This is a genomic window from Streptomyces sp. NPDC034103 (assembly GCF_055575395.1).
In genome coordinates this window covers 280,711-336,025 of the sequence record NZ_JBVISS010000011.1, presented here as the reverse complement: position 1 = coordinate 336,025, position 55,315 = coordinate 280,711, and the positions used below count along the sequence as shown (strand labels likewise).

The following is a 55,315-nucleotide window of genomic DNA, read 5'->3' as shown; positions in this document are numbered from 1 at the left end:
TCAGTGGCGGTGCGCTGCTGCAGATCACGATCTTCGCGCTGGGGATCATGCCGTACATCACGGCGAGCATCATCCTCCAGCTGCTGACCGTCGTGATCCCGCGCCTGGAAGCCCTCAAGAAGGAGGGCCAGGCCGGTACGGCGAAGATCACGCAGTACACCCGTTACCTGACCGTGGCGCTCGCCATTCTTCAGGGCACCGGCCTCGTCGCCACCGCCCGCAGCGGCGCCCTCTTCTCCGGCTGCACCACCGCCTCGACCATCGTCCCGGACCGGTCGATCTTCACCACGATCGTCATGGTCATCACGATGACCGCCGGTACGGCCGTCGTGATGTGGCTCGGTGAGCTCATCACCGACCGCGGCATCGGCAACGGCATGTCGATCCTGATGTTCATCTCGATCGCCGCCACCTTCCCGTCCGCGCTGTGGGCCATCAAGAAGTCGGGCACGCTGGCCGACGGCTGGATCGAGTTCGGCACCGTCGTCGCGGTCGGCCTGGTCATGGTCGGTCTGGTGGTCTTCGTCGAGCAGGCTCAGCGCCGCATCCCCGTGCAGTACGCGAAGCGGATGATCGGCCGCCGCGCCTACGGCGGCACGTCGACATACATCCCGCTGAAGGTGAACCAGGCGGGTGTGATCCCCGTCATCTTCGCGTCGTCGCTGCTGTACATCCCGGCTCTTATTGCGCAGTTCTCGAGCAGCAAGTCCGGCTGGAAGACCTGGGTCGAGCAGAATCTCACCAAGGGCGACCACCCGATCTACATCACGCTGTACTTCTTGCTCATCGTTTTCTTCGCCTTCTTCTACGTGGCTATCTCGTTCAACCCCGAGGAAGTCGCGGACAACATGAAGAAGTATGGTGGCTTCATCCCGGGCATCCGGGCTGGCCGACCGACCGCTGAGTACCTGTCGTACGTACTCAACCGGATCACCTGGCCGGGTTCGCTGTACTTGGGTCTGATCGCTCTTGTTCCAACGATGGCGTTGGTCGGTTTCGGGGCAAACCAGAACTTCCCGTTCGGCGGGACCAGCATCCTGATCATCGTGGGTGTGGGTCTTGAGACGGTGAAGCAGATCGAGAGCCAGCTCCAGCAGCGCAATTACGAAGGGTTCCTCCGCTGATGCGAATCGTCCTCGTCGGGCCGCCTGGCGCCGGAAAGGGAACGCAGGCCACGCGCCTCGCCGAGAAGCTGCGTGTCCCGCACATCTCCACGGGCGACCTGTTCCGCGCCAACATCAGCCAGCAGACGGAGCTCGGCAAGCTCGCGAAGTCCTACATGGACGCCGGCAACCTCGTCCCCGACGAGGTCACCATCGCGATGGCCAAGGACCGTATGGAACAGCCGGACGCCGTCAACGGCTTCCTGCTGGACGGCTTCCCGCGGAACGTCTCACAGGCCGAGGCGCTGGACGAACTGCTCACCACCGAGAGCATCAAGCTGGACGCGGTGCTGGACCTGGAGGCCCCCGAGGAGGAGGTCGTCAAGCGGATCGCCGGTCGGCGCATCTGCCGCAACGACTCCGCCCACGTCTTCCACGTGTCGTACAAGAAGCCGGCCAAGGAAGGCGTCTGCGACGTCTGCGGCGGCGAGCTGTACCAGCGGGACGACGACTCCGAGGCGACGGTCCGCACCCGGCTCGAGGTCTACCACACGCAGACCGAGCCGATCATCGACTACTACAAGGCGCAGGGTCTCGTCGTCACGATCGAGGCCATGGGTCCGGTGGACGAGGTCACCCAGCGCGCGCTGGCCGCGCTGAAGCGTGAGGGCGACGACCAGTAGGCGTCGTCCCTGTACGGCCGTGGAGTCCCGAGGGACTGCACGGCCGTACTGTTGTGTAGGTAACCGAACCAGCGAGTGACGGAGAGCGCAGGCCCCCCATGGTCCAGATCAAGACCCCTGAGCAGATCGCCAAGATGCGTGAGGCGGGGCTGGTCGTCGCCGCCATCCACGCTGCCACGCGTGAGGCCGCCGTGCCGGGGGCGTCCACGAAGGACCTGGACGAGGTCGCGCGCAAGGTGCTGGCCGAGCACGGGGCGAAGTCGAACTTCCTCGGCTACGGCGGCTTCCCGGCGACGATCTGCACCTCGGTGAACGAGGTCGTCGTCCACGGCATCCCCTCCGAGGACGTGGTCCTCAAGGACGGTGACGTCATCTCCATCGACTGCGGCGCCATCATCGACGGCTGGCACGGCGACGCCGCCTACACGGCCTTCGTGGGCTCCGGGCACGCTCCGGAGCTCCTGGAGCTCTCCCGGGTGACGGAGGAGTCCATGTGGGCCGGTATCGCCGCGATGAAGCAGGGCGCGCGGCTCGTCGACATCTCGCGGGCCATCGAGACGTACATCCGCCGGCAGCCGAAGCCGGGTGGCGGCAAGTACGGGATCATCGAGGACTACGGCGGTCACGGCATCGGTACCGAGATGCACATGGACCCGCACCTGCTGAACTACGTGGACCGGCGGCGGGGCAAGGGGCCGAAGCTGGTTCCCGGGTTCTGCCTCGCCATCGAGCCGATGGTGTCGCTGGGGACGCCCCGGACCGAGGTGCTGTCGGACGACTGGACCGTCATCACCACCGACGGCACGTGGTCCTCGCACTGGGAGCACTCCGTCGCGTTGACCGTGGACGGGCCTCTGGTGCTCACGGCTCCCGACGGGGGCAAGGCGAAGCTGGCGGAGTACGGCGTCGTCGCCGCTCCGGATCCGCTGGCCTGAGACCCGCGTAGTTCTGCGCGCGCTCCTGTCGGGGTGCGGTCGTGCCCGCCGCTCCTGACGGGGCGCGGTCGTCCGCGCGTGCTTAACGATCTCCTCTCCCGGGCATTCTTTCTCGATTCGTCTTTCCGGGGGCGCTGTCGTAGACTGACTCGTCGGCTCTGGTGCACCCGCATGTCTGCATGCGCTCGCGCAGAGTCGATCAAGGTAGTCGATTCGAAGGGCGAAGCGTGGCCAAGAAGCAAGGTGCCATCGAGATCGAGGGCACTGTCGTCGAGTCTCTTCCGAACGCCATGTTCAAGGTCGAGCTCCAGAACGGCCACCAGGTCCTGGCACACATCAGCGGCAAGATGCGTATGCACTACATCCGTATCCTCCCTGACGACCGGGTCGTGGTGGAGTTGTCTCCGTACGACCTGACGCGTGGCCGGATCGTCTACCGCTACAAGTAGATCTTGCCCCCGCCCCGTGCCCCGGTCCCCGGGACGCGGATGGTGGCACTGACCCGGAGAACCTCACCCCATGAAGGTCAAGCCGAGCGTCAAGAAGATCTGCGACAAGTGCAGGGTGATCCGCCGTCACGGTCGGGTCATGGTCATCTGCGAGAACCCGCGCCACAAGCAGCGCCAGGGCTGACGCAGGACCAATCCCTCTGCATCGACATCGCAGAGATTCGCGCGACGCGAGCTGAACATGTTCATACGCAGAGCCCAGGCGCCTTGGTGCCTGACACCCTCGGTTCGGAGGCCGAGGACCCAGTTCGTACCTGGTACGGCGGCTGGGAACCGGTTCTGTGGAAGACCTCCGAAGACCACCAGGAGCCATTGAATGGCACGCGTTTCCGGTGTTGACATCCCGCGCGACAAGCGCGTGGAGGTCGCCCTGACCTACGTGTTCGGTATCGGCCGGACGCTCTCCCAGCTGACGCTGGCCGAGACCGGCATCGACCCGAACACCCGCGTTCGCGACCTCTCCGAGGAGCAGCTCGTCGCGATTCGTGAGTACGTCGACAACAACATCAAGACCGAGGGTGACCTCCGTCGCGAGGTCCAGGCCGACATCCGCCGCAAGGTGGAGATCGGTTGCTACCAGGGTCTCCGTCACCGTCGTGGTCTGCCCGTTCGCGGTCAGCGCACCAGCACGAACGCTCGTACCCGCAAGGGCCCGCGTCGCGCCATCGCCGGCAAGAAGAAGCCGGGCAAGAAGTAGTCCTCAGCGGACAACGCTTCATCAGCGGTCTTCGCTGTAGGACCGACCACCTCCCCGTAGGAGTAACTAGATGCCCCCCAAGGGTCGTCAGGGCGCTGCCAAGAAGGTGCGCCGCAAGGAAAAGAAGAACGTCGCTCACGGCCACGCGCACATCAAGAGCACGTTCAACAACACGATCGTCTCGATCACGGACCCCTCGGGCAACGTGATCTCCTGGGCCTCCGCCGGCCACGTCGGCTTCAAGGGCTCGCGCAAGTCCACCCCCTTCGCCGCGCAGATGGCCGCCGAGTCGGCCGCCCGCCGCGCGCAGGAGCACGGCATGCGCAAGGTCGACGTCTTCGTGAAGGGCCCGGGTTCGGGTCGTGAGACGGCCATCCGTTCGCTTCAGGCGACCGGTCTCGAGGTCGGCTCCATCCAGGACGTCACCCCCACCCCGCACAACGGCTGCCGTCCGCCGAAGCGCCGCCGCGTCTGACGCGTCGCCTTCACAGGCTGTGGTTCTCGGGCGGTACGGCTCTGTAAGGGTCGTATCGCCCGTACCCTTGTACGTAGCACGATCAGGCTCTGCCTGGTAGCTCAGGGCATCAAATAGTGGGTGCCCCTGACTGAAGGAACGCAACATGCTGATCGCTCAGCGTCCCTCGTTGACCGAAGAGGTCGTCGACGAGTTCCGCTCCCGGTTCGTGATCGAGCCGCTGGAGCCGGGCTTCGGTTACACCCTCGGCAACTCCCTCCGCCGTACCCTCCTGTCGTCGATCCCCGGCGCTGCTGTCACCAGCATCCGTATCGACGGTGTCCTGCACGAGTTCACCACCGTGCCGGGTGTCAAGGAGGACGTCACCGACCTGATCCTCAACATCAAGCAGCTGGTCGTCTCCTCGGAGCACGACGAGCCGGTCGTGATGTACCTGCGCAAGCAGGGCCCGGGTCTGGTCACCGCCGCCGACATCGCGCCCCCGGCCGGTGTCGAGGTGCACAACCCCGACCTCGTCCTCGCCACGCTCAACGGCAAGGGCAAGCTGGAGATGGAGCTGACGGTCGAGCGCGGCCGCGGTTACGTCTCCGCCGTGCAGAACAAGCAGGTGGGCCAGGAGATCGGCCGTATCCCGGTCGACTCCATCTACAGCCCCGTGCTCAAGGTCACGTACAAGGTCGAGGCCACGCGTGTCGAGCAGCGGACCGACTTCGACAAGCTGATCGTCGACGTCGAGACCAAGCAGGCCATGCGTCCCCGTGACGCCATGGCGTCGGCCGGTAAGACGCTGGTCGAGCTGTTCGGTCTCGCCCGCGAGCTGAACATCGACGCCGAGGGCATCGACATGGGCCCGTCCCCCACGGACGCCGCCCTCGCCGCTGATCTCGCGCTGCCGATCGAGGAGCTTGAGCTCACCGTTCGGTCGTACAACTGCCTCAAGCGTGAGGGCATCCACTCCGTGGGTGAGCTCGTCGCCCGCTCCGAGGCCGACCTCCTGGACATCCGCAACTTCGGTGCGAAGTCCATCGACGAGGTCAAGGCGAAGCTGGCCGGCATGGGCCTGGCCCTGAAGGACAGCCCGCCCGGATTCGACCCCACGGCCGCCGCCGACGCCTTCGGCGCCGACGACGACGCGGACGCGGGTTTCGTGGAGACCGAGCAGTACTGAGCAGTACCTGATCGGTTGTTGCCGGTGAGCATCCGCTCACCGGGTTCCTGACCCCGGTACCTGATACGGCCGGGGCAGACACACAGGAGACAGAAATGCCGAAGCCCACCAAGGGTGCCCGTCTGGGCGGCAGCGCCGCGCACGAGAAGCTCCTCCTCGCGAACCTCGCGAAGAGCCTCTTCGAGCACGGCCGTATCACCACCACCGAGGCGAAGGCGCGCAAGCTGCGTCCGTACGCCGAGCGTCTGGTCACCAAGGCGAAGAAGGGCGACCTTCACAACCGCCGCCAGGTGCTCCAGGTCATCACGGACAAGAGCATCGTGCACACGCTCTTCACCGAGATCGGCCCGCGGTACGAGAACCGTCCGGGTGGCTACACCCGTATCACCAAGATCGGTAACCGCCGTGGCGACAACGCGCCCATGGCTGTCATCGAGCTGGTCGAGGCGCTGACGGTCGCGCAGCAGGCGACGGGTGAGGCCGAGGCCGCCACCAAGCGTGCCGCGAAGGACTCCGAGGCTGCTCCGGCTGCCGAGGAGACCAAGGTCGACACCGCCAAGGCCGACGCCGCCGAGGAGTCGAAGGACGCGTAAGCGTTCTGCGGGGTGCTGTCCGGTCGGCGGCCGCGGGTTCGTCGTGGCTGATCGCGCAGTTCCCCGCGCCCCTGAGGGGGCGCGTCTGAGTGGGCCCGTTCCTTCACAGGAGCGGGCCCACTTTGCTGTTCTTGAGAGGATCTCGGTGTGAGTGAAGAAGTAGCGGCCGGGTATGTCCGTGTCCGGCTCGACCTGTCGTACGACGGGAGCGGGTTCTCCGGGTGGGCCAAGCAGGCCGGGGGGCGGCGGACCGTGCAGGGGGAGATCGAGGACGCGCTGCGGACCGTGACCCGGTCGGGCGGTACGACGTACGAGCTGACGGTCGCGGGGCGGACCGATGCCGGGGTGCACGCGCGGGGGCAGGTGGCGCATGTCGATCTGCCGGAGCAGGTCTGGCGCGAGCACCACGAGAAGCTGCTGAAGCGGCTCGCCGGGCGGCTGCCCAAGGACGTGCGGGTGTGGGCGTTGCGGGAGGCGCCGAGCGGCTTCAACGCGCGGTTCTCGGCGGTGTGGCGGCGGTACGCGTACCGGGTCACCGACAATCCGGGCGGGGTCGATCCGCTGCTGCGCAACCATGTGCTGTGGCACGACTGGCCGCTCGACGTCGATGCCATGAACGAGGCGGCCGAGCGGCTGCTGGGGGAGCACGACTTCGCCGCCTACTGCAAGAAGCGGGAGGGGGCCACCACCATCCGCACGCTTCAGGAGCTGCGGCTGGAGCGGGGCGCCGACGGGATCGTCACGGCGACCGTCCGGGCGGACGCCTTCTGCCACAACATGGTGCGCTCGCTGATCGGGGCGCTGCTGTTCGTGGGGGACGGGCACCGGCCGGCGGACTGGCCGGGGAAGGTGCTCGCGGCGGGGGTGCGGGACTCGGCGGTGCATGTGGTGCGGCCGCATGGGCTGACGCTGGAGGAAGTGGGGTATCCGGCCGACGAGTTGCTGGCCGCGCGGAGCAGGGAAGCCCGGAATCGTCGGACTCTGGGCGGCTCGTCCGGATGTGAAACCTGTTAGTTACCCGGGTTTTCAACAAATATTTGGGACATCGCCTGACGTAGTGGACGTACGTCTCTCCACACCCCTTACAGCATTCACACCTCTCGGATAACCTTCCCCATCTAGCCCCTTTGTTCGAAAGGGGCTTCTTTGGGGTGGGGAATCGGGCTTCGGCCCGGAGGGTAGGAATGTCATTCATTGACTCTGCCCGCATGTCCGGAGAGGCGGGCGCCGGGGGGCGCCGGTCCGCACGGCACGGAGGACGGCGTGGCGCCGAACGGGCGCCGATGGGGCTGTTGCCCGCGCCGCCCTCACATGCGGAGAAGTATGCGTATGTCAAGCGGCGCCTGTGGGTGCTGACGCTCGCGTCCATCGTCAGCTTCGGCTGCCTGACAGTCAGCCAGGTGGCGCTCGCGAAGGCCAGTCCGCTGACGTGGATCTTCGCGCCGCCGCTCTTCTTCACGGTCGTCTACTACCTGGTGTCGCTGCGTGTGAACGGCTTCACGCGCGACTTCGACTTCGAGTACCACCAGCGGATCGTGCGCGGCTGGCGGCCCCCGGTGTATCCCACCGTCGATGTCTTCCTGCCGGTGTGCGGGGAGCCGATCGAGGTGCTGCACAACACCTGGACCCATGTGCGCCAGCTGGCCGACCGGTACCCGGGCACCTGTGTGCCGTTCGTCCTGGACGACGGTGCGAGTCCCGAACTCGCCGCCATGGCCCGGGACTTCGGGTTCCGCTACGGCACCCGGGAGAACCGCGGCTGGTTCAAGAAGGCGGGCAACCTGCACTTCGGCTTCGGCCAGTCGGACGGCAAGTACATCCTCATCCTCGACGCCGACTTCACGCCGCGCTCCGACCTCCTGGAGGAGCTGCTGCCGTACATGGAGGCGAACGAGCGCATCGGGATCGTGCAGTCGCCGCAGTACTTCCGCGTCCTCGACTCGCAGAACTGGATCGAGCGCGGGGCGGGCGCGGTGCAGGAGCTGTTCTACCGGTCCGTCCAGGTGTCCCGGCAGAACAGTGACGGGGCGATTTGTGTGGGATCCTGCGCCATCTACCGACGCGCGGCCCTGGAGACCAACGGCGGCACCACCCTCATCGAGCACTCCGAGGACGTGCACACCGGCTTCGACCTGCGCGGGCTGGGCTGGGACCTGAAGTACGTGCCGGTCGCGCTGTCCACGGGGGTGTGCCCGGACACCGCCGGAGCGTTCTTCAACCAGCAGTACCGCTGGTGCTCCGGCTCGATGTCGCTCCTCGGCAGCAAGAAGTTCTGGGACGCGCCGATCCGGTTCTCCAGCCGGCTCTGCTACCTGTCCGGCTTCTTCTACTACATCCACACGGCGCTGTTCACCTTCGTCGCGCCGCTCGTCCCCGTCGTGCTGCTGCTGACCAGCCCGGAGATGCTCCAGGTCAAGCACCTGGTGTGGGTGCTGCCCAGCATCGTCTACACGACTCTGATCTTCCCCATGTGGCACAAGTCCCCGTACCGCCTGGAGGCCTGGTCGGCCCGGCTGATGTACGGCTGGGCGCATGTCTTCGCCATCTGGGACATCCTGCGCAAGCAGCGCATGGGATGGCAGCCGACCGGCTCCAAGGGCGCCAAGAAGAACAAGACCCGCCGGTTCTGGCTGGGCCTGTGGATCTGGAGCGGCGGCACCGCCGTGGTCTGGGTCGGCGCCGCGGTGTACCGGCTGTTCACCGGCTATCCGCCGGACTTCGCCCTCGTCCTGTCCTCCGGGCTGTTCTACGCACTGGTCGTCGCGCGAGCGCTGATCCAGCCCAAGGAACACCACTCGGCAGGTGAACCCGCATGATCCGCAAGGCCCTCCTCCCGCTGTGTCTGGCGTTGACGGTCCTGGCGGGGGCCTCCGGGTGCGGTGTCCTCGGCGGGGACGACGATCCCGCGGCCCGCGCCGCCAAGGAGCCGGCCGCCGACTCCTCCGGCGCCCCCGGGACCGACACGCCCTACGACGTGACGCCGCTGCTGCACCCCGACAAGGACTACTTCGGCGTCGCCGTGGACGGCGCGCCCACCTCGATGAAGCCGGTGGACACCTTCGCGAAGGCCGTCGGCAAGAAGCCGAACCTGGTCGGTTCGTACTCCGCGTGGGGCGACGGCTTCAACGCCGAGGGCGCGCAGAACGTCTTCGAGGACGGCGGACTGCTGTACGTGTCGTGGGAGCCGTTCGAGCCCGGCCTCGACAAGATCGCCGACGGTTCGCAGGACACGTACATCGAGAAGTACGCGCAGAGCGTCCGCGAGACCGACGTGCCCGTCGCGATCAGTTTCGGGCACGAGATGAACGGCCACTGGTACCCGTGGGGCACCAAGGACGCCACCGCCGAGACCTTCGCGAAGGCCTGGCGGCACATCCACGACGTCTTCCAGGACGTCGGCGCCACCAACGTGATCTGGGTGTGGAGCCCGAACGTGGTCAACCCGGTGCCGTCCGTGCGGCTGGAGCCCTACTGGCCCGGGGACGCGTACGTCGACTGGGTCGGCATCGTCGGCTACTGGACACGGACCGGCGCGCACACCTTCGACGCCCTGTACGGGCCGACGCAGCGGCAGGTCGCGACGTTCACCGACAAGCCGGTGCTGATCAGCGAGACCTCCGCGGAGCCCGGCGAGCGGCGGCGTGCCGATGTGCGCGCGCTGCTCGCGGGGGTCGAGCAGGACAAGGACGTCATCGGCTTCCTGTGGTTCAACATCCCCAAGCGGGCCGACTGGCGCATCCAGAGCAGCCCGCTCGCCCTGGCCGAGTTCAAGCGCCTGATCGCTGACGACGCCTTCGGATTCGAGGTACCCCGCACGTGAACCCCCATCAGCAGGGCGGCGGGCACTGGACGGACCAGGACCGGCAGGACTGGCAGCAGCAGTACCCGCCGTACGGCGAACAGCGGCAGGGACACGACCAGCAGGCCCAGCAGTACGGCGGGCAACAGCAGCCGTACGGCCGGACGGAGGCGCACGGGTACGTCCCGCAGCAGCCCACGGCCGCCCAGCAGCACGCCCACGCCCAGCAGTACGCGTACGCCCCGCCGCCGCACCGGTACCAGCGGCCGCCCGAGGAGTCCGACGCCGAGTACTACGTCCCGGAGTACACCGTCCTCGAACCGGAGCCGGAGCCCGAGCCGGGCTATGTGCTTCCCGAGGTACCGGTGTCGTCCTGGTCGGTCGACAACGGCCGCTCGGCGTGGATCAGCCGGGGCGCCCTCGTCCTGATCCTGCTCGTGCAGGCGGGACTGTCGTACCGGCTCGACGGGAGCGCCTTCGCCCAGGAGGCGAAGTTCCTGATGTCCGACGGCGAACTGGCGGGCCTGGTCGCCGCGTTCGGGCTCGCCGGGGGCCGGGCGCTCAGCCTGGCCTGGGCGCTCGGCGCGACCGCGCTGCTGTTCGGCGCGACCCGGATGCTGTTCAACTCCCGGGCCGGCCTCGCCGCCGCCGCCATGTACTCCGTCCTGGAGTCGACCGCCTTCACCGGCCGGTACGCCTCCCCGCACTCGCTGTCGCTCTTCCTGCTCGCCGCCGCCCTGTGGCTGCTGGTCAGGACCCGGCAGGCGAGCCCCGCGGCGGTGCTGGTCGCGGCCCCCTTCGCGGCCCTGGCGCCGTTCGCCGCGTACTCGGCGGCGCTGTACCTGCCGACGATGACCGTGCTCGCGGTGCTGACCGCCTACCGCTTCCGTGGCGCGGGTGCCTTCGTGCGCGGGGCGCTGTTCGCGGCGGCCACCGGTGCCCTGTGCCTGGTGGGCGTCCAGCTCGTCGGCAGCCCGAGCGGTTGGAACGCGCACGGTAGCGACAGCACGTTCGAGCTGCTGAAGGACAGCGTCCAGTGGGGCGGGGTCGTGCTGCTCGTCGCGGTGATCGGTGCCGTCGGCTACATCCGGCGGGCCCGCATGGGCGAGATGCCGTGGGCCGAGGGGGATGCCCCGGGCGCGGTCCGGCGTTCCCTGCTGGGCCTGACGATGTGCGCCACCGCGCTGCTCGCCCCGCTCTACCAGGCCTGGCTGGGCAACGGCAGCTCGCTGCACATCCACGTCGGCTTCGGGCTGCTCTTCGCGGTGCCGATGGCGGGCCTCGGTGTCTCGCGGATGATGGGTGCCCACATCCGGTATCCGCAGATCGGCATCATGATCTACGTCGCCGCGCTGGTCATCGGCATGGCACAGACCCGCGAGCTGTACCGCCCGCCGGACTCGGCCGGCATGATCGGCGCCCTGCGCGAGGTCGTGGACGGCAAGGGCGCCTATCTGAGCGACGACCCGGAGATCTCCGCGTACTACCTGCGCGCCCAGACCCGGCCCGGCCAGTGGCACCGGGCGGAGCGCGGCCAGGCCCTGGCGGACGAGGTGGAGAAGGGTTCCTACGACGCGATCGTGCTGCGGGCCGCCACCGTCCCCGACGCGCTGCGCGGCAACGCCGACTACCGGCTGCTGACCGTGCTGAAGCCGTCCGGCGGCGGCGAGGGGCAGGAGCCGTACCGGATCTGGGTGAAGCGATGACGGCATACACACCACCGGTCGACGAGACCCAGGACCAGGCGCCCGGTACGGGCGGTACGCGCTCCGAGCGGCGCCGGGCCCGGGGCACGCCCGCCGGCGGGGGCTCGGCGTGGCTGGTCTTCCTGCTGCCCACGCTCGCCGCGGCCGCCTGTGTGCTGCCGGGCCTCGGCGGTCGCCAGCTGTGGCGTGACGAGCACGCCACCTGGTGGGCGTCCTCGCTGTCCTGGCACGACCTCGGCCGGCTGATCGACAACATCGACGTCGTCTTCACGCCGTACTACGCCTCCCTGCACCTGTGGATGACCGTCGCCGGTGACTCGCCCGCGGCGCTGCGGCTGCCGGAGGCGCTCGCCATGGCGGTCTCCGCGGGTCTGGTCGGGCTCCTCGGGCGGCGGATGTTCGCGGTGCGCACCGGGGTGCTGGCGGGGTTGCTGTTCGCGGTGGTCCCGACGATCACCCGGTACGGGCAGGAGGCCCGGCCGTACGCCTTCGCCACCCTGTTCGCGCTGCTGGCCACCCTGCTGCTGATGCGGTCGCTGGACCGGCCGAGCCTGCGCAACTGGACGCTGTACGCCCTCGCCCTGGCGGCCACCGGATTCAGCCACCTGGTGGCGATGTCGGTGCTCGCGGGCCACCTGTGGCTGGTGGTCCTGGCCAAGAGGCGCGGCGACCGCATCGCCCACTACGCCTTCGCCGGGGCGGCCCTGCTGGGGCTGTCGATCACCTTCCCGATGGTCGCGCAGGGCAGCGGGCAGAGCGGCCAGATCGCCTGGAACGTCACCACGACCAAGGACCTGACGTCGTTCCCGGAGAACCTGTTCGGTTCCTGGATCACCGGTGGCGCCGTGCTGGCGCTCGGCGTGATCGGCCTGCTGGTGGCCGGGCGGTACGCGGTGCTGCTGGGCGCCTGGGCGGTGCTGCCGCCGGTCCTCACCTTCGTCACCGCCAACCAGCTCCACCTCTTCCTGCCGCGGTATCTGCTGTTCACCATCCCGGCCTGGACGCTGCTGGTGGCCGCCGCGGTCACCCGGCTCGCGGGCCGGCTGGAACCCGGGGCCCGCCGGGGCACCGGCGCCCAGGCCCTGGGCGCGCTGCTGGTGGCGGTCACCGCGGCCGGGTACGCCTTCGTGGCGTGGCCGGGGATCGGCGACGCCAAGGAGGACCTGCCGATGGAGCCGGACTTCCGGGCCGCCGCGAACGTGATCGTCGAGGGCGAGAAGCCCGGTGACGGGATGATCTTCAACGGCGGGATGTCGGAGCGCCGCGCCCTCGCCTACGAGCTGCGGGACCGCGAGGCGCCCGAGGACGTGCTCATGGAGTGGACCCCGCAGCAGAACGGCTCCTACGGCGCCAGTGAGTGCAAGCACCCGGCCCGCTGCCTCAAGGGCGTCGACCGGTTGTGGCTCGTCTCCACCGTCAGCGACGGACGTCCGCCGCTGACCGGGATGAACACGAAGACGGCCGACGCGATCGAGAAGTCCTTCAAGGCCGGGCGCACGGTGCGGCTGAACCACGTCGTGGTCCAGGTGCTCGAGCGCACGTAGCGGCTGACCCAGAGTTACGAAGGAGGCCGCTGGATGCGGCTCACAGTCATCGGCACCGGCTATCTCGGTGCCACCCATGCCGCCTGCATGGCGGAGCTCGGGCACGAGGTGCTCGGGGTCGACGTCGACCCGGACAAGGTCGCCGCGCTGCGGGCCGGCCGGGTGCCGTTCCACGAGCCCGGGCTGCCCGAGCTGATCGCGCGGCACACCGCGAGCGGGCGGCTGCGGTTCACCACGGACTACGCCGAGGCCGGTGCCTTCGGCGACGTGCACTTCGTGTGTGTCGGCACCCCGCAGCGCAGGGGTGCCGAGGGCGCTGACCTGGCCCACGTCGACGCGGCCTTCGCGGCGATCGCCGGGCACGCGGGGGAGGGCGCGCTGCTGGTGGGCAAGTCGACCGTGCCGGTGGGCACGGCCCAGCGGCTCGCCGACACGCTGGGCGTCGAGGTCGCCTGGAACCCGGAGTTCCTGCGGGAGGGCTTCGCCGTCGAGGACACGCTGCGCCCGGACCGGCTGGTCCTCGGCGTGCGGTCCGCGCGCGCGGAAACGGTCCTTCGGGAGGTGTACGAGCCGGTCCTGGCGGCCGGGACGCCGCTGGTCGTCGCCGACTTCCCGACCGCGGAGCTGGTCAAGACGGCCGCCAACGCCTTCCTGGCCACCAAGATCTCCTTCATCAACGCGATGGCCGAGGTCTGCGAGGCGGCGGGCGGCGACGTCGGTGTCCTCGCCGAGGCGATCGGCCACGACGACCGGATCGGGCGGAAGTTCCTGCGGGCCGGCGTCGGCTTCGGCGGAGGCTGTCTGCCCAAGGACATCCGCGCCTTCGCGCACCGCGCCGACGAGCTGGGGGTGTCGCTGGCGTTCCTGCGCGAGGTGGACGCGATCAACATGCGCCGCCGCGACAAGGTGGTCGAACTGGCGCGGGAGCTGTGCGGGGGCACGGTGCTGGGGGCCCGCGTCGCCGTGCTCGGCGCGGCCTTCAAGCCCGACTCCGACGACATCCGTGACTCGCCCGCCCTGAACGTGGCCGCCCGGCTGCGGCTCGACGGCGCCGACGTCACGGTGTACGACCCCGAGGCGCTGGACAACGCCCGCAAGGCGTTCCCGCTCCTCGGCTACGCGATGTCGGCCGAGGAGGCTCTCCGGGGGGCCGACCTCGTGCTGCATCTGACCGAGTGGCCGCAGTTCCGGGAGATCGACCCGGCCCACGCGGCCGCACTGGTGGCCCGTCCCGTGATCGTGGACGGCCGGGGGGCGCTCGACGCGGACAGCTGGTCCGCCGCGGGCTGGCACTTCCGCGCGCTGGGCAGACCCGCGCCGGTCGCGGACAGGCTCTAGGGGAGGGAACACACAAGCATGCAGGACCACGACAGGCACCCCGGTGTACCCGTCACCATCGTGATGCCGACGTACAACGAGGCGGCGAACCTGCCGAGGATGGCCGAGCTGGTGCTCGGCCTGGGCATCGACGGGCTGCATCTGAAGATCGTCGACGACTCCAGCCCCGACGGCACGGGGCGGATCGCCGAGGAACTCGCCGAGAAGTACAACGCGGACCAGGCCGCCGGGCGGCGTCGGATGAGCGTGCTGCACCGCACCGAGAAGGACGGCCTCGGGCGCGCCTACGTCGCGGGCATGACCGCCGCGCTCGACGAGGGCGCCGCGTACGTCGTCCAGATGGACGCCGACGGCAGCCACCCCGTCGAGGCGGTCCCCCGGATGCTCGGCACCGCCGTGGCCTCCGGCGTCGGCCTGGTCGTCGGCAGCCGGTACGTCGAGGGCGGGTCGCTGGACGAGGAGTGGGGCCGACACCGCGTCCTGCTGTCCCGCTTCGCCAACCGGTACGCCCGGACCGTGCTCGGCACGAAGATCCGCGACATCACGGCCGGCTTCAACCTGTGGTCGGCCGCCACCCTGCGGGACGTGGACCTCGCGACCCTGGACAGCGCCGGCTACAGCTTCCAGGTCGAGCTCAAGTTCAAGGCGGTGCGGGCCGGACACAGCGCGGTGGAGATCCCGATCCGCTTCGAGGAGCGCACCGAAGGCGTCTCCAAGATGAACCTCTCGACGCAGATCGAGTCGGCCCTGGTGCCGCTGCGGCTGCGGATGCGCAACCGGCGGGGCTGAGCCGCGATCATGAGCGGACGGCACGCGCTTCCCTCCCGGTTCGGCAGGCTGTACCGGGAGGTGGCCAAGTTCGGCCTGGTGGGGGCCTCGGGGTTCGTGGTCAACCTCGGGGTCTTCAACGTCGCCACGGGCGTCGCCGGATGGGCGCCCGTGAGGGCGGGCGTCCTGGCGACGGCCGTCGCGATCCTGAGCAACTACCTGGGGCTGCGGTACTTCACCTACCGGGACCGCGACCCGGACGCGCGGATGCGCCGGCGCAAGGAGATGAGCCTCTTCCTCCTCTTCAGCGCGATCGGACTGGTCATCGAGAACGGGGTCCTCTACGTCACCACGTACGGCCTCGGCCTGGACAGCACCCTCGCCACCAACGTCTGCAAGTTCCTCGGCATCGGCGTCGCGACCCTGTTCCGCTTCTGGTCGTACCGGACATGGGTCTTCAGCACGGTGGTCCGGCGGGCGGAACGGCCCACGCCGGTGGCGCGGGGCGGGGCGCCCGCGGAACCCGTCCTCAACGGCTCCCGGGAGCCCCGCTGAGCGTCACTGTTCGGCGGCCGCCGACGCCTGCGCCTCGCCGCGTCGGCGGATCTGGCGGAAGGTGAACTCGGCCAGGTCGTCGCCGGTGGCGAAGACCGCGGTGCTCTTCTTCGTCACGTCCTTGCCGTCGGTGAAACCGGCGACGGTGAAGTAGGCGTACCGGCCGTAGGAATTGGTCGTCGTACGGCAGATCGCGGAGGTGCAGAAGGACTTCACGCCCTTGCCGGGCAGGGAGGCGATGACGCTCTTGACGTCGGCCTGGGTCTTGGCCCGGGTCGCCTGCGCCTCGGTGTCGAAGACAGCCACCCCGACCGTCACCGCGACGCCGTCACGGACGTAGGACACCCGCAGCACGCGGGTGCAGTCGTTGGCGGTGAGGACCTTGCCGAGGGTGCCGCCGGGGTTGACGGCCGTGGCGCACGTCTGGGTGTCGTTCGCCGCGCCCTTCTTGTACACGGTCTCGCCCATGGTCAGCTGCGTGCCGGGGAAGAGGGTCTCCACGCTGAGCGGGGCCGTGTCCTTGGCCTTGTCGGCGACGAAGTCCTTCGGGTCCAGCGGCGGCGGGGCGCTGGTCGGCGCGAACGAGGGGTCCGTGGGGGACTGACTCGGGATGTCGGCGGTCGCGGGCAGCGAGGACGCGGTGGAGGCCTCGTCGTCGCTCCCGTTCGCCGAGACCACGGCGACGGCCACGGCGGTGCCGATCGCCACGGTGGCCAGGGCGCCGCCGCCGACGAACAGCAGCCTGCGCCGCTTGTTGCGGGTCTCCGACGCCTCGGCGAGTGCGGCCCAGTCCGGGGTCTGGCCGTCGCCGGCGCTGGTCCACGGCTGCTGGGAATTCGGTTTCCAGGGATCCCACTGGGACGGGGGTCCCCCCTGCTGCCCGTAGCTCATGGGGCGCATCTTAGACGGGGCGCGCGGCGGGCCGGTTCGCCTCAACAGGCTCCACCGCCGCAGGGGTTGGGGAATGAGTGGGGGCAAAGGCGGCATCTCGGGGTGGTTCGTGCGGCGTTCTTCCTGGACGGGGCCGCCGGGGGTGCCGGGGTGCGAGGGGCGGATGTGGTGCGGGCCACGCCCGGGGACGGGGCGGCGGGCTCGTTTTGACCCGTACGGGGCAGCCCGAGTACTCTTGCGGTTTGTTATGCGTATCGGCTTGGTCGTTCTCAGACGAGAGGCCCTTACGTAGGTTCCCTGGAGCAGTTACCAGTGGGCGGCATACGGGCAGTGTTCCCGGCACTGTCGTCCCCAGCTGCACGATCGCTTCAGTGATGCCGTGTGTCACCATCCATCCACTGAAGAAGAAAAGGCTGCGAAGTGCGCACATTCAGCCCCAAGCCCGGCGATGTGACTCGCCAGTGGCACGTCATTGACGCCCAGGACATCGTCCTGGGCCGTCTGGCCACCACTGCCGCGTCGCTCCTGCGAGGCAAGCACAAGCCGATCTACGCGCCCCACGTCGACACCGGTGACTTCGTCATCATCATCAACGCCGACAAGGTGCACCTGTCCGGCAACAAGCGGACCCAGAAGATGGCGTACCGCCACTCCGGCTACCCGGGTGGTCTGCGCTCGGTCCGCTACGACGAGCTGCTGGACAAGAACCCCGAGAAGGCCATCGAGAAGGCCGTCAAGGGCATGCTCCCCAAGAACACGCTGGGCCGTCAGATGCTCTCGAAGCTGAAGGTCTACAAGGGTGACCAGCACCCGCACGGCGCGCAGCAGCCGCAGCCGTTCGAGATCACCCAGGTCGCGCAGTAAGTCCGGCCACCCCCTAAGACTGAAGAGAATCTGAGGAGCATCGTGGCCGAGACCACTGCCGAGCAGCCGCTCGAAGAGCTTGACATCGACAGCTACACCACGGAGTCGGACGTCCCCGTCGAGGGCGAGTACACCTCCGAGTCCACGGCCTCCCGCTTCGGCGACCCGCAGCCGGCCGCCGGCCTGGGCCGTCGCAAGAACGCCATCGCCCGCGTCCGGATCGTCCCGGGCACCGGCAAGTGGAAGATCAACGGTCGCACCCTCGAGGACTACTTCCCGAACAAGGTGCACCAGCAGGAAGTCAACGAGCCCTTCAAGGTGCTCGAGCTCGAGGGCCGCTACGACGTCATCGCCCGCATCGCCGGTGGCGGTGTCTCCGGCCAGGCCGGTGCGCTCCGTCTCGGTGTCGCCCGCGCGCTGAACGAGGCCGACGTCGACAACAACCGTGGCGCCCTCAAGAAGGCCGGCTTCCTCCGCCGCGACGACCGTGCGGTCGAGCGCAAGAAGGCCGGTCTCAAGAAGGCCCGCAAGGCCCCGCAGTACAGCAAGCGCTAAGCTTCGCTGCCTGCACTTCGTACTCGCACTTCAGCGGTACGTCCGAACGCCCCGGCGGCACGCCACAGTGCCGCCGGGGCGTTCGTTTATCACAGGCTGAGGCGTATAACGGCACAAGATGCTCTCAGGCTTGTGCGATCGGATGATCTCCGAGTAATGACGCTCTATCTGGAGGACAAGTGGGACGACTCTTCGGCACCGACGGCGTGCGCGGCGTCGCCAACGCGGACCTGACGGCCGAGATGGCGCTGGGTCTGTCGGTTGCGGCGGCCCACGTACTGGCCGAGGCGGGCACGTTCGCGGGCCACCGGCCGACAGCGGTGGTCGGACGGGACCCGCGCGCGTCCGGGGAGTTCCTGGAGGCCGCCGTGGTCGCCGGTCTCGCGAGCGCCGGTGTCGACGTGCTGCGCATCGGCGTCCTGCCGACGCCGGCCGTCGCCTATCTCACCGGTGTCCTCGGCGCCGACCTCGGCGTCATGCTGTCCGCCAGCCACAACGCCATGCCCGACAACGGCATCAAGTTCCTCGCGCGCGGCGGGCACAAGCTCGACGACGAGCTGGAGGAGCGCATCGAGTCGGTCTACCAGTCCCACCGCCACGGCGAGCCGTGGGACCGGCCGACGGGCGCGGGCGTCGGGCGGGTGCGTGAGTACCTGGAGGGCTTCGACCAGTACGTCGCCCATCTCATCGCCGTGCTGCCGAACCGGCTCGACGGGCTGAAGATCGTCCTCGACGAGGCCCACGGTGCCGCGGCGCGGGTGTCGCCGGAGGCGTTCACCCGGGCCGGTGCCGAGGTGATCACCATCGGTGCCTCGCCCGACGGGCTCAACATCAACGACGGCTGCGGCTCCACCCACCTCGGTCTGCTCAAGGCCGCGGTCGTCGAGCACGGGGCCGACTTCGGCATCGCGCACGACGGGGACGCCGACCGGTGCCTCGCCGTGGACCACACCGGGGACGAGGTGGACGGCGACCAGATCATGGCCGTCCTCGCGCTGGCGATGCGGGAGCGCTCCGCGCTGCGGTCGGACACCGTGGTCGCCACGGTCATGTCGAACCTGGGCTTCAAGCTGGCGATGGAGCGGGAGGGGCTCCAGCTCGTCCAGACCGCGGTCGGCGACCGGTATGTGCTGGAGTCGATGAAGGAGCACGGGTACGCGCTGGGCGGTGAGCAGTCCGGGCACGTGATCATCCTCGACCACGCGACCACGGGTGACGGGACGCTGACGGGGCTCATGCTCGCGGCGCGGGTCGCGCAGACCGGGCGGTCGCTGCGGGAGCTGGCGTCCGTGATGGAGCGGCTGCCTCAGGTGCTCATCAATGTGCCCGACGTGGACCGTTCCCGGGTGGGGACCTCGGCGGAACTCGCCGCCGCGGTGGCCGACGCGGAGCGGGAACTCGGGGCGACCGGGCGGGTGTTGCTGCGGCCGTCCGGGACCGAGCCGCTCGTGCGGGTCATGGTCGAGGCGGCCGATATCGACCAAGCTCGGTCTGTGGCCGGGCGGTTGGCCGATGCGGTGAAGTCGGCTCTGGGCTGAACCGCCGGGTAGGGGGCGGGGATTCGTGTGCGTTGCGGGCCGCGGGTTCGTCGTGGCCGGTCGCGCGGTTCCCCGCGCCCGTTCAGGGGCGCTTTCGCCAGAGCCACTTCTGGAGCATCAGGGTCAGCGTGCCTGCCAGGACGATGCCCAGCAGGTTCAGCAGGAGCTGTTCCGTCGAGCCCCAGGCCTGCTTGTACTGGCTGAAGCTGAAGGCCACGGCGGCGTTCGCGGCGGCCGGGACCGTGGTGACCGAGATGGCGACGCCGACCAGGGCGCCCGACTTGGCCGAGGTCAGGGAGAGGGTGCCCGCGCAGCCGGCGAGGACGGCCACGACGAACGAGAACCAGTCGGGCCGGTAGATGAAGTTGGTGTTGGGGCGCTCGGCCTTCAACTGCCCGGTGCTGAACAGGTCCACGCCGTCCATGAAATAGCTGAAGCCCACCGTCACCACCATCGCCACCACGAACCCGACGAGCAGCGCGATCAGCGAGCGCAGCGCCAGGCGGGGGTGGCGTCGCACGATCGCCGTGCTGAAGGCGGCGAGGGGGCCGAACTCCGGGCCGACCGCCATGGCGCCCACGATCAGGATCGCGTTGTCGAGGACCACACCGCAGGCCGCGATCATCGTGGCCAGGGTGATGAAGGCGAGGTAGGTGACGGAGAGCGTCGACTCCTCGTGGGTGGCGTCGGTCAGTTGCTCCCACAACACCGCGTCCGCGCCCTCGCCGGGGGCGTCCTTCTCGGCCTTGTCGGCCCGCTTGGACAGCGACAGGTCGATGTTCTCCACGGCGATGGAGCCCGTCTCGTCGAGGCCCGACTCCCTTAGTGCGCCGATGAGTTCGTCGCCCGCCTCACGGGCCACGTCGCACATCACCACGTCCCCCGAGGGGTTGCGGGCGGCGCCCGGCAGGACGACCAGATGCGTGGTGCCGACCGTCTTCTCGATGAGGCCGACCACGGCGTCCGTCTTCTCGGCCGGAGTGATCAGGCGCAGATGCAGCATGGTGCCTTTCTAACAGCCCCGGCACGGGAGTTCACAGCTTGCGCAGGCGCAGACGCTGGACCTTGTGGTCCGGGCCCTTGCGGACGACCAGGGTGGCGCGGCCGCGGGTGGGGGCGATGTTCTCGATCAGGTTGGGCCGGTTGATGGTGTCCCACTGCGTGCGGGCGTAGTCCAAAGCCTCCTCCTCGGACACCTGCGTCCACTTGCGGAAGTAGGAGTCGGGGTTCTGGAAGGCCGTCTGCCGCAGCTTCTTGAAGCGGTTGAGGTACCAGCGCTCCACGTCCTCGGGGCTGGCGTCGATGTACACGCTGAAGTCGAAGTAGTCGGCGAGGCCGACGCGGGTGCGGCCGTCCTTGCCGGGCAGGGCGGGCTGGAGGACGTTCAGGCCCTCGACGATCAGGATGTCCGGGCGGCGCACGACGAGCTGCTCGCCGGGGACGATGTCGTAGATGAGGTGCGAGTAGACGGGGGCCGTCACCTCGCCCTTGCCGGCCTTGATGTCGGCGACGAAACGGGTCAGCGCCCGGCGGTCGTACGACTCCGGGAAGCCCTTGCGCGACATCAGGCCGCGGGCCTTGAGCTCCTTCGTCGGCAGCAGGAAGCCGTCCGTCGTCACGCGCTCCACGCGCGGGTGCTCGGGCCAGCGGGAGAGCAGGGCCTGCAGCAGCCGGGCGACGGTGGACTTGCCGCCGGCCACCGAACCCGCGACCCCTATGACGAAGGGGGTGCCCGACTGGGCGCCCTGCTCGCCGAGGAAGGTGTTCAGCGCTCCTCGGAGGCCGTCCGTGGCGCCGACGTAGAGGTTGAGGAGCCGGGACAGCGGGAGGTAGACGTCACGCACCTCGTCGAGGTCGATGACATCACCGAGGCCGCGCAGCTTCTCGACCTCCTCGGCGGTGAGCGGCAGCGGCGTCTTGTCACGCAGCGCGCTCCACTCGGCACGGGTGAGGTCGACGTAGGGAGTCACCTCCGGCTTCTGCCGGTGGGTGCTCCGGGATATCGAGGAGACCGGAGAGATCACAGTCCATTGTTAACGGAGTTTGAACGCGATGGCGGGTGGGGTCCGTCACGCGGCGGCCGGGTCGGGGCGCGCGGACGGTCGTACACCCGTGGGAATTTCCGAATTCGGGCAGGCTGCGGCCGATTCGGGCGCTGTTCGGGCGGGAGATCGCCTCTAGGCTGCGGCGCATGTGCGGAATCGTGGGTTACGTGGGGTCGCAGTCGGCACTCGAAGTCGTGATGGCCGGACTCAAGCGGCTGGAGTACCGGGGGTACGACTCGGCGGGGGTCGCCGTGCTGGCGGACGGGGGGCTGGCGGCCGCGAAGAAGGCGGGCAAGCTGGTCAACCTGGAGAAGGAACTGGTGGACCGGCCGCTGCCGACGGGCGGTACGGGCATCGGGCACACCCGCTGGGCCACCCACGGCGGTCCGACGGACGGCAACGCGCACCCCCACCTGGACAACGCGGGCCGGGTCGCGGTCGTCCACAACGGGATCATCGAGAACTTCGCCGCGCTGCGGGCCGAACTGGCCGAGCGAGGACATCTGCTCAGCTCCGAGACCGACACCGAGGTGGTGGCGCATCTGCTGGCGGAGGAGTTCTCCTCCTGCGCCGACCTGGCGGAGGCGATGCGGCTGGTGTGCCGACGCCTGGAGGGCGCCTTCACGCTGGTCGCGGTGCACGCGGACGAACCGGACGTGGTCGTCGGCGCGCGCCGGAACTCACCGCTGGTGGTGGGCGTCGGCGAGGGCGAGGCCTTCCTCGCCTCCGATGTGGCGGCCTTCATCGCGCACACCCGGTCGGCGATCGAGCTGGGCCAGGACCAGGTGGTGGAGCTGCGCCGGGGCGGGGTGAGCGTCACCGGCTTCGACGGACGTCCGGCCGAGGTGCGTTCGTACCACGTCGACTGGGACGCCTCGGCGGCCGAGAAGGGCGGTTACGACTACTTCATGCTCAAGGAGATCGCCGAGCAGCCGAAAGCGGTCGCCGACACCCTCCTCGGCCGGATCGACGCGGCCGGTTCGCTGACCCTGGACGAGGTGCGGATCACCGCCGCGGAGCTGCGCGAGGTGGACAAGGTCGTGATCGTGGCGTGCGGTACGGCCTTCCACGCCGGGCTCATCGCCAAGTACGCCATCGAGCACTGGACGCGGATCCCCTGCGAGGTGGAGCTGGCGAGCGAGTTCCGCTACCGCGACCCGATCCTCGGCGCGCGGTCGCTGGTGATCGCCATCTCGCAGTCCGGCGAGACCATGGACACCCTGATGGCGCTGCGGCACGCGCGGGAGCAGGGCTCGAAGGTGCTGGCGATCTGCAACACCAACGGTTCGACGATCCCCCGGGAGTCGGACGCGGTGCTGTACACGCACGCCGGGCCCGAGGTGGCGGTCGCCTCGACCAAGGCGTTCCTGACCCAGCTGGTGGCCTGCTATCTGGTCGCCCTCTACCTGGGCCAGGTGCGGGGCACCAAGTGGGGCGACGAGATCTCCGACGTGATCCGGGACCTGTCGCAGATCTCCGGCGAGGTCGAGCGGGTGCTGGAGACGATGGAGCCGGTCCGGGCCCTGGCCAGATCGCTGGCCGCGAAGGACACGGTGCTGTTCCTGGGGCGGCACGTGGGCTATCCGGTGGCGCTGGAGGGCGCGCTGAAGCTGAAGGAGCTGGCCTACATGCACGCCGAGGGCTTCGCGGCGGGCGAGTTGAAGCACGGGCCGATCGCGCTGATCGAGGAGGATCTGCCGGTGGTGGTGGTCGTGCCGTCACCGCGCGGCCGGTCCGTCCTGCACGACAAGATCGTGTCCAACATCCAGGAGATCCGGGCCCGGGGCGCCCGCACCATCGTGATCGCGGAGGAGGGGGACGAGGCGGTGGTGCCGTACGCCGACCACCTGATCCGCATCCCGGCCACGCCCACGCTGCTCCAGCCGCTGGTGGCCACCGTGCCCTTGCAGGTCTTCGCGTGCGAGCTGGCCACCGCCCGGGGCAACGAGGTGGACCAGCCGCGGAACCTGGCCAAGTCGGTGACGGTGGAGTAGGCGACCGGCGTCCGGGGCCTGGTCATAGGGTGCTGCGCATGAGCATCATCGGCGTCGGGATCGACGTGGCGGAGATCGAGCGGTTCGCGGCGTCGCTGGAGCGCACCCCCGCGATGGCGCGACGGCTGTTCCTCGACAGCGAGTTGCTGCTGCCCAGCGGGGAGCGCCGGGGGATCGCCTCGCTCGCGGCGCGGTTCGCCGCGAAGGAGGCGCTCGCCAAGGCCCTGGGCGCGCCCGCCGGGCTGCTCTGGACCGATGCCGAGGTCTACGTCGAGGACAGCGGGCAGCCCCGCCTCCGGGTCACCGGGACGGTCGCTGCGCGGGCGGCCGCGCTGGGGGTGCGGTCCTGGCACGTGTCGCTCAGTCACGACGCCGGGGTGGCCTCGGCGGTGGTCGTCGCGGAGGGCTGAGCGCTCTGCGGCGTGTCAGCAGATGGACTGGGTCGTGTTGACCCGCGTGATGTTGCGGAACGTCGTGTTGGTGCCGCACGGGCTCTCGCGGATCGAGGAGTTCGTCACCGTCAGGTTCTGCACGGTGATGGTGTCGTTGCCGGGGAACTCCGAGCGGGCCGCGAGCCGCAGTTCACCGCCGCCGGTGATGGTGCCGCTCCGGGCGGCGAGGGTGACGTTGTAGCAGTTCTCGATCAGCACCGAGTTGTTGCCGGTGTTGTTCAGGGTGACCTTGTCGATGACGGCCCCGCCGCTCTCGGAGACGCAGAACACGCCCCGGCCGCCGCCGCGGGCGATGACCTCGCCGACCCGGATGTTGGTCGGATAGGCGCTGCCCACGCGTCCGTTGCGGTTGGCCATGCGGAAGGCCGCGTACCCGGTCCCGGTCCCGGCGTTCTCCGCGTCGACCTTCGTCACCGTGGCGTTGATGGTCTGGTTGAGCAGCAGCCCGGACTCGCCGACGTCGCGGGCCGTCACCGTGCCGACGGTGAGGCCGTCCACGCCGTAGGGCTCCACCGCGTGGCTGGAGGCGCCGGAGACGTACGCGTTGTCGATGCGGACGTTGCGCGTCCACTGGCTGGTGTCGCCGCGGTTGTCGATCCGCACGCCGAGCCCCGCCGACAGGCGCATGTCCAGTTGGCCGAGGACGACGTTCTGGACGTTGCGCAGGAAGACGCCGTAGAGCGGGCTGCCGGTGAGGGTGAGGTGCTGGACCTCGATGTCACGGGTGCCGCGGGAGTAGACCGGGGCCTGGTCGCCGCTGCCGGTGCCGGTGACGTTGATGGTGCCGCAGACGTCGAGGACCGTGTAGCTCGGCAGGGAGATGCGGGAGCCGGCCGACATCGAGCCCGAGCCGCGGACGACGACGCGCTCCTTGGCGGTGCGGCCGGCGGTCAGGCTGTTGACCGCGGCCTGGGCCGCGGCGCGCAGGTCCGTGCCGGTGTAGACGGTCGTGCCGCCGCGGCGGGCGGTCCAGGTGCCGCCGCTGAGGACGGCCTCGGCCTGGTAGGAGCCCTCGCCGCAGGCCGCCGCGGCGGCCTCGGGGGCGGTGGTCGCGGTGACGCCGGTGGTGAGGAGGGCGGCGGCTGCGATGCCGGCGATCGTTGCGGCTCTGCTGCGCATGGGGGTCCGTCCTGTCGTCGAATCCATTCGACTGAATCGATTCACCATGGGGGTGGGGGAGTTTGGCAAAGGCCCGGTAAAGCGTCAATGGCCGCGGCGAGGTTCGTCACGCACGGGGGAGACTCGGAGCCATGCGTACTGCGTACAGCGTGGAGACGGTCAGGGCGGCCGAGCGGGAGCTCATGGCGCGGTTGCCGGAGGGGGCGTTGATGCAGCGGGCGGCGGCGGGGCTGGCCGCGGCCTGCGCCGATCTGCTCGGCCGGGTGTACGGGCGGCGGATCGTGCTGCTGGTCGGCAGCGGGGACAACGGCGGGGACGCGCTCCTCGCCGGTGCCCGGCTGGCCCGACGGGGCGCCGGGGTCGCCGCCGTGCTGCTGACGCCCGAGCGGGCCCATGCCGGCGGCCTGGCGGCGCTGCGGCGGGCGGGCGGCGCGGTGACCGGTGTCGGCGGCGCGGAGGCTCTGATCGAGCGGGCCGACCTCGTCCTCGACGGCGTCGTCGGCATCGGCGGCAAGGGCGGGCTCCGGCCGGAAGCCGCCGCGCTGGCCTCCGTGGCCGAGACGTCCCGGGCCGCCGTCGTCGCCGTCGACCTGCCCAGCGGGGTCGACGCCGACACGGGCGAGGTGCGGGGCACCGCGATCCGCGCCGACCTCACCGTCACCTTCGGCACGCACAAGCCGGGGCTGCTGGTGGACCCGGCGCGGGAGTACGCCGGGTCCGTGCGGCTCGTCGACATCGGGCTGTCGCTGCCCGTGGAGGCCGAGCTGGAGGCCTTGCAGCACGCGGATGTCGCCCGGCTGCTGCCGGTGCCGGGCGGAGAGAGCGACAAGTACCGGCGCGGGGTCGTGGGCATCGCCGCCGGGTCCGCGCGCTATCCGGGCGCGGCCGTGCTCGCCGTGGCCGGGGCGCTGCGGGGCGGGGCCGGTGCCGTGCGGTACGTCGGGCCCGCCGGGGACGCGGTCCTCGCCCGCTTTCCCGAGACGCTCGTGTCGGACCAGGGGCCCGGGAAGGCCGGGCGGGTGCAGGCCTGGGTCGTGGGACCCGGGGCGGGGGACGACTCGGCGAGCGTGGCGGAGGTGTTGGACGCGGACGTGCCGGTGCTGATCGACGCCGACGGGCTGCGCCTGGCGGACATCGACGCCGTGCGGGGGCGGAGCGCGCCCACCCTGATGACGCCGCATGCCGGGGAGGCGGCGGCGCTGCTGGGAGTGGCGCGGGAGGAGGTCGAGGCGGCCCGGCTGGAGTCCGTACGGGAACTGGCGGGGCGGTACGGGGCGACGGTGCTGCTCAAGGGGTCGACGACGTTGGTCGCGGACTCCGGGGGCGGTGCGGTGCGGGTGAACCCGACCGGGACGGCGTGGCTGGCCACCGCGGGGAGCGGGGACGTGTTGTCGGGGCTCGCGGGGTCGTTGCTGGCGGCGGGGCTCACGGCGGTGGACGCGGGGAGTGTGGGGGCGTATCTCCACGGGCTGGCGGGACGGCTCGCGGCGCGGGGGGCGCCGGTGGGGGCGCACGACGTGGCGGACGGGATCCGGGGGGCGTGGCGGGATGTGCGGGCGGGCTAGGTGGGGTCCTCACCGTGCCGCCTGCCGTGCGACGGCAGGGTCTGGGCGCGAGGGGCCTCCCGGTGGTGGCCCCTCGACCACCTGGCACGGTGAGGCGCGGGGCGCTCGGCAATAAGGGTGACCCCTCCGCGCGGCACCCCCGGCGTCCTCCGCGTCCGCGTTTCTCTGATCGCATGATCAGCAGACGTATCGCGTACCGAGGTGTGGCCGTGCTGCTCGCCGCCGCCACCGCGCTCCCCGCCGGAAGTGCCGTCGCCGACCCCGCGCCGCCCACCCGCGGCCCCGAGGCCCAGCTCGTCCCCGGGGTCTACCAGCCCTGGCAGACCGACACCCCGGACCAGGTGCTGGCGCCGAAGGTGTACACGCCGACCGCCGAGGAGGACGCCGTCGAGCCGGCCGAGGCCGCCCCGGGAACGTACGACCTCGTCGAGTACGTGCCGCTCGCCGACGCCGTCGCCCGGGTCTCGTGCACCAAGTCCACCGGGCCGTTCCAGCGGCAGGTGGAGAAGTGGCTGAAGCTGACGGCGGACGGAAAGCAGTCCAAGGCGGACTGCAAGGTCATCCGGGCCTTCCAGCGCGAGCAGAAGATCAAGCCGGCCATCGGTTTCGCCGGGTTCGTCACCTGGTCGCGCATGCAGTACCTGTCGGCGCGCAAGGACCCCAACGCCGCCCAGAAGTGCCCCGAGCGCAGCTACCGCGTCGCCTGCGTCGACCAGGATCGGCAGATCACCTGGGTCCAGAAGGGCAAGAAGGTCGTCTTCGGGCCGGTTCCCATGCGCAGCGGGCGGGCCGGGTACCGGACCCGTGCCGGCTGGTTCAAGGTCTACTGGCGGCACAAGAACCACGTCTCCACCCTCTACCACCAGCCCATGCCCTACGCGCAGTTCTTCAGCGGCGGACAGGCCTTCCACGCCGTCTACGGCAGCATCTTCACCACCGTCGGCTCGATGGGCTGCGTCAACCTGCGGCTCGGCGACGCGCGGAAGCTGTGGGGTGTGCTCAAGCAGGGCGACCGGGTCTACGTCTGGGGGCGACGATCCGGGGCGTAGGCGTCCGGAAGGGCCGCCCCGCCCCTCTGAGAGACTGGGGACGCCATGAGTGAGACACCTGCCCCGCGCGGCACGCACCCGCGCGCCCGCGCCGAGATCGATCTGGCCGCCCTGCGGGCCAACGTGCGGACCCTGCGCGCCCTCGCGCCGGGCGCGGCCCTGATGGCCGTGGTCAAGTCCGACGCGTACGGCCACGGGGCGGTCCCGTGTGCCCGCGCGGCCGTCGAGGCCGGGGCGACCTGGCTGGGCACGGCCACCCCGGAGGAGGCGCTGGAGCTGCGCGCCCACGGCATCACCGGGCGCGTCATGTGCTGGCTGTGGACGCCCGGCGGGCCGTGGCGGGAGGCCATCGAAGCCGATCTCGACGTCTCCGTCAGCGGGATGTGGGCCCTGGAGGAGGTCGTCGCGGCCGCCCGGGGCGCCTCGCGTCCCGCGCGCGTGCAGCTCAAGGCCGACACCGGCCTCGGGCGCAACGGGTGCCAGCCGGGGGACGACTGGGCCGAACTGGTCGCCCACGCCCTGCGCGCCGAGGAGGAGGGCCTGCTCCGGATCACCGGGCTCTGGTCGCACCTCGCCTGCGCCGACGAGCCCGGGCATCCCTCCATCGCCGCCCAGCTCACCCTGTTCCGGGAGATGCTCGCGCACGCCGAGGGGGCCGGGGTCCGCCCCGAGGTGCGGCACATCGCCAACTCACCGGCCACGCTCACCCTCCCCGAGGCGCACTTCGACCTGGTGCGCACCGGGGTCGCCGTCTACGGCATCTCGCCCAGCCCCGAGCTGGGCGCCCCGCAGGAGTTCGGGCTGCGCCCGGTGATGACGCTGAGCGCGTCGGTGGCCCTGGTCAAACGGGTCCCCGGCGGACACGGCGTGAGTTACGGCCATCACTACGTCACCCCCGGTGAGACCACCCTCGGGCTCGTGCCCGTCGGCTACGCGGACGGCGTCCCGCGCCACGCCTCCGGCACCGGGCCCGTCCTGGTCGGCGGGAAGTGGCGGACCGTCGCGGGACGGATCGCGATGGACCAGTTCGTCGTCGACCTGGGCGGCGACGAGCCCGCTGTCGGCTCGGAGGCGATCCTCTTCGGCCCCGGCGACCGCGGTGAGCCCACCGCCGAGGACTGGGCACAGGCGGCCGGGACCATCGCGTACGAGATCGTGACCCGGATCGGAAGCCGTGTCCCGCGCGTCTACGTGAACGAGGGACTGACGGGGTAACCGCCCCAGCAGCAAGCGACCGCGGTCGTGTAGGCCTGGAGTCGTGCGGTCCTGTCGTAGTCGGCGGAGAGGGAGCGGTACGTGAGCGAGAGCAGCGCGGAGGCTGTCGTGGCCGTGGCCTCCGTCACGGGGGCGGCCGGGACCTGGCGCAGGGCGACCGGCATCGCGGGCACCGCGATAGGCGTGGTCGCCGCCGGCGCGGCGGCCGGTGTCGCCCTGGAGCGGATGACCGTGGGACGCGGTATGCGCCGCAGGGCGCGGCTGGCGCTCGACGCGGCGGGACCGTACGGCGCGCTGCGCGGGATGCCCGGCAAGGCCGTCGCCGACGACGGCACCGAGCTGTACTACGAGGTCGACGAGGTGGAGCCGGAGGGCGGCTCGGCCCCTCGGCGGCGCCGGCTGTTCGGGCGCAAGGCCCCGCTGCCCGTCACCGTCGTCTTCAGCCACGGCTACTGCCTCAGCCAGGACTCCTGGCACTTCCAGCGGGCCGCGCTGCGCGGGGTCGTGCGGACCGTGCACTGGGACCAGCGCAGCCACGGGCGGTCCGCGCGCGGGGTGGAGCAGGTGCGGGACGACGTGCCGGTCACCATCGAGCAGCTGGGGCGCGATCTGAAGGCCGTCATCGACGCCGCCGCGCCCGAGGGGCCGATCGTGCTCGTCGGGCACTCCATGGGCGGGATGACCGTGATGGCGCTCGCCGACCAGTACCCCGAGCTGATCCGTGACCGGGTGGTCGCCGTGGCCCTCGTCGGCACCTCGTCGGGGCGGCTCGGCGAGGTCAACTTCGGGCTGCCCGTCGCGGGGGTGAACGCCGTCCGGCGGATCCTGCCGGGCGTGCTGAAGGCGCTGGGGCAGCGGGCGGAGCTGGTGGAGAAGGGGCGGCAGGCCACCGCGGACCTGTTCACCGGGATCATCAAGCGGTACTCGTTCGCGAGCCGGGACGTCGACCCGGCCGTCGCCCGGTTCGCCGAGCGGATGATCGAGGGCACGCCGATCGACGTGGTCGCCGAGTTCTACCCGGCGTTCACCGACCACGACAAGACCGAGGCGCTCGCCCGCTTCCGGGACCTGCCGGTGCTGGTGCTCGCCGGGATCGGGGACCTCGTCACACCCAGCGAGCACAGCGAGGCGATCGCCGGGCTGCTGCCGGACGCCGAACTGGTGCTCGTGCCGGACGCCGGGCACCTGGTGATGCTGGAACACCCGGAAGTGGTCACCGACCGTCTCGCGGACCTCCTCACCCGCGCGGGTGCCGTGCCCGCAGGGGCTACCGTGGGTGGCTATGGAAGCACCAGCAGCACCGCACAACCCGGTTGAGACCGAGCTGACCGTCACCTCCCCCGAGCAGATGCGCGAGCTGGGCCTGAAGCTGGCCAAGCTGCTGCGCGCCGGGGACCTCGTGATGCTCAGCGGGGAGCTCGGCGCGGGCAAGACGACGCTGACCCGCGGTCTCGGTGAGGGGCTCGGGGTCCGGGGCGCCGTCACCTCGCCGACCTTCGTCATCGCCCGGGTGCACCCGTCCCTCGGCGACGGTCCGCCGCTCGTCCACGTCGACGCGTACCGGCTCGGCGGCGGGCTCGACGAGATGGAGGACCTCGACCTCGACGTCTCGCTGTCCGACTCGGTGATCGTCGTGGAATGGGGCGAGGGCAAGGTCGAGGAGCTCACCGAGGACCGGCTCCAGGTGTGGATCCACCGCGCCGTGGGCGACACCACGGACGAGGTGCGGCAGGTGACCCTGACGGGTCTGGGGGACCGCTGGGCGGCCGTCGACCTGGGCGCTCTGTCGGCCTGAGGGGCTGTCCGGGCAGGCGCGGATGAATATTCCGACAAGACGTCGGCAAGATATTGCGTTCGCGGTCGTGCGCGTGGTCACATGGTACCCAGTTCGTAGTTAGGTCTACCTAACTACGTCCGCCCCCGGATCCTCAGGAGGCGTCCATGTCGGCCACGGAACGACACGAGCCCGTACCGCGCGCGATGTCCGCGGTGCCCATGCGCGACCTGCTGGCGGCATGCGCCGCGGCGCACGCGATCTCCACACCCCCGCGTGTCCCGGACCGCGAGACCCTCCCGCCACACGTCACCGAACACCGCGAAGCGGCCTAGGAGACCCGGGCGCCATTCCCGCCGACCGCGCCGGGCCTGGCGCGTGCCCTCGCCGGCCCTAGCGGATCACGATCACCTTCTGGCCGATCGTCGCGAAGTCCCACATCGCGTCGCCGTCCTCGCGGGACTCGCGGATGCCGCCGATGCGGGTGGCGGGGTCGGGCGGCCGGGGCGAGCCGTCGACGGCCGCGCTGAAGCCGACGGTGACACCGCCGACGGCGGTGAAGCGGACGACGTGTTCGATGGGGGTGCCGTCGGTGCCGGTGACCGTGTTCGACCGGGACGTGACGTAGTAGGAGCCCGGGGCCGGGTCCACCGTGCCGGGGGTCACGTTGAAGGTGCGCCGGACCGCGTCGCCGGCGCCGACCAGCCAGACCCGGTCGTCGTCCACCGAGTACACGACCCGTTCACCCTTTCCGGAACCCTCGGGCAGCGCCGCCGGGTGCCGGGTGTCGCGCGGCGCCTTCGAGGCGAGCGCGACGGGCTGCTCGCCCTGCCGTGAGGTGCCGAGCGAGGCCGGGACGGTGGCCGAGGCCTGGTAGGCGAGGACCCCGACGGTCACGAGTGCGGCCGCGGTGAGCCCGGTCACGATCCCGGCGCTGGTGCTTGGCACGGTCGTCCACCTTGTTCTCGTTTGGGCGTGATCTTCCGTGACGTTAGCAGTTGCCCCCGGACCGACCGGAGCGGCGATGCGCGCGCCGCGGGAGCCGTAGGCTGTTTGCGTGCTCTTGCTCGCTCTGGATACCGCCACCCCCGCCGTGACCGTCGCGCTGCACGACGGTACGGACGTCATCGCCTCCTTGAGTCAGGTGGACGCGCGCCGGCACGGCGAGCTGCTGCTGCCGGCCGTCGACCGCGTCCTCGCCGAGGCCGGGCTGAAGCTCGACGCCGTCACCGACGTCGTCGTAGGGACCGGGCCCGGCCCCTACACCGGGCTGCGCGTCGGACTGATGACCGCCGACACCTTCGGGCTCGCGCTCGGCGTCCCCGTGCACGGCGTGTGCACCCTCGACGGACTCGCCTACGCCGCCGACCTCGACGAGGGCCCCTTCGTCGTGGCGACCGACGCGCGGCGCAAGGAGGTCTACTGGGCGCGCTACGCCGACTCCCGCACCCGGCTGACCGACCCGGCCGTCGACCGGCCCGCCGAGATCGCCGACCAGGTAGCGGGCCTGCCCGCCGTCGGCGCCGGTGCGCTGCTGTACCCCGACACCTTCCCGAACGCGCACGCGCCCGAGCACGTCTCGGCCGCCGCGCTGGCCGCGCTCGCCGCCGAGCGGCTGGCGGCCGGCGAGGAACTGCCCGCCCCGCGGCCGCTGTACCTGCGCCGGCCCGATGCCCAGGTGCCGAAGAACTACAAGGTGGTCACCCCCAAGTGACCTCCGTGCTGCGCGAGATGCGCTGGTGGGACATCGATCCCGTACTGGAGCTGGAGAAGGACCTCTTCCCCGAGGACGCCTGGTCCAGGGGCATGTTCTGGTCCGAGCTGGCCCACGCGCGCGGCGCCGCGGCGACCCGGCGCTATGTCGTCGCCGAGGACGGCGAGCGGCTCGTCGGGTACGCCGGGCTCGCCGCGTCCGGGGACCTGGCGGACGTGCAGACCATCGCCGTCGCCCGGGACCACTGGGGGACCGGGCTCGGCGGAGTGCTGCTGACCGAACTGCTCCGGGCGGCCACCGCCTTCGAGTGCGGCGAAGTGATGCTGGAGTGCCGGATCGACAACATCCGCGCGCAGAAGCTGTACGAGCGGTACGGCTTCGAGGCGATCGGCTTCCGGCGCGGCTACTACCAGCCGGGCAACGTCGACGCCCTGGTGATGCGCCTCAACACGCGGTCCGACAGCGGCCCCGCCGCCGGACCGACCTCCGAACAAGGAACCGAGATCAATGGCTGACGAACCCCTGGTCCTGGGGATCGAGACCTCCTGCGACGAGACCGGCGTCGGCATCGTCCGCGGCACCACCCTGCTCGCCGACGCGATCGCCTCCAGCGTCGACGAGCACGCCCGCTTCGGCGGTGTCGTGCCCGAGGTCGCCTCCCGGGCGCACCTGGAGGCGATGGTGCCGACCATCGACCGGGCGCTGAAGGAGGCGGGGGTGAGCGCGAAGGACCTGGACGGCATCGCCGTGACCGCCGGTCCCGGTCTCGCGGGCGCCCTGCTGGTCGGCGTATCGGCCGCCAAGGCGTACGCCTACGCCCTCGGCAAGCCGCTCTACGGCGTCAACCACCTCGCCTCCCACATCTGCGTGGATCAGCTGGAGCACGGCGCGCTGCCGGAGCCGACGATGGCGCTGCTGGTGTCCGGGGGCCATTCCTCCCTGCTGCTGTCGAGCGACATCACCTCCGATGTGCGGCCCATGGGCGCGACCATCGACGACGCGGCCGGCGAGGCCTTCGACAAGATCGCCCGCGTGCTGAACCTCGGCTTCCCGGGCGGGCCGGTCATCGACCGGTACGCCAAGGAGGGCGACCCCTCGGCGATCGCGTTCCCGCGCGGTCTGACCGGGCCGCGCGACCCGGCGTACGACTTCTCCTTCTCCGGACTGAAGACCGCGGTCGCGCGCTGGATCGAGGCCAGGCGGGCGGCGGGCGAGGAGGTGCCGGTGCGGGACGTGGCGGCGTCCTTCCAGGAGGCGGTCGTGGACGTGCTGACCCGCAAGGCGGTCCGTGCCTGCAAGGACGAGGGCGTCGACCACCTGATGATCGGCGGCGGTGTGGCCGCCAACTCCCGGCTGCGGGTGCTCGCCCAGGAGCGCTGCGAGGCGGCCGGCATCCGGTTGCGGGTGCCGCGGCCGAAGCTGTGCACGGACAACGGGGCGATGGTGGCGGCCCTGGGCGCCGAGATGGTGGCCCGGAACCGGCCCGCCTCCAGCTGGGACCTGTCGGCGGACTCCTCGCTGCCGGTGACCGACCCGCACGTGCCCGGCCACGACCATGTGCACGAGGTCAGCAAGGAGAACCTCTACTCGTGACGGTCGCGTTGATGTGGGAGGCGCGGGCGGTCGACGGGCGGGGCGGGCACCTGCTGGCCTGGGCGCGGGAACAGCGGCTCACGCCCGCGCCGCTGCGCCGGGAGACCTTCCGGGCGCCGCAGGACCGGGTGCTGGTCATCACCTGGTGGGACGCGGCACTCGACACCGACCTGCCCGAACTCCCGGAACCGGACGGGGAGTTGGTGACCCGGGCGGTGCATCGGTGGCGGTTCGAGTCGGTGGAGTCCTAGCGGAGGGGTTGGGACTCAGTCCCACCAGAAGTACCACTCCCGCCGGGTCATCAGTTCCCGCGGGTAGGTGTTCTCCCAGTCGTCGAAGGTGTTGTGGAAGACGTCGGGGCAGGCCAGGTAGTGCTCGCCGGCCAGGACGTGGGCCTCGTGCAGGTCCCTCGCGGGTATGGCGACCGAGACGAACAGCCCGCCGTGTGTGAGGGCCACGACCTGGGCGCCGAAGCGGTCCTCCCAGGAGTGGAGCAGAGCCGTCAGCGCGTCGTCGGCAGGCGGCCAGTGGAGGGCGGCCGGTGCGTCGGCGGCTCGCTCGACCTCGACCAGGGCCAGACCGCGGGCCCAGTCGTCGCGTACGACGCCGGTGGCCGCCTCCGCCGCGCACGCACCCGGGGCGAGCCCCGTCGCGGCCGGTGCGGCCAGGCCCGGCCAGTGCGGGAACTTCGGCCAGGAGCGGGGCTCCCACAGGCCGCGGAGGTGTTCGGCGGCGTCCACCGGGGCACGCGGGCCGCGCGTGGCGTCGTACCAGTCCTCGCAGTACTCCAGGAGCACGGGGTACAGCCCGGTCCTGGGGTGTTCCGCGTACAGACGGCTCCACCACACGTCGGCGTCCGGCAGCCTGCGGTCGCTCATCCACACCAGACGGGCCGAGCGGCCGTACGACTCGATGATCCTGCCCGGCGGCAGGGACTGCGGGAGTGTCGCTTCCATGCACGGAATCTAGGCGGCGCCACTGACAACGGGGCCACGGCCGAGCAGCCGGAAGTCCTGGCGCGGACCTACGCCGACGTGGTCTCTCGGGGGGCCGGGCCGGGGGAGTACGACAGCTTCCAGGGGGCGTCCTCGTCGTGGCCGCGCCACAGGACCCTGCCGTGCCTGCGCTCCCAGTCGGCGGCCAGCCAGGCCTGGCCCGACCAGGCGAGCACCCACCACAGGGGGAGCAAGGCGATCCAGGGCTCATAGGCGATGGCGAAGACCACGGTCGGGACCAGCATGGCGGTGAACAGCCACCAGTTGAGGGGGTGGCGGCGCAGGGAGACGGCGTTCTCCGGCGCCGCCGCCAGGGGGGCCGCGGCCTCGTAGTCCCGTATCTCGCCGACCCACTTGAGCCGGGTCGCCCCGAGCAGGGTGTACACCACGGTGAAGCCGACCATGCACAGGAGGAACCGGCCCAGCCCGAAGGCCGTCATCGGGGCGCCGCGCACACCGGTCGTCACCGCCACGGCGATGGCGAGAGCCGCCGACGCGGTGTACACGGACCTCAGTTCATGGTGGACGTATCTGTCCATGGTGCCCTCCCCCAGGCGCGGAGGGTCAGGCCGGTCCCGACACCTCCGTCTCGCAGCGCAGCACGCGGTCGGGGCCCAGCACCCGGACCGGCCCCGTGAGCCGGAGTCGGGCCGTGTGCCGCACGTCCGCGCTGGACGCCCCCAACCGCAGCTCCAGAATGCCCGGTTCGACGATCCGGCGGAGTGAACGATCGGTGAAGGACGACAGGTCCGCGTGGAAACGCAAGGTGACCCGTGCCGCCTCGCCGGGCGCCAACTCCACGCGCTGGTAGCCGATCAGGCGCATGTCGGGGCGGGTCACCGACGCCACCGGGTCGTGCAGATACAGCTGGACGACCTCGGCGCCCGCCCGTTCGCCGGTGTTGCGGACGGTCACCGTCATGTCGTAGCCGCCGTCCGTGCCGATCTCCGCCCCGGTCGACTCCGACTCCCAGGTGAACGTCGTGTACGCGCGCCCGTGCCCGAACGGGTACAGCGGTGTCGGGTCCAGGTTGCTGACCTCGCCCGCGAGACCCAGGGGCGGCTGGAGGTAGGTCCAGGGCTGCCCGCCGGGCACCTGCGGGACGCTCACCGGGAGCCGCCCCGAGGGGTTGACGCGGCCCGACAGGACCCCGGCGACCGCCGGGCCGCCCTCCTCGCCGGGGAAGAACGCCTGGACCGCGGCGGCGAGCCGGCCGTTCCAGCGGCCCAGCGCGTAGGGCCGGCCGGTCAGCAGCACCAGCACGACGGGGACGCCGGTGGCGATCAGGGTGTCCAGCAACTCGCCCTGTACCCCGGGCAGTCGCAGGTCCGTCACATCGCAGCCCTCGCCCGAGGTGCCCCGGCCGAACAGGCCCGCCCGGTCGCCCAGGACCGCCACGCACACATCCGCCTCGGACGTCCGCGCCACCGCCTCCGCGAAGCCGGACCGGTCGGGGTCGGAGGTGTCGCAGCCGGCCGCGAACGTCACCTTGGCGTCGGGGAGTTCGGTGCGCAGCGCCTGAAGGACGGTCGGGATCTCGATGCCCGTCGGGACGGCCGGGTGATGGGTCAGGACGTGGGAGGGGAAGGAGTAGCAGCCGAGCATCGCCAGCGCGTCCGCCGCCCTCGGGCCGACCACGGCGATCCTCAGGTCGGGGGAGAGCGGGAGCACGCCGTCGGGGTTGTCCAGCAGCACCACCGACTCCTCGGCCAGCCGGCGGGCCAGGGCACGGTTCGCCGTGGAGTCCAGGTCGATGCGGCCGGCCGGTTCGGGGGTCCAGTCCTCGTCGAGCAGGCCCAGTTCGCACTTCTGCAGCAGCACCCGGCGGGCCGCGCGGTCGATCAGCTCCTCGGGGATCTCGCCCGCCCGGACGGCCTCGAGGAGCGGCCTGCCGTAGCACTTCAGGGTGGGCAGTTCCACGTCGAGGCCCGCCGCGAGCGCCGCGTGGGCCGCCTCCGCCTCGGTGCCGGCGACCCGGTGCTGCGACTGGAGGAAGCCGACGCCGAAGTAGTCGGCGACCACCGTGCCGGTGAACCCCCAGCTCTCGCGCAGGAGTTCGGTGAGCAGTCCGGGGTCCGCCGAGGCCGGCACGCCGTCCGTCTCGTTGTACGCCGCCATCACCGAGCGCGCTCCGCCCTCGCGCAGCGCCATCTCGAACGGCGGCAGCGTCACGTCGGCGAGCTCCCGGGCGCCCGCCCGCACCGGGGCGTGATTGCGGGCGCCCGCCGAGGAGGCGTAACCGGCGAAGTGCTTGAGGGTGGCGACGATCCCGGTCGACTCCAGGCCCCGGACATAGGCGGCACCGACCGTGCCGACCAGGTACGGGTCCTCGCCGATGGTCTCCTCCACCCGGCCCCAGCGCGGATCGCGGACGACGTCCAGGACCGGGGCGAGCCCCTGGTGGACGCCCACCGCGCGCAGGTCCCGGCCGATGTGCCGGGCCATCTCCTCGACGAGCGGCGGGTCGAAGCTCGCGCCCCAGGCGAGGGGGACCGGGTAGGCGGTGGCCTGCCAGGCGGTGAAGCCCGCCAGGCACTCCTCGTGGGCGAGCGCCGGGATGCCGAAGCGGCCCGCCGACGCGATACGGCGCTGGGCGCGGGCCAGTGCCTGCGCGCCCAGCGCCGGGTCCACCGGCGCGGTGCCGAAGGGGCGGGTCAGCTGGCCGAGGCCCTGGGTGATCAGCTCGTCCCAGTCGTAATCGGCGGTCATCTCGCTCTGGAGCGGGGCGACCCCGTCGCCGTCCGTCTCGGCGCCCACCCACACGCCGTACAGCTGGGCGGTCTTCTCCGCGAGGGTCATCCGGGAGAGGAGGTCGTCGACGCGGGTGGCCGCGGGCAGGGCGGGGTCACGCCAGGGGGCGGTGGTCATGAAACTCCTGTCAGGGTGAAAGCCCTCACGAATGTCCCTAATCGAATGGCCCTAACGAATGTTTCGATATGTATGCCGAATGTTTTGGGAACCTAGGCGGGCCGGGAGGGTTCGTCAAGAGGTCGTGCAGGGATACGATCGCCGCCATGACACCCCCGGAGCCCGCTGAATCCAGGGCGGCAGCCCCAGCAACCGGCCGTTCGGCGCAGATCGCCACCCTCGCCGAGATCGCCCGCGAGGCCGGCGTCTCGGCGCCGACTGTTTCGAAGGTGCTGAACGGCCGCGCCGACGTCGCCCCGGCGACCCGCACCCGCGTGGAGGAACTGCTGCGCGCCCACGGCTACCGCCGACGGCGGGCCGAGGCGAGCCGTTCGCCCCTCATCGACCTGGTCTTCCACGAACTGGAGAGCGCCTGGGCGATGGAGGTCATCCGGGGCGTGGAGAACGTCGCCCGGGACGCCGGGCTGAGCGTCGTGCTGAGCGAGAGCGCGGGACGGCTCACCCCCGGGCGCACCTGGGCCGACCAGGTCGCCGCCCGCCGCCCGCACGGGGTGGTCCTCGTGCTGTCGGGGCTCGACGAGTCCCAGCGCGCCCTGCTCACCAGCCGCGCCATCCCGTTCGTCGTCATGGACCCGGCCGGCGACCCCGGCGCCGACGTGCCCTCCATCGGCGCGACCAACTGGCAGGGCGGACTCGCCGCCACCCGGCACCTCGTCGACCTCGGGCACACCCGCATCGGCGCGATCAGCGGCCCGTCCCGGATGATGTGCAGCCGTGCCCGCATCGACGGCTACCGGGCGGCCCTGGAGACCGCCGGACTGCCGGTCGACCCCGCGCTGATCAGGAACGGCGACTTCCATCACGAGGCCGGCTACCGGCAGGGCCTGGAGCTGCTGCGCCGGGAGGACCGGCCGACCGCGGTCTTCGCCGGGAACGACTTGCAGGCGCTCGGGCTGTACGAGGCGGCGCGCGAGCTGGGGCTGCGCATCCCGGAGGACCTGAGCGTGGTCGGCTTCGACGATCTGCCGGTCGCGCCCTGGGTGGGGCCGCCGCTGACGACCGTACGGCAGCCGCTCACCGAGATGGCCGAGGCGGCGGCGAAGCTGGTGCTCGACCTGGCGCGCGAGGAGGGCACCCCGGCGGCCACCCGGGTGGAGCTGGCGACGAGCCTGGTGGTGCGCAGCAGCACGGCCGGGCCGCCCCTGGCCGGAAGGTGACGTCTTGACGGGTGGGGGTCCCGCCTCCACACTCCTCCGAAGTCAATCGGTTGCACGACCGAAACTTTCGGAGGCACCCGCAGTGAGATCCTCCAGAACCTCGCCACGTGCACGACTCGCCGCTCTGCTGGCCGGAGCGGTCGCGGTCGGCGCCCTGGCGACCGCCGGCACGACCACCGCGCACGCCGCCGACACCCCGCTGCGCGACCTCGCGGCCGCCCAGGGCAAGGCCATGGGCACGGCGGTCACCGGCTCCAAGCTGACCGGGACCTACGGCGACATCGCCGGGGCCCAGTTCAACTGGCTCACCCCCGGCAACGCCATGAAGTGGGAATCGGTCGAGCCGACCCGGGGCAGCTACAACTGGGCCGAGGCGGACCAGATCGTCGCCTTCGCCGAGGCCCACGACCAGGACGTGCGCGGCCACACCCTGGTCTGGCACAGCCAGAACCCGAGCTGGCTGGCGAACGGCAGCTGGACCCCGGCCCAGCTGAGCACGCTGATGAACGACCACATCGCGCTGGAGGTGGGCCGCTACAAGGGCCGCGTCGCCGCCTGGGACGTCGTCAACGAGCCGTTCAACGAGGACGGCACCTACCGTCAGACCCTCTGGTACAACGGCCTCGGCAGCGGCTACATCGCCCAGGCCCTCACCGCCGCCCGCGCCGCCGACCCGGCCGCCGACCTGTACATCAACGACTACAACGTCGAGGGCGTGAACGCGAAGTCCACCGCCCTGTACAACCTGGTCAAGTCGCTGAAGGAGCGGGGCGTCCCGATCGACGGCGTCGGCCTCCAGGCCCACCTCATCCTCGGCCAGGTGCCCTCCACGCTCCAGCAGAACATCCAGCGCTTCGCCGACCTCGGCGTCGACGTGGCCATCACCGAGCTGGACATCCGGATGAACCTCCCGTCGGACAGCGCCAAGCTGGCCCAGCAGGCCGCCGACTACAAGGCCGTCATGAACGCCTGCCTGGCCGTCACCCGCTGCACCGGAGTCACCGTCTGGGGCTTCACCGACTCCGATCCGACTCCGACTCCTGGATCCCCAGCACGTTCCCCGGCCAGGGCGCGGCGACGCCGTACGACGAGAACTACGCGCCGAAACCGGCGTACCGCGCGATCGCGGAGGCGCTCGGCGGGACGACCACGCCGCCGACGGGTGCGTGCACGGCCGTCTACAGCGTCAGCAGCCAGTGGAACACCGGCTTCACCGGCCAGGTGAGGATCTCCTGCTCGGGCGCGGCGCTGTCGGGCTGGAAGGCCGGCTGGACGTTCGGGGCCGGGCAGAAGCTCACCAACGTCTGGAACGCGAGCTGCACCCAGACGGGCGCGACGGTCAGCTGCGCCAACGCCTCCTACAACGGGACCGTCCCGGACGGCGGCTCGGTGACGTTCGGCTTCAACGGGTCATGGAGCGGGAGCAATCCGGTACCGAGCGTGACGCTGGGCTGAGAAGTCTGAGATTTTCCCAAGAAAACCGCCCCGGAGGCGTTCCTCGTAATAATTCGGACTTACGTTCCTCCCCGTGACGGGACACCGAGAGAGCGGGGACGCGGGCAGAAGACCGGGCCGGCGGCCGAGAGCGCTGAAGGCCGCCGGTATCGCCCTCGCGGGCGTCCTGGTGCTGGGCGCGGCCGGGGCGGGGTTCGCCTACTGGCATCTGAACGACAACATCAAGAGTGTCGACATCAACTCCGCGCTCGGCGACGACCGTCCGGCGAAGGCGGTGACGACCCCCGCTCCCTCGGCGTCGGCCACCGCCTCCCCGCTGCCCTCCGAGGCCCTCAACATCCTCGTCCTCGGCTCCGACTCGCGCAGCGGCGAGGAGAACCAGGAACTCGGCGGCGGCGACAGCACGGGGGCCCGGTCCGACACGGCGATGGTCGTCCACCTCGACGCCGGCCGCACCGGGGCGACGGTGGTCAGCATCCCGCGCGACACGCTCGTCACCCGTCCCTCGTGCCCGCTTCCGGGCGAGGGCTCGACGGCGGTGGCCTACAACGCGATGTTCAACAGCGCGTACTCGGTCGGCGGTCCCGTCTGCGCGGTCAAGACCGTCGAGTCGCTCACGAACGTCCGGATGGACCACTACATCGAGATCGACTTCTCCGGCTTCGCGCGGCTCGTGAACGCCCTCGGCGGGGTCACCGTCACCACGGACGAGGACATCGACGACTCCAGCAGCCATCTGACCCTGGCGGCCGGCACCCACCGCCTCGACGGCAAGCAGGCCCTCGCCCTCGCCCGCACCCGGCACGGCATAGGCGACGGCAGCGACCTCGGCCGGATAGGTCTGCAGCACAAGCTGGTGAAGGCGCTGCTGGCGCAGATCTCCGCGACCGACCTGCTCACCAGCCCGGCCAGGCTCTACACGGTCGCCGACGCGGTCACCGGCAGCCTCACCACCGACACCGGCCTGGACTCCCTCGGTGAACTGACGAGCCTCGGGCAGAGCCTGAAGGGCCTGTCCGCGGACCAGGTGAGGACCGTGACGATGCCCGTGGTGCCGGCCCCCTCGGACGGCAACCGGGTGGTGGCGGACGAGCCGGAGGCCCACGAGCTGTGGGCGTCACTGCGCTGAGAAAGCCCCCAGGAACCCTCTGTGAGCTGCGGAAACGTACGGCCGGAAAAATTCCTCGAAAAAATCCCGCGCGTCTGTCGATCCCTGGGCCCGTCGTTCGACGCATGGATGGGAGAGGCCGGAAGGACCGGCCGACCGAACCGAGGGAGTCACCATGCCGCGCTACCTGTCGCTCGTGCAGATCGACGAGTCCACCGCCCCCGCCGAGGGCCCCAGCCCCGAGCTGATGCAGCGCATGGGCGAGCTGATCGAGGAGATGACCAAGGCGGGCGTCCTGCTCGACACCGCCGGGCTCACGCCGTCCGCGCAGGGCACCCGGGTGCACTACAGCGGCGGCCGGACCTCCGTCACCGACGGGCCGTTCACCGAGTCCAAGGAGGTCGTCGGGGGATACGCCATGATGCAGTGCAAGGACATGGCCGAGGCCGTCGAGTGGACCAAGCGGTTCCTCCAGGTGCACGAGGAGCACTGGACGGTCACGTGTGAGGTGCGGGAGATCGCGGAGGGCTGACCCGCTCGCCTTGGCCGCGGGCGGGCGGGGGTGTTGCATGGAGGACTGTGAGCCCACAGTCCTCCGGCGACCCCCGGCACGCCATCGAGACCGTCTTCCGCATCGAGTCCCCGCGCGTGGTGGCCGCCGTCGCCCGGGTCGTCCGTGACGTCGGCATCGCCGAGGAACTGGCCCAGGACGCCCTCGTCGCGGCCCTGGAGCAGTGGCCCCGCGACGGCGTCCCCGACCACCCGGGCGCCTGGCTGACGACCACCGCCCGGCGCCGCGCCGTGGACCTGGTCCGGCGCCGGGAGAACTACGCCCGCAAGCTCCAGGAGATCGGGCGCAGCCTCGACACCACCGTCCCGGCGCAGGAGCCCGCCGACCCCGAGGACATCGACGACGACCTGCTCCGCCTGGTCTTCACCACCTGTCACCCGGTCCTGTCCGCCGAGGCCCGCGTCGCCCTGACCCTGCGGCTGCTCGGCGGTCTGTCCACCGCCGAGATCGCCCGCGCGTTCCTGGTCCCGGAGCCCACGATCGCCCAGCGCATCGTCCGCGCCAAACGCACCCTCGCGACGCGCGACGTCGCCTTCGAGGTGCCCTACGGCCCCGACCGCGAGGCCCGGCTGGGCGACGTCCTCGACGTCATCTACCTGATCTTCAACGAGGGGTACGCCGCCACGACCGGCGACGACTGGCTGCGCCCCGGCCTGTGCGAGGACGCCCTGCGCCTGGCCCGCCTGCTGTCCGCCCTGATGCCGAAGGAGGCGGAGGTGCACGCCCTGGTCTCGCTGCTGGAGTTCCAGGCGTCCCGCGCCGCCGCCCGCACCGGCCCCGCCGGCGAGCCGGTCCTGCTGGAGCACCAGAACCGCCGCCGCTGGAACCGCATGCTCATCGCCCGCGGCATCAAGGCCCTGGCCCGCGCCGACGCCACCCGCACCGGCGCCCCCGGCCCCTACGCCCTCCAGGCCGCCATCGCCGGCTGCCACGCGCACGCGTACACCTACGAGGAGACCGACTGGGCGAGCATCGCGACCCTCTACGGCCTGCTCGCGGTCCGCGCCCCCTCCCCGGTCGTCGAACTCAACCGGGCGGTCGCCGTGTCGATGTCCGAGGGCCCGCAGCAGGCACTGCGGATCGTCGACACCCTCACCGCCGAACCCGCCCTGCGCGACTACCACCTGCTCCCCAGCGTCCGAGCCGACCTCCTGGCCCGACTGGGGCGCACGGCGGAGGCACGGGCGGAGTTCGAACGGGCGGCGGGACTGGCGCGCAACGGACGGGAGCGGGAACTGCTGACGGCGCGGCTGCGGTCACTGTAGGGGCGCGGTCGCGGTCACCGGAGGGTCGCGGGGGCCCCGACCAGCATCGTCGGGGCGCCCGCGACCCGGGTGAGGAACACGGTCGCGGCGTTGGACCCCTGCGGTTTCGGGAGCGCCTTCCTGCGCAGTTCCTCCGGCTCCACCGCCGACCCGCGCTTCTTCACCGTCAGGATCCCGACCTCGCGCTCCCGCAGCAGGGACTTCAGCTTCTTGACGTTGAAGGGGAGCCGGTCGGTGATCTCGTAGGCCGTGGCGTACGGGGTCGGGAGCAGTGCGTCGGCGGTGATGTAGGCGATGGTCGGGTCGATCAGCCCGCCGTTCAGCTCCTCGGCGACCTCGGCGACCAGGTGGGCGCGGATGACGGCGCCGTCGGGCTCGTACAGGTAACGCCCCACGGGGCGGGCCTCGGGGTCGGGCAGGCCGCGGCCGAGGAGGGTGCGCGGGCCCGGCAGCAGGGTCGCGCGGACGGTACCGGGCGCCGTGCCGAACCAGAGCACCGCCTCCTTGACGTCACCGCCGTCGGAGATCCACTCGGCCTCGGCCTCGGCGGGCACGGTCTCGTGCGGGATGCCGGGGGCGATCTTCAGCGCGGCGTGGGGCGCCCCGCGGGCGGTGTCGATCGCCCAGGACAGGGGCGGGGAGTAGGCCTCGGGATCGAAGATCCGCCCGCGGCCACCGCGCCGGGCCGGGTCGACGAAGACGGCGTCGTACGAGGAGGTGTCGACGTCCGTGACGTCCGCCTCTCGCACCTCCATCAGGTCGGCCAGCCCCAGCGCCTCGGCGTTCGCCCGGGCCGCGGCGGCGGTGAGCGGGTCGCGGTCCACGGCGAGCACCCTGATCCCGGCCCGCGCCAGCGCGATCGCGTCTCCCCCGATCCCGCAGCACAGGTCGGCGACCGACCGCACCCCCAGCGCCACCAGCCGTTCGGCCCGGTACGCCGCCACGCTCGCCCGCGTCGACTGCTCCACCCCGTTGGGCGTGAAGAACATCCGCCCCGCGTCCTCGGCGCCGAACTTCACCGCCGCCCGCTGCCGCAGCCGCGCCTGGCCGAGTGCCGCGGAGACCAGTGCGGCGGGGTGCTCGCGGCGCAGCCGGGTGGCGACGGCGAGTTCGTCGGCGGGGGCGGTGCCGCGCACGGCGTCGAGGAGGGCGCGGCCCTCGGGGGTGAGGAGGGGAGCGAGGTCGTTCACCCGGTCATTGTGGGCCAGTCGGTGGACGGTCCGCCCCCGGCGGCGGTGTCGGGCCGGGATCGGGGCGGTGGCTTGCCAGGATGCGGGGCCATGGGATCAGTAGGACAAAATGACAAAAGTCGGGCGGCTCGCAGGGCGGGAGTCCGTGGCGGCCTCGCGGCGCTCGCCGTCGCCGCGCTCGCCTCGGGCTGCACCCAGGGCGACGGCGAGACCGTCCGCCCGGCCCTCGGCCAGCAGCCCCTGAAGGCGGCGCCGGCCCGGGCCCTGGACGCGTACGCCACCAAGCTCCGCGCCTCCGCGAGGGTCGCGAAACGCTGGGGCCTGGCCAGAACCCCGCTCGCGCCCCCGGCACCGCCCGCGCGGAAGCCGCGGATCACCACCCGCAAGGGCTTCGAGGTGGCCGGGCACGAGGAGCAGGGCCTGCCGCCCGTCTTCACCACGATCCCGACCGATCGGAAGATCGTCTTCCTCACCATCGACGACGGCGCCGAGAAGGACCCCGCCTTCCTGCGGATGATGACCGAGCTGAAGATCCCGTACACCGCCTTCCTCAGCGACTACCTGGTCAAGGAGGACTACGGCTACTTCAAGAAGATGCAGGACGCCGGCGTGGTCCTCAACAACCACACGCTCCACCACCCCTACCTGCCGGGGCTGTCCTACGCCCGCCAGAAGCACGAGATCTGCGGCATGCAGGACATCATCGAAAAGCGCTACGGCAAACGGCCGCTGCTGTTCCGCCCGCCGTACGGCAACTACAACAAGGACACGCTGCGCGCCGCGAAGGCCTGCGGGGTGAAGTACGCGCCGATCTGGAACGAGGAGGTCTTCGTCGACCGCTGGGACTACCGCGAGTGGGACCGCGAGATCCACCCGGGGGACATCGTGCTGAGTCACTTCCGCGGCCGGGAGGACTGGAAGGGCACGATGCCCGACATGATCCGCCGGTTCCTCGACAAGATCACGGCCGAGGGGTACGCGGTGGCCCGGCTGGAGGACTACCTGTGAGGACGCGGGGCGCGGTGGCCGCCGCCCTGGCCGCCCTGCTCCTCACCGGCTGCGCCCGGACCGCCGCCGACCCCACCGGCCGGCCGGGCGGCACGAGGGCGCAGGGGGTGCGGCCCCTGGCCGGCTCGGCCGCCGGAGAACCGCCGTACGCCCGCTGGGGCCTGCGCGCCCCGCTCGCCCCGGCACCCCGCCCGGCCGCCCGCCCGGCCCTGACGGGTACCCCGCTGCCGGTGCTCCGGCGCGTCCCGACCCGCGACAAGGTCGTCTTCCTGACCTACGACGACGGTGCCGAACAGGACGAACGCTTCGTCGACATGGTCCGCACCCTGCGCCTGCCGGTCAGCATGTTCCTCACCGACAGCGTGGTGGGACCCGGCTACGGCCACTTCGCGCGGCTGCGCTCGGTGGGCGCCTCGATCCAGAACCACACCCTCGACCACCCCGCCCTGCGCGGCCTGCCCTACGCCGGGCAGCGCGCCGAGATCTGCGGCCAGCAGGACAAGCTGAGGTCCCGCTTCGGCCTGCGCCCCCGCCTCCTGCGCCCGCCCTACGGGACGTACGACGACACCACCCTGCGGGCCGCGGCCGACTGCGGCCTCGCGGCGGTCGTGCTGTGGCGCGCGTCCATGGAGGACGGCGAGCTGACGTACCCGCGCGGGGAGCGGCACCTGGCCCCCGGCGACATCGTGTCCGTGGCGTCCCGCGGGACGACGGGCCTGACGCTGGTGGAGCGGACGGCGCGGCTGCTGCGCGAGATCCAGGGGGCGGGCCTGTCGGTGGGCAGGCTGGAGGACTACGTCTGACGCGTCGAATTAGCAGTCCGCTTGACCGAGTGCTAATCGCGGTCATAGTCTCAGGTCTGGCACTCCCCCCTGGAGAGTGCCAATAGCGACGGGCAGGTCCGGCACCCGCGACGACGGATCCACCTGGTCGCCACCTCAGACAGTTAACCCCGTGAGATCTCCGAAGGGGGAGGTCGGATCGTGACGACCACCAGCTCCAAGGTTGCCATCAAGCCGCTCGAGGACCGCATTGTGGTCCAGCCGCTCGACGCTGAGCAGACCACCGCCTCTGGCCTGGTCATTCCGGACACCGCCAAGGAGAAGCCCCAGGAGGGCGTCGTCCTGGCCGTGGGCCCGGGCCGCTTCGAGAACGGCGAGCGTCTTCCGCTCGACGTGAAGACCGGCGACATCGTGCTGTACAGCAAGTACGGCGGCACCGAGGTGAAGTACAACGGCGAGGAGTACCTCGTCCTCTCGGCTCGCGACGTGCTCGCGATCATCGAGAAGTAATTCACCCGCTTCCCTGCGAAGCACCGTTTTTCTGAGCTGCGCCCCGGGCCCCCGCGACCTTATGAAGCCGGGCGTCAGGGGCGCAGTTCGTTTCACCCACGTTTTCCGAGAGGGCTGAACCGCTCCCATGGCGAAGATCCTGAAGTTCGACGAGGACGCCCGTCGCGCCCTCGAGCGCGGCGTCAACAAGCTTGCCGACACGGTCAAGGTGACGATCGGCCCCAAGGGCCGCAACGTCGTCATCGACAAGAAGTTCGGCGCCCCCACCATCACCAACGACGGCGTCACCATCGCCCGCGAGGTCGAGCTCGACGACCCGTACGAGAACCTCGGCGCCCAGCTGGTGAAGGAGGTGGCGACCAAGACCAACGACATCGCGGGTGACGGCACCACCACCGCCACCGTGCTCGCCCAGGCGCTGGTTCGCGAGGGCCTGAAGAACGTCGCCGCGGGTGCCTCCCCGGCGCTGCTGAAGAAGGGCATCGACGCGGCCGTGGCCGCGGTCTCCGAGGAGCTCCTCGCGACCGCCCGCCCGATCGACGAGAAGTCCGACATCGCCGCCGTGGCCGGTCTGTCCGCCCAGGACAGCCAGGTCGGCGAGCTCATCGCCGAGGCGATGGACAAGGTCGGCAAGGACGGTGTCATCACCGTCGAGGAGTCCAACACCTTCGGTCTGGAGCTGGACTTCACCGAGGGCATGGCCTTCGACAAGGGCTACCTGTCCCCGTACTTCGTGACGGACCAGGAGCGTATGGAGGCCGTCCTCGACGACCCGTACATCCTGATCAACCAGGGCAAGATCTCCTCGATCCAGGACCTGCTGCCGCTCCTTGAGAAGGTCATCCAGACCAACTCCTCCAAGCCGCTGCTGATCATCGCCGAGGACGTCGAGGGCGAGGCCCTGTCGACCCTGGTCGTGAACAAGATCCGCGGCACCTTCAACGCGGTCGCGGTCAAGGCCCCCGGCTTCGGCGACCGCCGCAAGGCGATGCTCCAGGACCTGGCGATCCTCACCGGCGCCACCGTCATCTCCGAGGAGGTCGGCCTCAAGCTCGACCAGGTCGGCCTGGACGTGCTGGGCTCCGCCCGCCGCGTCACCGTCACCAAGGACGACACCACGGTCGTCGACGGCGCCGGCAACTCCGAGGACGTCACGGGCCGCGTCGCCCAGATCAAGGCCGAGATCGAGAACACCGACTCCGACTGGGACCGCGAGAAGCTCCAGGAGCGCCTCGCGAAGCTGGCCGGCGGCGTGTGCGTGATCAAGGTCGGCGCCGCCACCGAGGTGGAGCTGAAGGAGAAGAAGCACCGTCTGGAGGACGCCATCTCCGCGACCCGCGCCGCGGTCGAGGAGGGCATCGTCTCCGGTGGTGGCTCCGCGCTCGTCCACGCCGCGAAGGTGCTGGAGGGCGGCCTCGGCAAGACCGGCGACGAGGCGACCGGTGTCGCCGTCGTCCGCCGCGCCGTCGTCGAGCCGCTGCGCTGGATCGCCGAGAACGCCGGCCTGGAGGGCTACGTCATCACCTCCAAGGTCGCCGAGCTCGACAAGGGCCAGGGCTTCAACGCCGCCACCGGCGAGTACGGCGACCTGGTCAAGGCCGGCGTCATCGACCCGGTCAAGGTCACCCGCTCCGCCCTGGAGAACGCCGCCTCCATCGCCTCCCTCCTGCTGACGACCGAGACCCTGGTCGTCGAGAAGAAGGAAGAGGAGCCCGCCGAGGCCGGTCACAGCCACGGCCACGGCCACTCCCACTGAGCCCACCAGCTCACCGAAGGCCCGGCACCCGCGAGGGGGCCGGGCCTTCGCCCTGTCCGGCGGCCGCGCCGCGCCGCCCTACTGCTCCAGCGCGTCCAGCGCGCCCAACTGCGCCATCAGCCCCAGCCGGTCGTACTCCCACCAGCCCTCGGCGATCTTCCCGTCCGCCGAGCACCGGTGGATGGTGGTCCCGGTCATGGACGCCCGCCTGCCGCTCGCCGGGATCCCCAGGAAGTCGCCGACATGGGTGCCGTTCCAGGTCCACCGGGTGCACACCCGGTCGCCCTGGGCGAGCTGATCGTGGACGGTGAACCCGAAGTCGAACGCCCCCCGCCACCTCTCGACCTCCTCGCGCACCGCGTCGCGCCCCACCACGTCCTGGTCGTTGGCAGGATCGTGGTCGTGGTACTCCGCGTCCAGCAGGTCGTCCAGCGCCGGCAGCGCCCCGCTCCCGGACAGGGTCTCGAAGAACCGCCGAGCGGTGGCCGCGTACAGCTGCTCGTCCCGCACCACGTCCAGATCGGTGAAGGTCGGCATCTCGTCACACAGGGCGACGATCTCCTGGAAGATCTCCTCGGTCTCGGGCAGGCCGGAGTTGCGCATCGCCTCCTCGTACGAGGGGAACTCCACGATCTCGACGAAGTGCGACGCGTCCGACCGGTCCTTGCCGACGAGGTCGTGCGTCGCCGTCCGCTTCCCCCTGGTCTGCTCGACCCACCTGTCCATCAGCCGGTTCATCTCCTCGAACCGGCTGGTCCTGCAGTCGATGAGCTGTACGAACGTCATGGTGCCGCCTCCGGTCCAGTCCCCCTGGGTCCGGTAGTACGGGACCATTCTCCTCCCGTCCGGGGTCCCCGTGCAGAGCTCGGCCCCCGGGGCGGCCGTGCCCTACCGAGGCCCGTACTTCCGGCCCGTCCTGGACGAGATCCCCCCGAGCAGGTTCCGGGGCACCACCTTCGCCATGCCCATCAGCGCCTTGTAGCGAGGGTCCGGGATCGACAGGGACTTGCCGCGCGCGAGGTCGTGCAGCGCGGCCGCGACCAGCTTGTCGGCGTCCAGCCACATCCAGCCGGGGATGTTGTCCGTGCCCATCCCGGCCCGCTGATGGAACTCGGTGCGCACGAACCCCGGGCACAGCGCCATCAGCCGGACCCCGCTGCCCGCCAGGTCCCGGGCCACCCCCTGGGTGAACTGCACGACCCACGCCTTGGAGGCGCCGTAGGTGCCGCGCGGGACGAAGGCCGCCACCGACGCGACGTTGACGACACCGCCGCGGCCGCGCTCCCGCATCCCCTCCGCCGCCGCCGACGTCAGCCGGAGCACCGCCTCGCAGTGCACCTTGAGCATCCTCAGCTCGTCGGCCATGGTGACGTCGAGATAGCGGCCCTTGTTGCCGAAGCCCGCGTTGTTGACCAGCAGGTCGACCGGATTCCTGCGGTCGGCGAGACGGGCGGCCACCGCCTCGATCCCGGCGTCCTCCGCCAGGTCCGCGGTGAGGACCTCGGCCTCGATGCCGTGCCGGTCGTGGAGCTCGGTGGCCTGCTCACGCAGCCGCTTGGTGTCGCGGGCCACCAGGACGAGGTTGTGGCCGTCGGCGGCGAGGCGCCGTGCGAACGCGGCACCGATGCCCGCGGTCGATCCCGTAATCAATGCCGTTGTCATGACGCAAGGTTAATGACCGGGGCCGACAGCCTCCGCCTGCCGAGGGCCCGTCAGGCGCCGTGCTTCTCCACATAGTCGAGCGCCCACTGCCGCACTTCCGGATGGAGCGCCTCGCCCGCCGCCAACAGCCGCGGCTGGAGCGGCCGTTCGGTGGTCATCGCCCGGAACGCCAGGGCGACCGTCACCTCGTGGCCGGGCCGGTGCACGATCTCGACCGGGTCCCCGGTACGGATCTCACCGGGCTGTATCACCCGCAGATACGCGCCCGGCGCGCCCTTCCGCGTGAACCGCTTCACCCACCGCTCCTCCTCCATATGGCCCTGGAAGGTGCCGCACGGGATCCGCGCGCTGGTGACCTCCAGCACCACCTCGGGCCCGATCCGCCAGCGCTCGCCGATCCGCGCGCCGGAGACGTCGACGCCCTCGGTGGTGAGGTTCTCGCCGAACGCGCCGTTGGCCAGCGTGCGGCCCAACTCGCCCTCCCACTCGTCCAGGTCCTCGCGCGCCATCGCGTACACGGCCTGGTCGTCGCCGCCGTGGTGCTGCCGCTTGCACACCGCGTCCCCCGCGAGCCCGCTGCCGCCGATGCCCTTGGGGCCAGGCGCGGCCACCCGCACCGGTGTGTCGACCGGGCGTTTGTCGATACCGGTGACGCCTTCGGGGTTGTCCGTGTACGAAACGGCCTTCTCGCGGCCCAGATTCACCGACAGAAGCTTCATAGCGGCACGGTAGGGGACAGGCACTCAAAGATGCCACGCATTATTCGGCGCCATGTCAAAGCATGGCTTATCCTCGTCGGGTGATCGAAGCCCGCCATCTGCGCGTCCTGCGCGCCGTCGCCGCCACCGGTTCCTTCTCCGCCGCGGGGCGCGAACTGGGCTGCACCCAGCCCGCGGTGAGCCAGCAGATGAAGGCCCTGGAGGCGTCCGTCGGCACCCCGCTGCTGGTCCGCAGCGGGCGCGCGATGCGACTGACCCAGGCGGGGGAGGCGCTGGTGCGGCACGCCGCCGGGATCCTCGCCGGACTGACGGCGGCGGAGGAAGAGGTCGCCGCCATCGCCGGACTGCGGGCCGGGCGCGTGCGGCTCGTCTCCTTCCCCAGCGGCAGCTCCACCCTCGTACCGACCGCGCTCGCGGCGCTGCGTGCCGCGCACCCGGGGACGCGGGTCTCCCTGGAGGAGGCCGAACCCCCGCAGTCCGTCGCCTTGCTGAGGGAGGGTGACTGCGATGTCGCCCTCGCCTTCCGGTACGAGGGGGCCGCCCAGGAAGGCGAGTGGGACGACCTCGTCGTACGCCCCCTGCTGCTGGACCGTCTCGTCGCGCTCGTGCCGGAGCGGCACCGGCTCGCGGCCACCGGGTCCGTCGCCATCGGGGAGCTCGCGCGCGAACCCTGGATCGCCGGATGCCCGCGCTGCCGGGGGCAGTTGGTCGAGGTGTGCGAGGACGCCGGGTTCACGCCCCGCATCGACTTCGCGACCGACGACTACCCGGCCGTGGTGGGACTGGTCGGCGCCGGCCTGGGGGTCGCCGTGCTGCCCCAGCTCGCCATCGAGTCGGTACGGCCGCGAGGCGCGCGGGTCGTCACGCTGGAGCCGGCCGTGCGGCGGGAGATCGTCGCGCTGACCCTGCCCGATCTGGCGCAGGTGCCCGCGGTGGCGGCCACCCTGGACCGGCTCGCGGAGGCGGCGGGACGCAAGCAGTAAGGGCACGCGTGCGCGTGCCCTTATCGCAGAAACGTTCCTTCAATTGTTCGAGACGGCATGCCCCCCGACCGACGACGCCGTCACCAGCCGGTTGCGGGCCCGCCCCATGAGCTCCTCGCGCTCGTCCTCGGTCAACCCGCCCCACACGCCGTACGGTTCTCTCACCGCCAGCGCGTGCGCCGCGCACTGGGCGCGGACCGGGCATCGCATGCAGACCTCCTTGGCCGAGTTCTCACGAGCGCTCCGGGCCGCTCCTCGCTCGCCCTCCGGATGGAAGAAGAGCGAGCTGTCCACCCCGCGACAAGCGGCCAGAAGCTGCCAGTCCCACAGGTCCGCGTTCGGTCCGGGAAGGCGGGAGAAATCTGCCATTGCGTGACCCCTTGTAGCCGTTCTGTGGCGGAATCGGTGTCTACGACCGTACATCTCCGATCTAAGGAGATGAAAATATGACTCATTGCGAATCTAGCCTCAGACACCAGAAAAAGGGAAGAAATGGGGCTAAATGGGGCACTGGTTGTGATGAAACGTTGTGGGTCCGTCGTGCATGTCTGCACCGTGTCCGCGCCCTCACGTAGAGTGCCGAAGATGGCACACGGCCCCGTAACTCTTTCGAGTGACCGTCGTTGAGAGTGCGAGGCGGTTGAAACAAGAAGTGCTCGGGCTAGTGTCCGAGACGGTCGACCGCACAGGTGACGATTTCGTACCAGCCTGGAGGCTCAAGGTGACGTGCATCAGCTGCGGAGGGCGGCCATGACTTCCGTCCTCGTCTGCGACGACTCCCCGCTTGCCCGAGAGGCGCTCCGCCGCGCGGTCGCGACCGTGCCCGGCGTCGAGCGCGTGACGACCGCGGCCAACGGCGAGGAAGTCCTCCGCCGCTGGGGCGCCGACCGCTCGGACCTGATTCTGATGGACGTACGCATGCCCGGTCTGGGCGGCGTCGAGACCGTCCGCCGGCTGCTGTCCGCCGACCCCGGTGCGCGCATCATCATGCTCACCGTCGCGGAGGACCTCGACGGCGTCGCTCTCGCGGTGGCCGCGGGGGCGCGCGGCTATCTGCACAAGGACGCCTCACGCGCCGAGTTGCGGGCCACGGTCACGCAGGCCCTGGCCGACCCGACCTGGCGGCTCGCCCCGCGCCGGCTGCGGTCCGCCGAGATGGGTGCCGCGCCGACGCTCACCGCGCGTGAGATCCAGGTGCTCGAAGGGATGAGTCACGGGCGGTCCAACGCGGAGATCGGGCGGGAGCTGTTCCTGTCCGAGGACACCGTGAAGACCCACGCGCGGCGGCTGTTCAAGAAGCTGGGCGCGTCGGACCGGGCGCATGCCGTGGCCCTCGGGTTCCGCTGGGGTCTGGTGCGCTGAGCTGTCGTAGGGCTGCGGGTCCTCCGTGGCTGGTCGCGTGGTTCTCCGCGCCCCTGGAGGGGCGCGGTCGCGACGCCGGTCAAGCAGTCCATTCGGCGCCCGCTGCTCGTTTCGGCGCGGATGCCGCATCCTTGAGGTGTGGAGTCTCTCGGGGACGATTCGGTCGAGCGGAAGGGGAGGGCGCAGGGGATGAGTTCCGGCGCACCTGCTCATAACGCTTCGGTGCACAACATCGGGCGCGGTGCCACAGAGGAATCGGCCACAAGGCACCATGGGCCGATGCGCGAGGACGAGACGACGGTGATCGGTGGGCTCGTCCACCGCGCCGTCGACGGGGATGAGCAGGCCACACATGACCTGCTCGCCCATGTCCACCCACTGGCGCTGCGCTACTGCCGCACCCGTCTGTCGCGGTTGCCCGGCGACGCCCGTCACTTCGTGGAGGACCTGGCGCAGGAGGTCTGTGTCGCCGTCCTCCTCGCCCTGCCGCGCTACCGGGACACCGGTCGGCCCTTCGAGGCGTTCGTCTTCGCCATCGCCGCCCACAAGGTCGCCGACCTGCAGCGCGCCGCGATGCGGGGCCCCGGGTCCACGGCCGTCCCGTCCGACGAGATGCCCGAGCGGCCGGACGACTCCCTCGGCCCCGAGGAGCGTGCCCTGCTCAGCAGTGACGCCGAATGGGCCAAGAAACTGCTGGCCAACCTTCCCGAGAACCAGCGGGAGCTGCTGCTGCTGCGGATCGCCGTCGGGCTGACGGCCGAGGAGACGGGCCAGATGTTGGGAATGTCACCGGGAGCCGTCCGGGTGGCCCAGCACCGGGCGCTGAGCCGGCTGCGAGCCCTCGCCGAGCAGTAGTCGGCCGTAGCCCCTTGCCGTGGCGCCTTGGTGTCTTCGGTGAACACGTCATACCTCGGTTCCGTACGAACATACGAAGCCGGTAGCCGGACGGAACCGTGGAATTCGGGACCCATCCTTCCCGTTAGCATGGACATCCGCACCGATCAAGGCCATTGGGGAAGGTGTCATGACTGCCAACGTCGACGGAGTGCCTGACAAATTCGCGACACTCGGGCTGACCTACGACGACGTGCTGCTGCTGCCGGGCGCGTCGGACATGGCGCCCGACGAGATCGACACCGCCTCGTACGTCTCCAAGAACGTGCGGGTCAACATCCCGCTGCTGTCCGCCGCCATGGACAAGGTCACCGAGTCGCGCATGGCGATCGCGATGGCCCGCCAGGGCGGCGTCGGCGTGCTGCACCGCAACCTCTCCATCGAGGACCAGGCCAACCAGGTCGACCTGGTGAAGCGGTCGGAGTCCGGCATGGTGGCCGACCCGATCACCGTGCACCCGGACGCCACGCTCGCCGAGGCGGACGCGCTGTGCGCCAAGTTCCGCATCAGCGGCGTCCCGGTCACCGACCCGGGCAAGCGGCTCCTCGGTATCGTCACCAACCGCGACATGGCCTTCGAGAGCGACCGCTCCCGCCGGGTCCGCGAGGTCATGACGCCGATGCCGCTGGTCACCGGCAAGGTCGGCATCTCCGGTGTCGAGGCCATGGAGCTGCTGCGCAAGCACAAGATCGAGAAGCTGCCGCTCGTCGACGACGAGGGCGTCCTCAA

The 55,315-nt window shown here is 70.9% G+C and carries 57 protein-coding genes and 1 pseudogene (2 of these 58 running past the window's edge); 45 read left to right on the top strand and 13 right to left on the bottom strand.

The genetic code is table 11. From position 1 onward, the window contains the following. The 17 genes from secY to ACZ56U_RS25930 form a co-directional block, all read left to right on the top strand. Nucleotides 1–1,124 carry the 3' portion of a preprotein translocase subunit SecY gene (secY, locus tag ACZ56U_RS26010; RefSeq protein ID WP_469086391.1) on the top strand. The gene continues 190 nt to the left of window position 1, outside the view, so only the last 1,124 of its 1,314 coding nucleotides appear in the window; the start codon falls outside the window, past its left edge; the stop codon is at nt 1,122–1,124. After that, nucleotides 1,124–1,786 carry an adenylate kinase gene (locus ACZ56U_RS26005; RefSeq protein ID WP_469086390.1) on the top strand — a complete coding sequence of 221 codons (663 nt, stop codon included), beginning with the start codon at nt 1,124–1,126 and terminating at the stop codon, nt 1,784–1,786. The genes secY and ACZ56U_RS26005 overlap by 1 nt, the downstream gene beginning before the upstream one ends. A 98-nt stretch (nt 1,787–1,884) precedes the next feature. After that, nucleotides 1,885–2,721: a type I methionyl aminopeptidase gene (map, locus tag ACZ56U_RS26000; RefSeq protein WP_469086389.1), complete on the top strand. Its 837-nt coding sequence runs from the start codon at nt 1,885–1,887 to the stop codon at nt 2,719–2,721. Between the two features lie 227 nt (nt 2,722–2,948). Beyond that, on the top strand, nt 2,949–3,170 hold the full coding sequence (gene infA, locus ACZ56U_RS25995; RefSeq protein WP_003948620.1) for a translation initiation factor IF-1: 222 nt from the start codon (nt 2,949–2,951) through the stop codon (nt 3,168–3,170). Between the two features lie 70 nt (nt 3,171–3,240). Further along, nucleotides 3,241–3,354, top strand: a complete 114-nt coding sequence (gene rpmJ, locus ACZ56U_RS25990; protein WP_003998809.1) for a 50S ribosomal protein L36 — start codon at nt 3,241–3,243, stop codon at nt 3,352–3,354. 192 nt (nt 3,355–3,546) lie between these two features. Continuing rightward, nucleotides 3,547–3,927, top strand: a complete 381-nt coding sequence (gene rpsM, locus ACZ56U_RS25985) for a 30S ribosomal protein S13 (protein WP_391239637.1) — start codon at nt 3,547–3,549, stop codon at nt 3,925–3,927. 70 nt (nt 3,928–3,997) lie between these two features. Beyond that, nucleotides 3,998–4,402 carry a 30S ribosomal protein S11 gene (gene rpsK, locus ACZ56U_RS25980; protein ID WP_003956432.1) on the top strand — a complete coding sequence of 135 codons (405 nt, stop codon included), beginning with the start codon at nt 3,998–4,000 and terminating at the stop codon, nt 4,400–4,402. A gap of 145 nt (nt 4,403–4,547) precedes the next feature. Continuing rightward, complete coding sequence (locus ACZ56U_RS25975; RefSeq protein ID WP_003966937.1) at nt 4,548–5,570, top strand: DNA-directed RNA polymerase subunit alpha; 1,023 nt, start codon at nt 4,548–4,550, stop codon at nt 5,568–5,570. Nucleotides 5,571–5,665: 95 nt separating this feature from the next. Continuing rightward, on the top strand, nt 5,666–6,163 hold the full coding sequence (gene rplQ, locus ACZ56U_RS25970; protein ID WP_469086388.1) for a 50S ribosomal protein L17: 498 nt from the start codon (nt 5,666–5,668) through the stop codon (nt 6,161–6,163). A gap of 147 nt (nt 6,164–6,310) precedes the next feature. Next, nucleotides 6,311–7,177, top strand: coding sequence for a tRNA pseudouridine(38-40) synthase TruA (gene truA / locus ACZ56U_RS25965; RefSeq protein ID WP_469086387.1), 867 nt, complete (start codon nt 6,311–6,313; stop codon nt 7,175–7,177). A gap of 269 nt (nt 7,178–7,446) precedes the next feature. Beyond that, the gene (locus tag ACZ56U_RS25960) at nt 7,447–8,979 is read left to right on the top strand and encodes a glycosyltransferase family 2 protein (RefSeq protein WP_469086386.1); all 1,533 of its coding nucleotides are present in this window, start codon (nt 7,447–7,449) and stop codon (nt 8,977–8,979) included. Then, on the top strand, nt 8,976–9,983 hold the full coding sequence (locus tag ACZ56U_RS25955; protein WP_469086385.1) for a glycoside hydrolase family 26 protein: 1,008 nt from the start codon (nt 8,976–8,978) through the stop codon (nt 9,981–9,983). The genes ACZ56U_RS25960 and ACZ56U_RS25955 overlap by 4 nt, the downstream gene beginning before the upstream one ends. After that, a complete protein-coding gene (locus tag ACZ56U_RS25950; RefSeq protein ID WP_469086384.1) occupies nt 9,980–11,668 on the top strand; it encodes a hypothetical protein in 1,689 nt (562 codons plus the stop codon). Before ACZ56U_RS25955 ends, ACZ56U_RS25950 begins: the two co-directional genes overlap by 4 nt. Next, on the top strand, nt 11,665–13,212 hold the full coding sequence (locus tag ACZ56U_RS25945; protein ID WP_469086383.1) for a glycosyltransferase family 39 protein: 1,548 nt from the start codon (nt 11,665–11,667) through the stop codon (nt 13,210–13,212). Before ACZ56U_RS25950 ends, ACZ56U_RS25945 begins: the two co-directional genes overlap by 4 nt. Before the next feature lie 33 nt (nt 13,213–13,245). Beyond that, the gene (locus ACZ56U_RS25940; RefSeq protein ID WP_469086382.1) at nt 13,246–14,550 is read left to right on the top strand and encodes a UDP-glucose dehydrogenase family protein; all 1,305 of its coding nucleotides are present in this window, start codon (nt 13,246–13,248) and stop codon (nt 14,548–14,550) included. 18 nt (nt 14,551–14,568) lie between these two features. Continuing rightward, nucleotides 14,569–15,339 (top strand): polyprenol monophosphomannose synthase, encoded by a 771-nt coding sequence (locus ACZ56U_RS25935; RefSeq protein WP_469086381.1) that lies wholly within the window; start codon nt 14,569–14,571, stop codon nt 15,337–15,339. A gap of 9 nt (nt 15,340–15,348) precedes the next feature. Next, entirely contained in the window at nt 15,349–15,873 is a 525-nt protein-coding gene (locus tag ACZ56U_RS25930) for a GtrA family protein (protein ID WP_469086380.1), read from the top strand. Nucleotides 15,874–15,876: 3 nt separating this feature from the next. Here ACZ56U_RS25930 and ACZ56U_RS25925 read toward each other — a convergent pair whose 3' ends face one another. Beyond that, the gene (locus ACZ56U_RS25925; protein WP_469086379.1) at nt 15,877–16,764 is read right to left on the bottom strand and encodes a hypothetical protein; all 888 of its coding nucleotides are present in this window, start codon (nt 16,762–16,764) and stop codon (nt 15,877–15,879) included. 420 nt (nt 16,765–17,184) lie between these two features. Between ACZ56U_RS25925 and rplM the strand changes: the two genes are divergently transcribed. The 3 genes from rplM to glmM all read left to right on the top strand — a co-directional run bounded on the left by rplM (nt 17,185) and on the right by glmM (nt 19,721). Then, nucleotides 17,185–17,628 (top strand): 50S ribosomal protein L13, encoded by a 444-nt coding sequence (gene rplM, locus ACZ56U_RS25920; RefSeq protein ID WP_391234443.1) that lies wholly within the window; start codon nt 17,185–17,187, stop codon nt 17,626–17,628. Between the two features lie 42 nt (nt 17,629–17,670). Further along, complete coding sequence (rpsI, locus tag ACZ56U_RS25915; RefSeq protein WP_469086378.1) at nt 17,671–18,183, top strand: 30S ribosomal protein S9; 513 nt, start codon at nt 17,671–17,673, stop codon at nt 18,181–18,183. A 179-nt stretch (nt 18,184–18,362) separates the two neighbouring features. Further along, nucleotides 18,363–19,721 carry a phosphoglucosamine mutase gene (gene glmM, locus ACZ56U_RS25910; protein ID WP_469086377.1) on the top strand — a complete coding sequence of 453 codons (1,359 nt, stop codon included), beginning with the start codon at nt 18,363–18,365 and terminating at the stop codon, nt 19,719–19,721. A gap of 82 nt (nt 19,722–19,803) precedes the next feature. On the opposite strand, the gene ACZ56U_RS25905 is transcribed toward glmM, so the two are convergent. Further along, nucleotides 19,804–20,724 (bottom strand): DUF389 domain-containing protein, encoded by a 921-nt coding sequence (locus ACZ56U_RS25905; RefSeq protein ID WP_469086376.1) that lies wholly within the window; start codon nt 20,722–20,724, stop codon nt 19,804–19,806. Between the two features lie 31 nt (nt 20,725–20,755). Continuing rightward, entirely contained in the window at nt 20,756–21,745 is a 990-nt protein-coding gene (gene coaA / locus ACZ56U_RS25900) for a type I pantothenate kinase (protein ID WP_469086375.1), read from the bottom strand. Nucleotides 21,746–21,912: 167 nt separating this feature from the next. Here coaA and glmS point away from each other — a divergent pair, with 167 nt between their 5' ends. Together glmS and ACZ56U_RS25890 are read left to right on the top strand one after the other, a co-directional pair. Next, a complete protein-coding gene (glmS, locus tag ACZ56U_RS25895) occupies nt 21,913–23,760 on the top strand; it encodes a glutamine--fructose-6-phosphate transaminase (isomerizing) (RefSeq protein ID WP_469086374.1) in 1,848 nt (615 codons plus the stop codon). A gap of 38 nt (nt 23,761–23,798) precedes the next feature. Beyond that, entirely contained in the window at nt 23,799–24,170 is a 372-nt protein-coding gene (locus ACZ56U_RS25890) for a holo-ACP synthase (RefSeq protein WP_391234455.1), read from the top strand. A 15-nt stretch (nt 24,171–24,185) separates the two neighbouring features. Here ACZ56U_RS25890 and ACZ56U_RS25885 read toward each other — a convergent pair whose 3' ends face one another. Next, on the bottom strand, nt 24,186–25,331 hold the full coding sequence (locus tag ACZ56U_RS25885; protein WP_469086373.1) for a hypothetical protein: 1,146 nt from the start codon (nt 25,329–25,331) through the stop codon (nt 24,186–24,188). Nucleotides 25,332–25,462: 131 nt separating this feature from the next. Between ACZ56U_RS25885 and ACZ56U_RS25880 the strand changes: the two genes are divergently transcribed. From ACZ56U_RS25880 to ACZ56U_RS25855, 6 genes are all read left to right on the top strand, one after another. Next, nucleotides 25,463–26,896 carry an NAD(P)H-hydrate dehydratase gene (locus ACZ56U_RS25880; RefSeq protein ID WP_469086372.1) on the top strand — a complete coding sequence of 478 codons (1,434 nt, stop codon included), beginning with the start codon at nt 25,463–25,465 and terminating at the stop codon, nt 26,894–26,896. A gap of 173 nt (nt 26,897–27,069) precedes the next feature. Continuing rightward, nucleotides 27,070–27,945, top strand: a complete 876-nt coding sequence (locus ACZ56U_RS25875; RefSeq protein ID WP_469086371.1) for a L,D-transpeptidase — start codon at nt 27,070–27,072, stop codon at nt 27,943–27,945. Nucleotides 27,946–27,990: 45 nt separating this feature from the next. Continuing rightward, a complete protein-coding gene (gene alr, locus ACZ56U_RS25870) occupies nt 27,991–29,160 on the top strand; it encodes an alanine racemase (RefSeq protein WP_469086370.1) in 1,170 nt (389 codons plus the stop codon). Between the two features lie 81 nt (nt 29,161–29,241). Further along, nucleotides 29,242–30,477 (top strand): alpha/beta fold hydrolase, encoded by a 1,236-nt coding sequence (locus ACZ56U_RS25865; protein ID WP_469086369.1) that lies wholly within the window; start codon nt 29,242–29,244, stop codon nt 30,475–30,477. Then, nucleotides 30,443–30,955 (top strand): tRNA (adenosine(37)-N6)-threonylcarbamoyltransferase complex ATPase subunit type 1 TsaE, encoded by a 513-nt coding sequence (gene tsaE / locus ACZ56U_RS25860; protein ID WP_469086368.1) that lies wholly within the window; start codon nt 30,443–30,445, stop codon nt 30,953–30,955. The genes ACZ56U_RS25865 and tsaE overlap by 35 nt, the downstream gene beginning before the upstream one ends. Nucleotides 30,956–31,101: 146 nt before the next feature. After that, complete coding sequence (locus ACZ56U_RS25855; RefSeq protein WP_469086367.1) at nt 31,102–31,269, top strand: hypothetical protein; 168 nt, start codon at nt 31,102–31,104, stop codon at nt 31,267–31,269. A gap of 58 nt (nt 31,270–31,327) precedes the next feature. On the opposite strand, the gene ACZ56U_RS25850 is transcribed toward ACZ56U_RS25855, so the two are convergent. Next, nucleotides 31,328–31,882 (bottom strand): hypothetical protein, encoded by a 555-nt coding sequence (locus ACZ56U_RS25850; protein ID WP_469086366.1) that lies wholly within the window; start codon nt 31,880–31,882, stop codon nt 31,328–31,330. Between the two features lie 109 nt (nt 31,883–31,991). Between ACZ56U_RS25850 and tsaB the strand changes: the two genes are divergently transcribed. The 4 genes from tsaB to ACZ56U_RS25830 are packed head-to-tail and all read left to right on the top strand — an operon-like array spanning nt 31,992 to nt 34,492. Next, nucleotides 31,992–32,648 (top strand): tRNA (adenosine(37)-N6)-threonylcarbamoyltransferase complex dimerization subunit type 1 TsaB, encoded by a 657-nt coding sequence (gene tsaB / locus ACZ56U_RS25845; RefSeq protein ID WP_469086365.1) that lies wholly within the window; start codon nt 31,992–31,994, stop codon nt 32,646–32,648. Nucleotides 32,649–32,665: 17 nt separating this feature from the next. Continuing rightward, nucleotides 32,666–33,163: a ribosomal protein S18-alanine N-acetyltransferase gene (rimI, locus tag ACZ56U_RS25840; RefSeq protein WP_469086433.1), complete on the top strand. Its 498-nt coding sequence runs from the start codon at nt 32,666–32,668 to the stop codon at nt 33,161–33,163. Then, nucleotides 33,156–34,241 carry a tRNA (adenosine(37)-N6)-threonylcarbamoyltransferase complex transferase subunit TsaD gene (tsaD, locus tag ACZ56U_RS25835; RefSeq protein ID WP_391234475.1) on the top strand — a complete coding sequence of 362 codons (1,086 nt, stop codon included), beginning with the start codon at nt 33,156–33,158 and terminating at the stop codon, nt 34,239–34,241. Before rimI ends, tsaD begins: the two co-directional genes overlap by 8 nt. Then, nucleotides 34,238–34,492, top strand: coding sequence for a hypothetical protein (locus tag ACZ56U_RS25830; RefSeq protein WP_469086364.1), 255 nt, complete (start codon nt 34,238–34,240; stop codon nt 34,490–34,492). The genes tsaD and ACZ56U_RS25830 overlap by 4 nt, the downstream gene beginning before the upstream one ends. A gap of 15 nt (nt 34,493–34,507) precedes the next feature. Here ACZ56U_RS25830 and ACZ56U_RS25825 read toward each other — a convergent pair whose 3' ends face one another. The 3 genes from ACZ56U_RS25825 to ACZ56U_RS25815 form a co-directional block, all read right to left on the bottom strand. After that, nucleotides 34,508–35,197, bottom strand: a complete 690-nt coding sequence (locus ACZ56U_RS25825) for a DUF4253 domain-containing protein (protein WP_469086363.1) — start codon at nt 35,195–35,197, stop codon at nt 34,508–34,510. A gap of 68 nt (nt 35,198–35,265) precedes the next feature. After that, complete coding sequence (locus ACZ56U_RS25820) at nt 35,266–35,775, bottom strand: hypothetical protein (protein ID WP_469086362.1); 510 nt, start codon at nt 35,773–35,775, stop codon at nt 35,266–35,268. A 25-nt stretch (nt 35,776–35,800) separates the two neighbouring features. Beyond that, nucleotides 35,801–38,104 carry a beta-xylosidase/alpha-l-arabinosidase gene (locus ACZ56U_RS25815; RefSeq protein ID WP_469086361.1) on the bottom strand — a complete coding sequence of 768 codons (2,304 nt, stop codon included), beginning with the start codon at nt 38,102–38,104 and terminating at the stop codon, nt 35,801–35,803. A 146-nt stretch (nt 38,105–38,250) separates the two neighbouring features. Between ACZ56U_RS25815 and ACZ56U_RS25810 the strand changes: the two genes are divergently transcribed. The 5 genes and pseudogenes from ACZ56U_RS25810 (at nt 38,251) to ACZ56U_RS25790 (ending at nt 43,720) form a co-directional block, all read left to right on the top strand. Continuing rightward, entirely contained in the window at nt 38,251–39,321 is a 1,071-nt protein-coding gene (locus ACZ56U_RS25810) for a LacI family DNA-binding transcriptional regulator (RefSeq protein ID WP_469086360.1), read from the top strand. An 82-nt stretch (nt 39,322–39,403) separates the two neighbouring features. Then, a pseudogene (locus ACZ56U_RS25805) lies at nt 39,404–40,776 on the top strand (glycoside hydrolase family 10 protein). A gap of 73 nt (nt 40,777–40,849) precedes the next feature. After that, nucleotides 40,850–41,905, top strand: a complete 1,056-nt coding sequence (locus ACZ56U_RS25800; RefSeq protein WP_469086359.1) for an LCP family protein — start codon at nt 40,850–40,852, stop codon at nt 41,903–41,905. Nucleotides 41,906–42,059: 154 nt separating this feature from the next. Next, nucleotides 42,060–42,416, top strand: a complete 357-nt coding sequence (locus ACZ56U_RS25795) for a YciI family protein (protein ID WP_469086358.1) — start codon at nt 42,060–42,062, stop codon at nt 42,414–42,416. Nucleotides 42,417–42,463: 47 nt separating this feature from the next. Further along, on the top strand, nt 42,464–43,720 hold the full coding sequence (locus ACZ56U_RS25790) for an RNA polymerase sigma factor (RefSeq protein ID WP_469086357.1): 1,257 nt from the start codon (nt 42,464–42,466) through the stop codon (nt 43,718–43,720). Between the two features lie 14 nt (nt 43,721–43,734). Here the strand turns inward: ACZ56U_RS25790 and ACZ56U_RS25785 are convergent, their stop codons facing one another. Beyond that, nucleotides 43,735–44,910, bottom strand: a complete 1,176-nt coding sequence (locus tag ACZ56U_RS25785) for a class I SAM-dependent methyltransferase (RefSeq protein WP_469086356.1) — start codon at nt 44,908–44,910, stop codon at nt 43,735–43,737. 90 nt (nt 44,911–45,000) lie between these two features. On the opposite strand from ACZ56U_RS25785, the gene ACZ56U_RS25780 reads away from it, so the two are divergent. The 4 genes from ACZ56U_RS25780 (at nt 45,001) to groL (ending at nt 48,966) form a co-directional block, all read left to right on the top strand. Beyond that, nucleotides 45,001–45,918: a polysaccharide deacetylase family protein gene (locus ACZ56U_RS25780; protein ID WP_469086355.1), complete on the top strand. Its 918-nt coding sequence runs from the start codon at nt 45,001–45,003 to the stop codon at nt 45,916–45,918. Beyond that, on the top strand, nt 45,915–46,721 hold the full coding sequence (locus ACZ56U_RS25775; protein WP_469086354.1) for a polysaccharide deacetylase family protein: 807 nt from the start codon (nt 45,915–45,917) through the stop codon (nt 46,719–46,721). Before ACZ56U_RS25780 ends, ACZ56U_RS25775 begins: the two co-directional genes overlap by 4 nt. A 180-nt stretch (nt 46,722–46,901) precedes the next feature. Next, a complete protein-coding gene (gene groES, locus ACZ56U_RS25770) occupies nt 46,902–47,210 on the top strand; it encodes a co-chaperone GroES (RefSeq protein ID WP_003998759.1) in 309 nt (102 codons plus the stop codon). 127 nt (nt 47,211–47,337) lie between these two features. Further along, nucleotides 47,338–48,966 (top strand): chaperonin GroEL, encoded by a 1,629-nt coding sequence (gene groL / locus ACZ56U_RS25765; RefSeq protein ID WP_391234500.1) that lies wholly within the window; start codon nt 47,338–47,340, stop codon nt 48,964–48,966. A 78-nt stretch (nt 48,967–49,044) separates the two neighbouring features. Here groL and ACZ56U_RS25760 read toward each other — a convergent pair whose 3' ends face one another. The 3 genes from ACZ56U_RS25760 to ACZ56U_RS25750 form a co-directional block, all read right to left on the bottom strand. After that, entirely contained in the window at nt 49,045–49,752 is a 708-nt protein-coding gene (locus ACZ56U_RS25760; protein ID WP_469086353.1) for an ester cyclase, read from the bottom strand. 102 nt (nt 49,753–49,854) lie between these two features. Continuing rightward, a complete protein-coding gene (locus tag ACZ56U_RS25755; RefSeq protein WP_469086352.1) occupies nt 49,855–50,628 on the bottom strand; it encodes an SDR family NAD(P)-dependent oxidoreductase in 774 nt (257 codons plus the stop codon). A 50-nt stretch (nt 50,629–50,678) separates the two neighbouring features. Then, entirely contained in the window at nt 50,679–51,347 is a 669-nt protein-coding gene (locus ACZ56U_RS25750; protein ID WP_469086351.1) for an MOSC domain-containing protein, read from the bottom strand. Nucleotides 51,348–51,427: 80 nt separating this feature from the next. On the opposite strand from ACZ56U_RS25750, the gene ACZ56U_RS25745 reads away from it, so the two are divergent. Then, nucleotides 51,428–52,330 (top strand): LysR family transcriptional regulator, encoded by a 903-nt coding sequence (locus ACZ56U_RS25745; protein ID WP_469086350.1) that lies wholly within the window; start codon nt 51,428–51,430, stop codon nt 52,328–52,330. 39 nt (nt 52,331–52,369) lie between these two features. Here the strand turns inward: ACZ56U_RS25745 and ACZ56U_RS25740 are convergent, their stop codons facing one another. Continuing rightward, nucleotides 52,370–52,699 (bottom strand): WhiB family transcriptional regulator, encoded by a 330-nt coding sequence (locus tag ACZ56U_RS25740; protein ID WP_046261616.1) that lies wholly within the window; start codon nt 52,697–52,699, stop codon nt 52,370–52,372. Nucleotides 52,700–53,080: 381 nt separating this feature from the next. On the opposite strand from ACZ56U_RS25740, the gene ACZ56U_RS25735 reads away from it, so the two are divergent. From ACZ56U_RS25735 to guaB, 3 genes are all read left to right on the top strand, one after another. Continuing rightward, nucleotides 53,081–53,692, top strand: a complete 612-nt coding sequence (locus tag ACZ56U_RS25735; RefSeq protein ID WP_003948568.1) for a response regulator transcription factor — start codon at nt 53,081–53,083, stop codon at nt 53,690–53,692. A gap of 189 nt (nt 53,693–53,881) precedes the next feature. Further along, complete coding sequence (locus tag ACZ56U_RS25730; protein ID WP_469086349.1) at nt 53,882–54,547, top strand: sigma-70 family RNA polymerase sigma factor; 666 nt, start codon at nt 53,882–53,884, stop codon at nt 54,545–54,547. A 169-nt stretch (nt 54,548–54,716) separates the two neighbouring features. After that, on the top strand, nt 54,717–55,315 hold the 5' portion of the coding sequence (guaB, locus tag ACZ56U_RS25725) for an IMP dehydrogenase (RefSeq protein ID WP_469086348.1). 907 nt of this gene lie beyond the right edge of the window; 599 of the gene's 1,506 nt are visible here — the first part of the coding sequence; its start codon is at nt 54,717–54,719; the stop codon falls past the right edge of the window.

What these genes read in the sequence shown, in the direction of transcription:
- ACZ56U_RS26005 (WP_469086390.1), top strand. Translation starts at nt 1,124, where the DNA reads ATGCGAATCGTCCTCGTCGGGCCGCCTGGCGCCGGAAAGGGAACGCAG.
- map (WP_469086389.1), top strand. Translation starts at nt 1,885, where the DNA reads ATGGTCCAGATCAAGACCCCTGAGCAGATCGCCAAGATGCGTGAGGCG.
- rpmJ (WP_003998809.1), top strand. Translation starts at nt 3,241, where the DNA reads ATGAAGGTCAAGCCGAGCGTCAAGAAGATCTGCGACAAGTGCAGGGTG.
- rpsM (WP_391239637.1), top strand. Translation starts at nt 3,547, where the DNA reads ATGGCACGCGTTTCCGGTGTTGACATCCCGCGCGACAAGCGCGTGGAG.
- rpsK (WP_003956432.1), top strand. Translation starts at nt 3,998, where the DNA reads ATGCCCCCCAAGGGTCGTCAGGGCGCTGCCAAGAAGGTGCGCCGCAAG.
- ACZ56U_RS25975 (WP_003966937.1), top strand. Translation starts at nt 4,548, where the DNA reads ATGCTGATCGCTCAGCGTCCCTCGTTGACCGAAGAGGTCGTCGACGAG.
- rplQ (WP_469086388.1), top strand. Translation starts at nt 5,666, where the DNA reads ATGCCGAAGCCCACCAAGGGTGCCCGTCTGGGCGGCAGCGCCGCGCAC.
- ACZ56U_RS25960 (WP_469086386.1), top strand. Translation starts at nt 7,447, where the DNA reads ATGGGGCTGTTGCCCGCGCCGCCCTCACATGCGGAGAAGTATGCGTAT.
- ACZ56U_RS25955 (WP_469086385.1), top strand. Translation starts at nt 8,976, where the DNA reads ATGATCCGCAAGGCCCTCCTCCCGCTGTGTCTGGCGTTGACGGTCCTG.
- ACZ56U_RS25945 (WP_469086383.1), top strand. Translation starts at nt 11,665, where the DNA reads ATGACGGCATACACACCACCGGTCGACGAGACCCAGGACCAGGCGCCC.
- ACZ56U_RS25940 (WP_469086382.1), top strand. Translation starts at nt 13,246, where the DNA reads ATGCGGCTCACAGTCATCGGCACCGGCTATCTCGGTGCCACCCATGCC.
- ACZ56U_RS25935 (WP_469086381.1), top strand. Translation starts at nt 14,569, where the DNA reads ATGCAGGACCACGACAGGCACCCCGGTGTACCCGTCACCATCGTGATG.
- ACZ56U_RS25930 (WP_469086380.1), top strand. Translation starts at nt 15,349, where the DNA reads ATGAGCGGACGGCACGCGCTTCCCTCCCGGTTCGGCAGGCTGTACCGG.
- ACZ56U_RS25925 (WP_469086379.1), bottom strand. Translation starts at nt 16,764, where the DNA reads ATGAGCTACGGGCAGCAGGGGGGACCCCCGTCCCAGTGGGATCCCTGG.
- ACZ56U_RS25905 (WP_469086376.1), bottom strand. Translation starts at nt 20,724, where the DNA reads ATGCTGCATCTGCGCCTGATCACTCCGGCCGAGAAGACGGACGCCGTG.
- glmS (WP_469086374.1), top strand. Translation starts at nt 21,913, where the DNA reads ATGTGCGGAATCGTGGGTTACGTGGGGTCGCAGTCGGCACTCGAAGTC.
- ACZ56U_RS25890 (WP_391234455.1), top strand. Translation starts at nt 23,799, where the DNA reads ATGAGCATCATCGGCGTCGGGATCGACGTGGCGGAGATCGAGCGGTTC.
- ACZ56U_RS25885 (WP_469086373.1), bottom strand. Translation starts at nt 25,331, where the DNA reads ATGCGCAGCAGAGCCGCAACGATCGCCGGCATCGCAGCCGCCGCCCTC.
- ACZ56U_RS25880 (WP_469086372.1), top strand. Translation starts at nt 25,463, where the DNA reads ATGCGTACTGCGTACAGCGTGGAGACGGTCAGGGCGGCCGAGCGGGAG.
- ACZ56U_RS25875 (WP_469086371.1), top strand. Translation starts at nt 27,070, where the DNA reads ATGATCAGCAGACGTATCGCGTACCGAGGTGTGGCCGTGCTGCTCGCC.
- alr (WP_469086370.1), top strand. Translation starts at nt 27,991, where the DNA reads ATGAGTGAGACACCTGCCCCGCGCGGCACGCACCCGCGCGCCCGCGCC.
- tsaE (WP_469086368.1), top strand. Translation starts at nt 30,443, where the DNA reads ATGGAAGCACCAGCAGCACCGCACAACCCGGTTGAGACCGAGCTGACC.
- ACZ56U_RS25855 (WP_469086367.1), top strand. Translation starts at nt 31,102, where the DNA reads ATGTCGGCCACGGAACGACACGAGCCCGTACCGCGCGCGATGTCCGCG.
- rimI (WP_469086433.1), top strand. Translation starts at nt 32,666, where the DNA reads ATGCGCTGGTGGGACATCGATCCCGTACTGGAGCTGGAGAAGGACCTC.
- tsaD (WP_391234475.1), top strand. Translation starts at nt 33,156, where the DNA reads ATGGCTGACGAACCCCTGGTCCTGGGGATCGAGACCTCCTGCGACGAG.
- ACZ56U_RS25825 (WP_469086363.1), bottom strand. Translation starts at nt 35,197, where the DNA reads ATGGAAGCGACACTCCCGCAGTCCCTGCCGCCGGGCAGGATCATCGAG.
- ACZ56U_RS25820 (WP_469086362.1), bottom strand. Translation starts at nt 35,775, where the DNA reads ATGGACAGATACGTCCACCATGAACTGAGGTCCGTGTACACCGCGTCG.
- ACZ56U_RS25815 (WP_469086361.1), bottom strand. Translation starts at nt 38,104, where the DNA reads ATGACCACCGCCCCCTGGCGTGACCCCGCCCTGCCCGCGGCCACCCGC.
- ACZ56U_RS25810 (WP_469086360.1), top strand. Translation starts at nt 38,251, where the DNA reads ATGACACCCCCGGAGCCCGCTGAATCCAGGGCGGCAGCCCCAGCAACC.
- ACZ56U_RS25795 (WP_469086358.1), top strand. Translation starts at nt 42,060, where the DNA reads ATGCCGCGCTACCTGTCGCTCGTGCAGATCGACGAGTCCACCGCCCCC.
- ACZ56U_RS25780 (WP_469086355.1), top strand. Translation starts at nt 45,001, where the DNA reads ATGGGATCAGTAGGACAAAATGACAAAAGTCGGGCGGCTCGCAGGGCG.
- groL (WP_391234500.1), top strand. Translation starts at nt 47,338, where the DNA reads ATGGCGAAGATCCTGAAGTTCGACGAGGACGCCCGTCGCGCCCTCGAG.
- ACZ56U_RS25760 (WP_469086353.1), bottom strand. Translation starts at nt 49,752, where the DNA reads ATGACGTTCGTACAGCTCATCGACTGCAGGACCAGCCGGTTCGAGGAG.
- ACZ56U_RS25755 (WP_469086352.1), bottom strand. Translation starts at nt 50,628, where the DNA reads ATGACAACGGCATTGATTACGGGATCGACCGCGGGCATCGGTGCCGCG.
- ACZ56U_RS25750 (WP_469086351.1), bottom strand. Translation starts at nt 51,347, where the DNA reads ATGAAGCTTCTGTCGGTGAATCTGGGCCGCGAGAAGGCCGTTTCGTAC.
- ACZ56U_RS25740 (WP_046261616.1), bottom strand. Translation starts at nt 52,699, where the DNA reads ATGGCAGATTTCTCCCGCCTTCCCGGACCGAACGCGGACCTGTGGGAC.
- ACZ56U_RS25735 (WP_003948568.1), top strand. Translation starts at nt 53,081, where the DNA reads ATGACTTCCGTCCTCGTCTGCGACGACTCCCCGCTTGCCCGAGAGGCG.
- ACZ56U_RS25730 (WP_469086349.1), top strand. Translation starts at nt 53,882, where the DNA reads ATGAGTTCCGGCGCACCTGCTCATAACGCTTCGGTGCACAACATCGGG.